Source organism: Microcoleus sp. AT8-B5 (assembly GCF_036705565.1).
GTDB lineage: Bacteria > Cyanobacteriota > Cyanobacteriia > Cyanobacteriales > Microcoleaceae > Microcoleus.
Map to the genome: position 1 here is coordinate 1 of NZ_JAUBUY010000020.1, position 57,671 is coordinate 57,671.

A 57,671-nucleotide genomic window follows, 5' to 3' on the forward strand; every position below is an offset into this window, starting at 1 on the left:
CTTCCCATCCATCTGCACCGCTGATGACAGCTAGAATCGCAATTGCTACAATATCTATTAATAAATGCTGCTTACTTCTTTCTATTCTTGGATCGGTCAAGGTTCCAAAATGGTTTAAAAAACAAGCGTTCAATAAGTGTGTCGGGTTCGATACACCTATTGTTTTTTGTTGGGCAGTTAAAGTCGAAGTAAACCCTTTCGCCATCGATCGCACCTAATTACGCACTTGATTTAGCCCAATACTTCATCTTATCATGTTTTAGGCTGAAATTAAGATGCGTTTACCCTGAGTTTCTGAACTGATTGCACGGGGATGGTTGAATGAGTCAGCGTAGAGTTCAGATTGTCATTCTCTGCGAGGATCTACAGCAGTTTGTTTTTGCGCGTTATTTCCTAAAAAAGCGAGGTTTTACAGGTATAATTCGGGCTAAAATATGTCCGCCCGGTAGCCAAGCTGGAGAACAGTATGTACGCACTCAGTATCTGGCGGAAGTGAAAGCTTATCGCCAGAATAGAAACCGGGTGGCGATTGGATTAGTTGTGTTAATTGATGCAGATACGGGTACGCTGGCAGCAAGACTTAATTGGTTAGCTAGTGTGCTTGATGAACATAAGCAGGAAAATAGGGAACCGAATGAGGCGATCGCGATTTTTGTTCCCAAGCGCAATATTGAGACTTGGATACACTATTTGCAGGGAGATTATTTGCAGGGAGAAACTGTGAATGAAGAGGATGCTTATGCAAAATTTGAGAAGAATGAGGCTATTTGCAAACGCCCTGTTGAGGATTTAGCCGATCGATGTTATTCTCAGAGCTTACCAGAAAATGCGCCGCTATCGCTTCAGGCAGCTTGTGGGGAATTACAGCGGTTGTTACCACTGTTGCAGCCATGAGTTATGAGAAAATCTGCAACCTGTCATTACTGTCAAGCAAACTGACCAAAAACTTAAGACGGATAAAAGTCTGAAATCGTTGTCAAAGCTGCAAAGCCATCGCAAACAGCGGCAAAAAACCCGCTTTTTTTGCGATCGCCCCAAGTAAAGCTGTATGTCACAAACTGCGAAGCCCCGGAGGGTGGGGTTGACAAAAGCAGTAGAATATGCAGTAAAAGTCAGGGTAAGCAAGTAAGACTGGCAGCAGAAAACAGGGGCGAAAAGGCACAAAACAGGTAAAACAAAAGTCGATCGGGCAAAGTAAGTTGGTCGAGGACTAAAAATATGGTGATGGGTGAGATACAATTGACCTGTTCTGAGCCAAGAATTGGTCAACATCACAAGTATCCTGTAGAAGTCTGAAGTTGAGAATCTCAGGGTTGTCGAGGAGCGGGAGCAAACAGAAAACTATGCCTCAAAAAGTAATCGCCGAACAGATGTCTTTGGAATCAGCGTCAGAGCCGATCGCCGTGAGGGCGACGGTGGAAACAGTGCCAGCCGAAGCAGTGGCAGTAGAGTCCTACGCCGATCGGTTGATGGACGAACTGTTTGAAGGAGTCGATCGAGCATTCGACGGCAGCGGCGGACTGCCATCGGAACCAGTGCAGCCAGAATTCGTGGCCCTCAAGTCGATCTCGGTACCTCAAATAGTTTTGTCGCAGTTGGCACCCCCCCAGTCGCAGCGGGGCGAAAAAGACGTAGAAGCGATCGCCCGCCAAGTCGCCCTAGAAACAACCAAAAAACAGCAGTCCAAACAATCATTCGACAGAATGCTGCTGGGAGCAGCATTTGGGTCGCTGCTGCTAGTCATGGGGTTATGGCTCGCGAGCAGGTCGGGACTCGTGCGCTTGCCCGCCGCCCCCGCACCAGAGACACCCGCAGCAAGTGGCAAAACAGCACCAGACACCCCGTTTGTGGAATACGTGCAGCGCTCCCTAGAAGCGATCGAACAAAAAAAAGCACCCCAGGCTAACCCCCAACTTGCAGGAGTTCCCGCAGCCCCCACCCCAGGGACGCTGCCGAGCATTCAAATTTCCGGCGCGCCGCCGGCAACCGCAGGTCTTTCGACAGCAGTCAACCGCATCGCTGATGCCCTAGAACAAGCCGGCGCACAGCCGGGAGCACCAGCACCCCAAATCGTAGTGATCCCTCCCCCCGCTCAGGTGACTGTGGCTCCGCCTGCTCAGGTGGCTGCGGCTCCGGCGGCTCCTGCTGCTCCTGCTGCTCCTCAAACCGCGGCAGTTTCCCCCTCACCGGCTGCTCCAGCCTCCGGTCGTGCGATCGCCGCTGCGGGAAATCGAGATCCCCTCGCCGCTTCCCCTTCCCCCTCGGAGTCTCCCCAGCCAAAGATTTTGGCTCGCGAAACCGAACCGGCACCAGCGCCCGCAGCAGCCCAGCAATCTGCGCCCGCGCCCGAGCAATCGGCACCGGCCGTTAGCAGCGCCTCCACTTCCGCCCACACGCTGGTAGGGATTTTGGAGTTGGGCGATCGATCGGCTGCTTTGTTTGAAGTAGACGGCGTAGCCCGCAGAATTTATGTCGGCGAAAGCATCGGCGCTAGCGGTTGGACGCTGGCAGAAATCAAAAATCAAGAAGCAGTGATTCGCAAGGGAGGAGATGTGCGATCGGTTTTTGTCGGCCAAAAGTTCTAATCAGTCATCAGTTATGAGTCATTAGTCATCAGTCATTAGTTATGAGTTAGGTAATGGTAATTGGTGATTGGCAATTACGAGGCTGTACCTCACCGTTGAAAACAGTTAGTTATAATAACCGACAACTAATGACCGATGATCGATCGCCAGTGACTAAGAACCAATGACTAATAACTAATGACCAATGACTAATGACCGAAAGCATCCAGGATACAACCCCCCGGATTCATGTGTGGAGAAATAAAAAACCTGTATCCGATAAACTTGCCCCCGAATTTATCTCGCGCAAGTCAATGCTAAAATCTAAAATCTAAAATCTAAAACCTAAAATCGATTGACTGAGGAATTATAAAAAATGGGCTTATTTGATGATTTCAGCCGCTTTTTAGAAACCAGATTAGAAGAATTTTTGCGTAGCAATCCCCATCTGGAATTGCAGGCAATAGAAGAACAACTGAAGGAACAAGAAGAAGACACTCTGCGACTGATTCTCGATATCCAAAAACAAGAGAAAAAACTGCAAGCCGAAATTCTCTCCGCCGCCCAAGAAATTCAGCGCTGGAACGATCGCATCAACAAAGCTAAAGCTGCTCAAAGGCTCGATTTAGCTCAAGCCGCCCAAGAGCGACAAGCCGCTTTGCTGCGTCAGGGAAATCAGCGCTGGGGTCAAATGCAAGGCTGCAAAGAACGGATTGAAAAAGCAAAAGAACTGTACCGCCAAATTCAAGTACGGCGAAAAGAAGTCCGAGCCAAAGCGGCAGAAGCCGCAACTCGCCCTACCACTAAAACAGAGCCAAATTGGGATACAAAGGGTTGGAATCAGAGTTCAAATTATAACAGTTTTAATGCGGCAGATCCTTTAGAAGAAAAGTTTCAACGCTGGGAAGCAGACGAAGAACTCGATCGAATGAAGCGCAATATAGGCAGATAGGGCGTTGCTGATTTACGGTATGAAAAGCTCAATATGCAAGTCATATAAACCAGTACCCACAAAGCTTCCCGATTTCCCACTGATTTTTTTCATACCCTGATTAAGCAACGCCGATTTTGAAATAATATTCGTGAAGATTAGAGTAAAAAAGACAAATTATGCATCAAAAAACAGTTTTTAAAGTTAAATCTCTGCGGTTATTCACAACGGTTGCTCTGCTTGAGAAGGTGGCTCTTCGGGCAGCGGAATAAACTCTGTCTCTTGAGGAACCTGAGCAAAGCGTCCCTCTCTCCAATCGAGTTTAGCTTGCTCAATGCGCGAGTGCCGACTCGAAACAAAATTCCACCACTTATGGCGCTCACCAACAGGTTCACCGCCAATCACAATACAACGAGCCTTGGCTGAAGCAGAAATGTTTACTTCAGTGCCTGAATTTAGAACCGCTAACCGATGTTGTTCCAGAGGCTCTCCATCGATCGCAAGCCCCTCTGTTACGCTGTAAACCGCCTGTTCGCTGTAATGGCCCGGTAAGGTAAATTCTCTTCCAGCAGTCAGTTGCACGTCCAGATAAATCATGGGTGAAAATATTTGAACTGGGGAAGTGCGATCGTATGCCTCACCCGCAATCAGGGTGAACGAAACTCCTGCGTCCTCCCAAACAGGCAGTTCAGTTGCCGGATGATGCCGAAACCAGGGGTCGGTTTCTTCGTATTCATGGGGAAGGGCTATCCAAGTTTGAATGCCATGCAGGATGGCTTCTTTGCTGCGATCGTCGTCAGGCGTGCGTTCGGAGTGGACAATGCCTCGCCCTGCCGTCATCCAGTTCACCGCACGCCTGACGGATTTCTTGAACGCTGCCCACACTATCACGATGCAGCAAAACACCTTCAAACAGGTAGGTGACGGTTGCTAAGTTGATGTGCGGATGCGGTCTGACATCCACGCCCCGGCCGGGTGGAAACACCGCAGGGCCGAGATGGTCAAAAAAGATGAACGGGCCTACCAGTGCTAAAACGTCTGAGGGAAGCAAGTGACGGGCTTGGAATCCACCCAAATCTTGAATGTGTGGCTCATTGACATACTCACTGACCTGAAGGTACGGTGATTCTTAAGCCTCGCGACTTAAGTTTCTGCTTCTTCGCAACTGCCTCCACCCTCAAAGAGTTTTGGTCTTATGTTCGCTCCACAGACTAACCCCGCAAGCCCTGCGGTTTTTACGTGTCGAATACCAAACGGAATTCTTCTCCTGTTTTGATTCTAGGGTTAGACTTCCATTGCCCTATCCTCTTTTCCCGGTCTACCGATTTTGCTTCGCCGCCAGCACCTCGGGCTGAACTTCGCTCGTATAGGCTGTTTGATCCATCGTCTCGGGTGGGTCGTTGACCAATTACATTCTAATATAAAGCCGTCCTAAAAGGACGGGGTTTCTACCCAAATTTGTGATGAGATGCTGGATGGTATCCGTCATAATGTTTATGAAGTTCCCAACGCTAATCGTCTATGTCAAAAGTGCATGATACAAAAAGCTATCCTTGTAAAGGACGATCGCAATATCAGTGACTGGTCTAAACTTTCCCAATCGAAAGCTCTTGTAGAGTGTCGAGTTCTCAACGAGCTTTCTGCTTACGAGACGATGGAGAGTTCATCACTGACTTGAATCCTACCTTTGACTAGGGAGCGAATCAGACGATCGAGTGAGCCACGTTCTTCTTCACTGATAGACTCATCGAGGATGGCGGCCATCATGCCGTAGCGGTCAGCCTTGGTAACGCGGTGAGTATCGGTGACAGTGGCAATTAATTCGTTGATAGCGCCGGGGAGAAGATTAACTGGATACATGGGATTGTTTTGAACTCGACACCTTAATCATCTCGTGGTTTCTCCTAAGAGCAAGTGATGGTGCTGGTTTTTTTCCGTGATAATACTGAAAATCTTCGGTGAACCAAGTCCGTGTTACCAGTGATCGAAGTCACAACATTGAAACTAATGCAGCGGTGGAACAATTAGAACCCACATCTTGCACCCTTCTCAAGAACAGGCTTTTCGGCCTGTTCCACAAAGAGTGAATTTTCTTGTGGAACAGGCCGAAAAGCCTGTTCCTAAAATGCTTATCGAGAATGGTGCAAGATGTCAGTTAGAACCAACCTTCGGCCCTTCAAGTGTCACAGTGATAATTTTCGTTTTTCACGAGTCTGAACCTCTTGCTGTGCAAATGTTTCAGACCTTCATAGGAAGAACTACCTCTTCTTCAATCACTTGTCAACAAGTAACGACTGTTGACTTTTTATCCAAAATCAAAATAAGTAGACAGACAAAAAAATTAGTCCGCCTACTTAATCGCTAACTAGAAATCACTCCCACTCGATCGTTCCCGGTGGCTTAGAAGTAATATCGTAAACCACTCGGTTCACCCCCTTAACCTCATTCACAATCCGATTCGAGATCAGTTCCAACAAATCGTAAGGAACCCGCGCCCAATCAGCCGTCATCCCGTCTTCACTCTTAATAAATCGCAAGACGATCGGGTAAGCATAAGTGCGCTGATCGCCCATCACGCCTACACTGCGAATCGGTAGCAAAACTGCAAAAGCTTGCCAAAGTTCACCGTACAATCCGTGCCGGTTAATTTCTTGGCGAACAATGAAGTCAGCATCCCGCAAAATATTTAGTCTCTCGGAGGTAACTTCTCCGATAATCCGAATCGCCAATCCCGGGCCGGGGAAAGGTTGTCGGTTCACTATTTCTTCGGGAAGCCCGATCGACCGGCCGACTTTTCGCACCTCATCCTTAAACAGTTTTCGCAGCGGTTCAATCAGCTTAAATCGCAAATTTTTCGGCAAACCGCCGACGTTGTGGTGGCTTTTAATTTTAACAGCAACTCGCTCGCCACTTTTGGGGTCTGCATTCGTGTCAGCCGACTCAATCACATCAGGATAAAGAGTACCTTGTGCGAGGTAGTCAAAGGGGCCCAGACGCTTCGATTCTTCTTCAAATACGTTGATAAATTCGTGACCGATCCGCTTGCGTTTTACTTCAGGATCGGTAATCCCTTCAAGTTGAGCTAAAAAGCGTTCGCGAGCATTAACATACTCAACGTCAATGTGGAATTGCTCTTTAAATAATTTTACCAACCGTTCTGGTTCATACTTCCGCATAAACCCTTGATCGATAAACATACAGGTAAGTTGGTCGCCGATCGCCTTATGCAGCAAGAAAGCCAAAGTAGAAGAATCTACACCGCCCGATAGAGCCAGCAAAACTCGTTTATCTCCCACTTGCGCGCGAATTTCGCGAATCGATTCCTCCACAAAAGTAGCAGTCGTCCAAGTCGGTTCGCACTCGCAAATGTGGTAAACAAAATTGCGAATTAAAGCTATTCCCCCGATCGAGTGAACTACTTCGGGGTGAAACTGAACCCCGTACAAATTTTTCTCGTGGTTAGCCACAGCAGCACACGGAGTATTGTCTGTGTGAGCGAGGATTTCAAAACCCGGTGGCAGTTGAGTACACGAGTCTCCGTGGCTCATCCACATCGTGCTGCCTTCTTCGACATTTGTCAGCAAATCTGTAGGATCGTCAATAAATAGCGATGCCTTGCCATATTCGGCTAACTTAGCCCGTTCAACCGTGCCTCCGAGCTGCTTTACCATCAACTGCATCCCGTAACACACTCCCAACACCGGTATTCCCAAATTCCAAATTTCTGGGTCGCAGTGGGGTGCTTTTTCATCGTATACAGAACTTGGGCCTCCTGAAAGAATAATTCCTTTAGGATTGATAGCTTTTAACTGTTCTGCCGTAGTGCGGTAAGAAATTACTTCTGAATATACTTGAGTTTCGCGAATTCGACGAGCAATCAGTTCGGAATATTGCGAACCGAAGTCGAGAATCACGATGATCTGGCGATCGATCTGCTGCATTAAAGAGTTTGTGAGAACGGACTCAGTTTCTATTTTAGTAGTCACGGTTATTGCGTAATTGCTAAGTGCTAATTGGGCAGAAAGTAGCGGACGTATCTGTCGCGCTCTCAGTACAATTCTAAGGAAGACTAGGAACCATTGGTCGCTAGGAATAAATCTTATTGATACTAGATTGCCGTCAGCGATGTTAGTCGATTAATCGGGTACAGGGCCATAGATTTACTTCGATCCTTACCCTAATTAATTGAATTCTTGCTTCAGAAATAGCTTCCCGAAGCAACCTAGTATAATTAAGGTTTAGGGACAGAGAATTATTACTTGTTAAATATTATCCCTGACCGATGTTTTAAACAGAATTCAGGGATATTCACACTACATTAACAAATTTGGGTCAAAAATGTATCTCCTATGTCACTTTTAACAATAATTTTGCGATCGCGCCCGAACATCACCGAGCCCACGGGGATGTGCAAGTTAGTGTGAGTAAAAATGCAATCCGATGACCGCAAGTCTATTTGTCGGGCGATGTCGCCGTAAATTAGATCGACCCAATTGCTCCCAAACTCGGCGTCTAAAGCCCGCAGTTGCCCGAGAGCCTCTTCGGCTGTCGCTGCGGCAAAAATTGCGGAACACGCATCAGCCGGCATTCCAGCCTTAGCACAGTAAGCTGTGAGAATTTCCCTGCGCCCGTCAGCGAGGTGGTGGTGAGTGTGAAAAATTCCCGCCGCCAATTTCATCAGTTTCCCGTGATAGCCAAACAGCAAAATTGACTGCACGCCCTGATATCCGGCTTCTACCAGCAGCGGGCCGAGCCAGTTAGCGGTTTTGACTAACCTCTCACGATTAATCCCCAGTTGTCGCGCCAAATCCAAGCCGTTTTCGCCGATGCAGAAAACCAAACAGTCAAACAGTTCGGCTTTTTGTTGCAGTTGTTCGCGGTAAACTTCCAACTGTCCAGGGGCGCTCAGCGGTTGAGAAATGCCCGTTGTACCCAGCAGCGAAAGTCCTTCTACCACGCCGAAAGCTTCGTTAGAAGTGCGGGTGGCTAGTTGCCGCCCAGACGGCAGAATCAGGGTGACAGTAATTTTTTCTCCCCCTGCGAGTTCTCGGCTCAGATTCGATCGCAACAGTCGCATTGCGTAATCATAGATCGCCGCCCCTCCACCGACTGTGTGACGCCCTATACCTTCACCGCCGAGAATCACAATCTGCTCTCCCTCTTCCCAATTCCCCAATTCCACCATTGCCCAAACGGGGGTATTTCGAGTCAGATCGAGATTGTCGCCCGGATCTGAGCGAGTCACTCCTAAAGCGGTATCAGTTTTGAGTACAGACGCCTGTTCGATCGGAATTTCTGCAGTTATTTGCGGTTCCAGTAAATTGACTGATACGCTATCTAGAGACTGAATACCTGCGCGTAAGCACCGCAAAGCTGCAAGTGCGGCCGCACAGGCAAATACTGGCAGTGTATACCCCGATAAAGGTTGAGTTTTTGTCACGTTGTAATTCAGAAATCCGTAAATTGGCTGGCGATCGACATCACGCCTTAGCACTGATACCCCTCAAACATTTAAGTGTAATTCTAGGGTTTGCTATTATCTGCAGTTAGCGTAATTTTTGTCAACTATAATTTTGTCCTACCAGTTGGCGAGCCTCTACGAGGAGCGCCCACAACCCACTCCGAAGGCTTACGGGCCGGTGCGGGCGATTTTCACAAAAAACCCGGAATCTCGATCGCCAGCGCTGGGACTGAACAAACGCATTCCAGGAATTAGGTACAAATAGTTAGCAGCGATACTCAGCAAGTCGATCGTCTTTCATTTTATAGATTTAGCTAGCCGTAAAGATTTGAGAACCGAGTGAGATCGCGCGAAATTTGCTTTTGCCTTTGGGGAACTTGTTTGAGGCGGAATTCGAGCAATTTTTGGTATGCAAAATGCTGCGCTCGCTTCCTGGTTAAGCCCTAAAACCTACTTTTTTACAATTAGCAGATTTATATCTCCCAAGCGGTTGATGTCCCAGCGATCGCAAGTCATTTATATTGATCTGAATTACCCGGACGTGCCAGTCCTACTTTCGAGTTAGCCTCTTGAAGGTGGGGCTGGTTTTATCTAACCCTGTTACTTCACTTCTCCAATCTACAATCTAAAACCTAAAATCTAAAATCGATTGACTATGGTTGAACCAGTTGCAGAGTTAAATGAACCTCTATCTCTTCAGACTGCAGAAATAGTAGAAATAGTAGACCCGAAAATATTTCAGCTCGTTCTCTCTCCAAAAATAGCTCTCAAATTTTCCAAAAAAGACGTTCGATCGACCCTGAAAGCCTCAACTCTAGACGGCGTTTTTGCCACTATCTTCGAGTCGGCGACCACCGGCGTGCTGCTGAGCAACTTCTTGCTGCAACTCGGCGCGAGTAGCGTGGAAATAGGTATATTCTTTGCTATTCCGATGGTGGTAAATCTCCTGCAACCATTAGGAGCCTACATCGCAGATCGGACAACCACCCGCCGCTCGTACAACCTATTTGTATTCAGCGTTTCGCGGCTGCTGTGGCTGGTGCTGGCGGTGGCAATTGTTTGGGGTTCCCAGCACCAAGATCCCCGCCAACTGCTGCAATGGACACTGGTAACAGTCGTAGCAGCTAGCGTGCTGGCAGCTTTTGCCAATTCTAGCTGGTTCAGTTGGATGGCTGCTGTGGTTCCTCAGCGCTTGCGGGGACGCTATTTTGGCTTTCGCAACAGTGCTGTCAGCCTCATCACTTTGCTGGGAGTGCCGTTGATGGGATTGGGAGTGTCAACTTGGGACGGCGGCCCAATTTTGGGCTACGGTATTGTTTTATTGGTGGGTGTTTTGGCGGGAATGATTAGTTTGGGGTGTCAATCCTTCATGGTTGATGTGAATCCCCAGGTATACAAAAAAAATGCACTGAACGATCGACTTACAAAGAAAAAAGAAAAGCAAATAACAGATTTTGTGCCTTCTGTGCTGAAAGATTCTAATTTTTTAATGTTTATTCTTTACTTCAGCCTATGGACATTTGCAGTTAATCTCAGCGCGCCTTTTTTTAATATCTACTTGCTGAAAGATTTAAGCTTGGATGTGAGTTTGGTAACGATTTACACCAGCTTAAGTTCCGGCGCAAATCTACTGCTGCTGATGTTTTGGGGTAAGTTGGCCGATCGCTGGGGGAATCGTCCGCTGCTAATTGCGGTTGGGCTGGTGGTGGCTGTAACCCCTTTGCTGTGGTTGGGTACGGGCAATTACCCGTTTGCCCTCTGGGTGTGGCTGCCGCTGCTGCACTTGTTGGGGGGAACGACTTTAGGGGCGATCGGGCTGTGTACTAACAATATTCAAATGGAGCTCGCGTCGATCGAGCAACCTTCGACTTATTTTGCGATCGGCGCTGCTGTTTCGGGATTAGCTGGGGCTTTGGGAACTACCGCCGGCGGCTTTCTTGCCCAACTTCCTGGTATGAGTTTGGGCTCACTGTTTGCCCTCTCGGCTGCTGTGAGGCTGGTAGGCTTGCTGCCTTTGATTTTGGTGCGAGAACCTCGTAGCCAGTCGCTGCGGTCGATCGTCCCCACTTTGGGACGTTTTAAATTTAATCGGGGCTAGGAAATTTTCGCACAAATTTACCGATCGAGAAACCAGAAAAACCCACAGATTGTTAAAAACTTCAAGCAGATCGCAGAAAACCTGAGAGTGACTGAGACAAAAATTAACCTAAAACATCGCCTAAATCTGATGTGCGGCAAATATCTCACTATTATCTTGCAGCCAACCGACAAATCGATAATATATAGCTGTTCTAAAAACTCACTGTGCAGACCGTAAATGTGTTTAAAGGTTCGTTAGCTAGGGCGTCGTATCACTACTTATGTTACGATAATCGAGCATTTTCCCTGAAGCAAACCTACGATTTCACGCTCTGAATTTTTTACGTTTTAGGATAATCGAGCATTTTCTCAGAACCAAACCTACGATCTCACGCTCAGCCCTTTTTGTATTAAGAAATATAAATATTATTCACATTTTAATACAATAAACTCAACTAGGTGGTGGTTTGAGACTACTATCCTGACAATCGAAATAACTAAAGATTGCCCACCCACATAACAATTTCGATCCAAAAACTAGCAGCGATCGCCTGACGCCATACAAAAAGGGGAATTGGCAATTCTCTTGTAACCGATGACCAATGACAGATCGCTCTCAAATTTCCGATTCAAAGAGAGACAAGTAAAAATGAAACGTCTAATCGTTTGCTGTGATGGCACTTGGCAACAACTCAATAGTAGTTACCCAAGTAATGTGATTAAACTTGCCCAGGCAGTGAAATCGACCGCCAGTGACGGGGTTCCGCAAATCGTGTTTTATGACGAAGGAGTTGGAGCGGATAGTAACAAGATTTTGGGCGGAGCCACTGGACTGGGAATCGATAAAAATATACAAGATGCCTATCGTTTTCTTTCTCTCAACTATGAGAAGGGTGACGAAATATATCTATTCGGGTTCAGTCGCGGTGCTTACACAGTCAGGAGTCTAACCGGGATGATTTATTGCTCCGGTCTCCTATCCCGCCCTCATATTACCAGGGCATCAGAAGCTTACGAGCTTTACCGTAAACGAGACATTAAACCAAAGGATCGGGTAGCAGCCAATTACCGCGAAGATTACGGCGATCGCGTCCCGATTACCTTGCTTGGTTGTTTCGACACCGTTGGAGCCCTTGGTATTCCTACTCTACCCGCCTTCAAGAAGTATGACGAACAGCTCAAGAAAAGGTACAGATTCCACGACACCACTTTAAATAAGTTAATTCAAAATGCGTTGCACGCCGTTGCGATCGACGAAGTTCGCGAAATCTTTGATGTTACGCCTATGAAAAAAAATCCTGATATTGAGAACCAGCGGGTTATTCAAGTTTGGTTTCCCGGCTCGCATATCTGCATCGGCGGTGGAACGAAAGAATACAGCGGTTTATCAGATGCCGCCTTACAATGGATGATCGATTCAACCCGTAACCTGGGATTGGGGCTTGAATTCGATCCAAGTGCCATTCCCACAGGTATCAATCCCAATTATGAGATTGATTTTAAAAACAATCCTGGGTTCTTCAAATTGGCAGGAATCAAGTTCCGCGAGGTGGGCGATGCTATTGAGGATCTTCACGAAAGCACGATCAATCGATTAAAAAAACGCCAAGACTATCGACCTAAGAATCTGCAAAAAATTCTCTCCAAAATAATTGATAATATAGAAAAATGATAAAAATTTATCAAGCTCTCAGAACGGAACCTAATAAGACTATCTCATCTACAACAAAGGAAAAGCAATCATGAAAAGAGATACATCTAGAGATGGATTTAGCAACAAAGCTTTAGCATATACGTTGACTCATTTCAAACCAATTTGGAACTTAGTTCAAAGTTACGAGCCTCTGAAACGTAAACTAAACAAATTTTTTCTCAATAGCATCATTTACAAACTTCCGACTCGCCCGCTTCCCTATAGCTTAATGGGCTTAGATCCCAAAATTCCAGGGACAGATATTCCAAAAAAAACTGATACCTACATCTCTTGGGATTCACTTACAGACAAGACTTATACTGGGCGACATTTACCTCCCGACCCCGAATTTAACAAAGAAGGGAATTTACCACCACTGGGTAAATTAAAGACCTTATTTCAAAAAAGAGATGGAAAAACCATTTATTCAGACAAATCGACTCTGCTCTTTCCCTATTGGGTGCAGTGGTTTACAGATAGTTTTCTGCGGATCGATCAGCAAAACCGCTTCAAAAATACCTCCAACCATCAGATTGATATGTGTAATGTTTACGGGTTGACCCGCAAACAAACAAATATGCTCAGAGCTTTCAAAGACGGTAAATTTAAAACCCAAAAACTCAAGCGCAAAGATGGCGTAGAAGAAGAATATCCACTCTTTTATTATGCCGATCCTGAGCAGGGTATTATCGATCCTCAATTTGAAGGTCTTCATGCACCCCTTAATGATGAGAAAAGACAATCCCCCGAAAAGAAAAGCAAGCTATTTGCAATGGGAGTTGAACGGGCAAACGTCCAAGTTGGCTATGTCATGCTCAACACTTTATGTATCAGGGAGCATAATCGAATTTGCGATGTTTTGTCAAAAAGCTATCCAGAATGGGACGACGAGAGGCTCTTCCAAACCGCGAGAAATATTCTCATGGTGATTGTTCTCAATATCATTATGGAAGAGTACATTTTCCACATTACGCCCTATAATTTTAGGTTCTTTGCCGATCCTGAAGCTTTTACCAAGGAAAGTTGGTATCGAGAAAATTGGATGGCGATTGAGTTTAGTTTTGTCTATCGCTGGCATAGTGCGGTTCCTGAAACCTTTACCTATGACGGGAAAGAAAAATCCATGTACGATTCCCTCTGGAATAATCAGATGTTAATCGATAAAGGGTTGGGTGCATTGATGGAAGAAACTTGTTCCCAACCAGGCACTAGAATTGGTTTGTTTAACACACCTGATTTTAAGATCGCAGGAACACCTTATACATTTATTGATGCTACCGAACTAGCATCTGTTAAACTCGGACGGCAGGCGCAGTTAGCCAGTTATAACGATTACCGCGAAATGTGTGGTTATCCCAGGGTGACTGATTTCAATCAAATTACGGGTGACGAATACGCTCAACAGAAATTAAAAGAGTTGTACGGTCATGTTGATAAGATTGAACTATTTGTCGGATTGTACGCTGAAGATGTGCGGGAAAATTCAGCAATTCCGCCTTTAGTAGCACGGATAATTGGCATTGATGCTTTCTCCCAAGCTTTAACTAATCCTTTGTTATCGCCTAAAGTCTTCAATAAGGAAACTTTTTCTGAGGTTGGTTGGGAAATTATCCAAAATACCAAAACAGTCTCTGATTTAGTGAATCGTAATGTTCCTCCAAGCGATCCCAAGTACAAAGTCTCCTTCGATCTTTAAGTTGTAGCTGACAACTAAGACTCAAATTAGTTGGGGGCGCAAAGACACCTGCGCCCTCAAAAATGAGGAAGAAAAAGGCGATATTTTCGCAAGCGATAAGCTACGGCAATTCGGAAGCAATTGCACCAGCATTTATACTGTTTCACAGATGCAACGGTTTGTGTAGAGCCTTTTTTAGCGATTAACCAAAGGTTATGTTATGAACAAGAAGTTATTTACCGAATATCCCGAACAAGACGAACGCAAATATTACGATCTTTTGGTTGAGCAGGCCAAGCTTCGGATGGATAATCTTTACGGCAATAAGGATCGGGCGCTGCGAGATACTCACGCCAAAACTCATGCTTGCGTTAAAGGAACTCTGGAAATTTTTGACTTTGATGAGGAAGCGATTAAACGGGAATTGGGCAAACGCGCTTCGTTAACTTCTTCGCAACTGAATGCGATTTCCCTTAAGCAAGGTTTGCTAGCAAAACCCCAACAATATCCTGTTTGGTTGCGCTTTGCTAACGGCGCTACCAAAGTATACCCTGATTACCAAAAAGATTCGCGTTCAATCTCACTGAAAGTGATGGGGGTGGAAGGGGAACGACTGGCGCAAAGCCACGAGTCAAAAACCCAGGACATCATTGTTCACAATTCAGAGCTATTTGTGAGCCAAACCATCAAAGACTACTACGGCTTTTTTTCTGCTTTGGTTGAATCACCAGAGACATTGAAGAAGTGGCTAATTCGACATCCCAGACACTTTTTAGCTGTGTCAACGCTTACGGGTAGCCGGACTCCGAAGAGTTTGCTAACAGCCAAATATTGGAGCGGTTCACCCTCTGCTTTGGGTCTCAATCCCGATTTCGATCCCTCGCAACCTGGTCTAGTTCCTGTCGAATATCCTGCTGTAATTAAGTATGGGTTCACTCCGGTTTCATGCAAACCACCGCACGAGATAATTCCCGAACAATCTCGACCGGGAATTCCTAAAATTCCTTTTGTCGATCGCGCTAAAGCCTTGGGTTTAGATCCCAATAAGCCAGACAATTATTACCGGGACGATCTCATTCAAGCCTTGGCGAAACCTGACGCTCAATACTGTTGGGATTTTGGCATTCAGTTCCAAACCAGCCTAAAAATGCCGATCGACGATGGCATCAATGTCTGGAAGGAAAAAGAATCACCCTTCTTGAGAGTAGGTCGTCTCACCGTCAAGCATCAGATTATTGATTATGAAAAACAATCTGATTTCAACGAAAACCTGAGATATTCTCCCTGGAACGGCTTAGCAGTTCATCGTCCAGTAGGCGCCATAAATCGGATACGCGGTGTTGTTTACCCGGTTGTAGCGAATTATCGCCTTCAAAAGCGAGGTCTTGTCCACCAAGAACCAACCGGAGAAGAAACATTTTAGTACAGTCTAGAAACCCGGTTTCGCAGAAGTTACCGGGTTTCTGTGTAGTAATATCATGTCCTTCTGTAAGAGTTTGGCTCGATTCTCATCGTGCGATCCCCAAACCCTTTAAATGTAGCCTGTTTCACGTTGTTTTCCTAAATTTATCTTTAATCATTTGCTATTTTATCCTCACCTTGATTTGTCACCTCTGAAGGAAACGATAACTTAATATTGATATCTATAGAAATTGTTGCATTATTATTGTCATTAAAAAAATTAATATCAGTTATATGTATCTTAGCGTCTTTTGGTAAAGACCTACCGACAGTAGAATCACCCGATAAATCTACTTTATAACCAGCTTTATCCAACCATTGATGAACATTGCGCCAATTACCAACATCATCACTAGGAGTTTCAGGAATACCCTTAAAATATTGATAGAGAGTTTTGCACATATAAACCTCAGCCCCCCTAGCACTTTTCGACAATTGACGCGCAATATCACTAGGGCTGAAATTGCACAAAAGACCACGCAAATATAATTTTTCTGTATCAGTGAGCCCTTGGCGGGCGTTGGGGAAAATGCGACGTTTAGCTTCGGTAAATAGTTCATAGATGCGATTCAAGTCCCAAGTTTGGGCTGCTTCGGCAAATAGATCCTTTCTAGTAGGTTTTCGTGTAACCATTTTTCGTCTTGGTGGAAATTGCTAACGTAATGGTAGCATAAATTGATAATGTTTAATAGTTGCGGATTATTTTTTTTTGTTTTAAGGTAGATATAACAGTGATATTACATACATTGGTCTTTTATAGAACGCTTGCGGTCATATTTTTTTGTGGCCGTTTCGAGTATTCTGGAAAAGGCTAATGTAATAATAGCGTAATTTGGTAGTCTTTGTTAGCTTTAAGTTCGTTATCAACAGAACAATCCTAGCTTATCCAACAGTTGAATCATAAAAAGTATGCGAATTATATTTTTAGGTCCGAATGGCGCAGGCAAAGGCACTCAAGCTGCGATCGTAGCCAAGGACTTCGGGATTCATCACATTTCAACCGGCGAACTACTGCGACATGAGCGAAAAAACGAAACTAAAATAGGTCAAAAAGCACAATCTTATATAGATAAAGGGGCATTAGTCCCTGATAGCATTGTGCTAGATATTGTAAAAGAACAATTGACAAAAAAAGAAGCAACACCAGGTTGGATATTAGACGGATTTCCTCGGAACGTCGCTCAAGTTGGAGCTTTAGACAAATTATTAAGGGATTTAGATCAGCCAAGTTGTGATTGTGTTATCAATTTTGATGTACCAGACTCAGTTTTAGTTCAGCGACTGAGAAAGAGAGCCATCAAGGAAAATCGTACAGATGATACTCCAGAAGTTATTCGGCGACGCATCCAAATTTTTCAAGAAGAAACGGCACCTTTAATCAACTTATATAGTGAGTGGTTATTGCTAGAAACCATCAACGGGTTTATGTCTAAAGAGGCAGTTAGCTCAGCAATTCAAGAAGTTTTGTCAGAAGTAAAAAAGTCCACTAAGTCTTAATTGATAAATCAAGGAGGAAACAAATTATGCCTTTTACTCAAGCCGATAGAAATATCATTCGCGGCGGCCCAGGAAGTAGCAGTGAGCTTAATTATGATATTTACGCAGAATTACTGTGTAATATGGCGATTGATGCCACACAACCACCTGACCGACAAAATCAAAATTCACATCATAAAGAAGGCGCTTTTACCATTGGTATTTTTGGTTCTTGGGGGAGCGGCAAAACTAGCCTCATGGCACAGATGAAACGGGATTTTGAACAATTAGCAACTCCTGCAAAAAGATATAAAACGGTTTGGTTTAATGCTTGGAAATATGACGATAAACTGGATATTAAGAATGCTCTTATCCAGACAATTCTTAGTCAAATATGTGCAGATGAAAGTATCTCTCCAAAAGAGCGTCAAACTATTACAAAAGCCGCTTTAACTTATTCAGTTTGCGCTTTTAAATTAGCTGGTGTTTTAGCGACAGGATATGTTAATGGTGCAACAGCAGGTTTTATTAATACCGAAGCCATAGCTAAACAACTTGCAATGTTAGTTAATCCTGGTGAAAACCCTCACCTCATTAATCCTTATCAATTTATCAATGAATTTGAAGATGTCTTTGGAAAAGCAGTAGAAAGTTATGTGGGTAACAATGGCCGATTGATGATATTTATTGATGATTTGGATCGTTGCTTACCAGAAAATGCTTTATCTGTCCTAGAATGCTTGAAATTGCATTTAGATAAGTCTAACTGTATTTTTGTCATTGGAATTGATAAAAGAATAATTGAGCAAGCGGTGGGACAAAGATACCCTAAAGAGCTTGGTATTACTGGTAGGGAATATATAGAAAAAATCATCAATCTTAACTTTTTTCTATCTGATAAAAATCGAGATGAAGTTAAAGATAGACTGCTTCAAGGTTCTTTAACTGCCCAGTATAGTAATGATGAAAAAATATGGGGGATGATTTCTAAAGCGACTAATTCAAATATCCGTAAAATGCAACAATTTATTACGGCTTTTTATATGATTCAAGAGATTGTCAAAAAACACAACTCTACCCTTGCTGATAAGCTCGCACAACTCCGATTAACCGACGATCGTCGAAGCATACTTGAAAAGAAAAAAATAGACTGGAATACTGATGACAAGTATAAATTTTGCAAAATAATTTTACTCCAGTTAAATTTTCCTGAGTTTTACGATCGTTTAGCTAACAATCATCAACTTATGGATCAAATATACACTGCTTGGCAAAATGAAGGTGGAACAGATGATAGCATAGATATTGGCATAGATAATTTAATCAAGTCTACGAACAAACATCCAATATTTGCACAATTCTTAGAAAATCGAAATTTAATAGACTTTATAGTTACCTACTATAATGATGGTAAAATCACAAATAGTGATGACTGGAAAGCGATTCAAAAATTATCTCAATCTGTAACTTATATGTAATCGTTGAAAAATCATGGAAAATAGCGATGGAAGTATAGAAGATACGAAGGTCATAACCAATGATTTTTGTATCTTAAAAGATACAGATACAGTAGCAGAAGCATTAGCTTTAATTACTGTGCAAAATGCGAGTGAAATTGTTATTGTAGATGAGGATAAAAAATTTGCGGGTATCCTAACTGACTTATCAATTTTACGATCGCTACCACCGCCAGCTTTAGATGTACCTGTTAAGTTTAGAATTAAAACCCATAAATTTCGCAAACAATTAAATGAGGAATTGGTTAATAGTTTAAAAAAGCCGATAATCGAGGTATTTAAACTAGAAAAAATCAAGCCTTATACTTCTAAAAATCAGAGGCTAATTTATGCGATCGATAAATTAGTGGAATCCTATAAATCAACTTCAGCAATCAGAGTTTTACCTATTATCAATGAGGAGGAAACAGTTTATGGCGTAGCTTCTCCCGAAAGCATCTTAAGTCACATTAAATCTAATCAAAAATTTTGTCAATTGAAAGCCGAACGCTTTTTAGCGTTACCGGAAGCGAGTGGTATGGAACAACCATATACTCTACTACCATCAGATACCCTAGCTCAATCTCGATTTGCGATGAAATATTTGCCGATAGAGCATATAACTATCTGCGATCGAGATGGCAATTTGCTAGGAATAGTTGATAAAAAGCAGGTGACAACACTGACTCATCCGATGTATTTTAGTTTAATGGGTATATCTTTATCGGAAATAATGAAACCTATAACTAAATTATGTTTGGTTGAGAAAAGTCAAACCTTGCAAGAGTGTATTAATGCTTACTTAAATTTGGGAGTTAAGGAAGTAGTTATTGTTGAACAATTGCTAGGCAAAAGTTACCCAAAAATGGTAGTAACGCCGATTGATATTTTACAATTCCGCGTACAAGTTTACCGTCAAAATTAAACAACAATGGAGGACTTTAATTATGCCTATTGATAATATGGAAGCACGTATCGATCAGGAGTTCCCTGCACTCCAACAGAATAGACCATTATGGTGGTTACAGCCAACTGACACAGTGGACTATTTAGATGCTATGATGGATGAATTTAAAATCAGGCACGTTCCCATTATTGAGCCTATTGATCCTAAAAGTGATGAACCAAGAGGGGAGTTAAAAACTGTCATTAGCAAGACAGACCTAGTGAAAATTTTAACTCCTCCCAACGAACTATATCCGCCAGAATTCCCTCTGACACCTCAACAAAAATTACAACTGCGAAAATTCAATCAAGAAATTAGTGCAAAATGTCTTAATGAAATTGAGGATTTTGCAAAACTTATGACGATACCTGTCAAGACTCTTTCTCTCAAAAATAGTAAAGTTAAAGATGTTTTTAAGGATTTAATGAATCCTGTAAAACCCGAAGGAGAAAATTTTACTCGACGATATCGGACTCTATGTGTATATGGAGATAATAAGCTTATCGTAGGAACAATATCCTACACCGATGTATTGCGTAAAATCAACGATCCAACAAGTCATACACAGTTCTTAAGGGAAACTATAGGTCAAAATAGCCTATTTAAGAAAAGAGAGGATCTTACTGTATTAACTGAGGATGACAATTTGTTGCGTGCCCGAAGAATTTTGAAGGAAAATTCCTTTACTCATATTCCTATCACAACAGCAGATGGTAGATTTGTGACAGGAATAGTTGATGATGTAATTGTTAATACTTTTTTACACGATATAACTTTGACTCAATACTCAAAATTGCCGTTAAAATATATTATGCTTCCGGTGAATGAGAGAAACAGCGTAAGTCCTGGAGATCGTACCTCTGAAGTGATTGAAACATTTGTTCCCGATAATTCTAAGGATAGACCTACTGCTCTTGTAGTTTGCACAAAAGACTCTGATAGTGGTAAATTTACCTTCGATGGAATAATCAGCTATACTGATATTTTTCGAGGCTTCCTAATGTTTATAAATCCAGGATCGCCAACTCCTGAAAATCCCAAATAAACTGCGAGATAATTGACGCAAACCAACTCCAAAAATGATTGTAGGTCGTCTCACCGTCAAGCATCAGATTATTGATTATGAAAAACAATCTGATTTCAACGAAAACCTGAGATATTCTCCCTGGAACGGCTTAGCAGTTCATCGTCCAGTAGGTGCGATCAATCGGATACGCGGTGTTGTTTACCCCGTTGTAGCGAATTATCGCCTTCAAAAGCGAGGTCTTGTCCACCAAGAACCCACAGGAGAAGAAACTTTTTAAGGGAGTAATTTGGGGCTGGGAAATCATTTAAGCCATCAGGCAGGTGTCGTCTGAGCAAATGGCAACTAATATCAAATCCGGTAGCATCGTCCTGTATTCATCTCTGTATTCTCTCCCTCTGCGTTCTCTGCGCCCTCTGCGGTTAAATCATTCCGATGCAACCGGAAACGATATAAAAGAAGTTAACAAGCGAAACCTTCAAAAAATCCCATCCCTTTTTAGGGGGTGGGAGTGTTAAAAATGATGAATTCTTAGTCCTCAGTCCTTAGTCCTCATTATTCAGTAGCAATTAATCAATAACTGGGTTCGTACCCAATTATTAATTATTCTGCTAGCAACCAACTGATGACTAATGACCAACGACTGATGACTAATAAATTAAGCTTGCCGTGAGTAGTATTCCACCACTAGCAGTTCGTTAATTTGTAGAGCAATCCACTCGCGTTCGATAACGCCATTAACTTTGCCAACCAGTTTTTGCTTATCAAATTCCAAGTGATTCGGCAAGTGAGCCAAGCCTGGGTCTTTGAGATTAGCTTCTACCATTGTGCGAGAGCGCTCTCTATTTTTCACAGCAACCACATCACCAGGCTTGCACTGATAGCTGGCGATATTGACTTCACGGTCATTGACAGTTATGTGACCGTGATTTACCAATTGTCTAGCGGACGGAATGGTTGGAGCCATTCCCATCCGAAACACAGTATTGTCCAAGCGCATTTCCAAAAATTGCAGTAACACTTGACCTGTGGAGCCCGTGACACGGCGGGCTTTGCGGACGTAACGGAGCAATTGGCGTTCCGTCACACCGTAATTGAAACGGAGTTTTTGCTTTTCTTGCAAGCGAACCGCATACTCAGAGAGCTTTTTGCGGTTTTGACCGTGCTGTCCAGGCGGATAATCTCGTCTGGGGGTTTTGCGGGTTAGACCGGGCAACTCTTTCAGGCGACGGACGATTCTCAATCGGGGGCCTCGATATCGAGACATTTATTTTCCTCTCTAATATCTGTATGCAATATTTATGCAGACTCTATATTATATGTTGGTAACGGTCAAAATTCAAATAAAGATCGATAAAAAAACGATCGACCGGAGGGCGATCCATAATGTGCGGTAAATTCTGAAGGAAAAGCCGATCGCTCGATCGCCCAAATCAGCCAAAAAAACTCACTACTCGATCTGCCATGCACAACCGCAATTTCTCCCGCACTTCTTCCCCAAAGCCAGCACCGACCGGCTCAAACCCTACCGGGCGCTGGATATTAGCTCTCGGCACGCAGCTAGCAGCACTTGGTTTGTTGGCAACAGCCCTGCCCATATCGCCAGCCTCAGCCATCACTATTAGAATTCCTCGCTCTAGGAATCCCTATCGCGTCTGCGCCTTGGAACTAATCGAAGCCGGAGTGGCAGCAGAGGCCGCCGCCGCCGCTTGTGCTGACGCCCTCCGCCCCCGCGACATATCTAAATGCGCCCTCCAAATCAACCGCAAAACCAAGATTTCTGGTGTCGAAGCGCTCTCTAGCTGTCGGCGGGTGAGGCGTCCCCAAGAATTGGCTACTTGCGTAGTGAATATTAACAGCAAAAGTCGAACTCAACCTGCCGATCCCCTGGTAGTGCTCGATGGATGCCGCCGCAGTTTATTGCCACAACAGTTTTCTGAATGCGTAGTCGGTTTGAGCGGCAGGCTCGAATTTCCCACTGACAGGTTAATCGCCACTTGTCTTGACCCCAGGGACAGCGTGAGCCAGTTGGACGGACGCCCTGCACCTACCCCTCCTGTGGAGCTAATTCCAACGCCTTCGCCCCTCAATTAATCACTGTTAACAGTTGACTGTTGACTGTTGACTGTTAACAATCTAAAATCTAAAATCTAAAATCTAAAATCGATTGACTGATGCCTACATTTTCCTAATCAAATGTCAGAAATTTTTGCTCAAATTACAGTCGAAGAATTAGCTCGCCAATTAGCAGAAACCAATGCTGAGAAATTGCAGCTTGTAGACGTGCGGGAACCTTACGAAATTGAACTCGCCGCGCTGCCGGGATTTGTAGCTTTTCCGCTGAGCGAGTTTGCCGAATGGTCTGGTGAAATTGACGCTAGACTCGATCGCGATACAGAAACCCTAGTTCTGTGCCATCACGGAGTGCGATCGGCTCAAATGTGCCAGTGGTTGACCGATCGAGGATTTACCAACGTTAAAAATATCGTTGGCGGTATCGATGCTTATTCAATGGTAGTCGATCGAACCGTCCCCCGCTATTAACATCAAATCCAGTTCTTAACTATCCTTTTCTTCAGAGTCCGCGCGGGCGGACTTTGTATGTGTAGAAACGAATAATATTTCCCCGGAATGAGCTAATTAACACCAGCAAATCGAAAATTGAAAAGCGTACTCATAGTGAGCCGATCGCGCCCCTGCCTTTTCGAGTCATAAAGAGCTTCATCAGCCGCCAGTAGCAGGGTTATCGCATCATTTTCCTCGCTGGGAACAACGCTGGCAATTCCCAAACTAATCGTTACCACAGAATTAGGTAGACCGTCAAGACTCTGCGGGTTAAAAAGAATATTCAAAGCTTTCACTTTTGCTCTAATTTGTTCGGCAACAACCAGAGCCGCCGACGCATCAGTTTCCGGTAAAATCACAGCAAATTCCTCGCCCCCGTAGCGAGCAGCTACATCAGCAGGACGCTGGAGCGATCGGCGAATTGTCTGAGCTACCAATCGCAAACAATCATCTCCTGCTTGATGTCCGTAGGTATCATTATATATTTTGAAATAATCGAGATCGCACAAAATTAAAGATATCGGAGACCCCTCGCGAGCCATGTGTTTCCATTCGGTTCGCAAGCAACTATCAAAATACCGTCTGTTGCCAATTTGAGTAAGTTCGTCCACATTCACCAAAGCTTGCAGCCTTAGATTTTCTTGCTGCAACTCCTCAAAACGAACCACCGATAACTTGTCCTCGCACAAATTTTGCCCTTGAAAATACAGGCGATATAATTCGCAAGACAAACTACAGTTATTTCCCTCTAATTTGACAAGTCCCATGCTGTCTAACTGATAAGCCATCAAAGGTTCGAGGTGAACGCTATTTTTAGCATCGACAACCTGTTGGAATGCGGAGGCGAGTTCGGGCTGCTGTTGAATGGCGATCGACTGATTTTGCAAGTAGTCGCTATAAATTCCGCTGTGAGTAGGAGCTGCTGTTAACAATTCTGCCAACTCGGCTAGCCCCAGTTCATTCCCTGGTTCATCCCGATCGACAAAGAGGCGATTTTGTTGCAAAATTGCCAGGTGATACAGCGCTAAATGCACTAAATAAGGATGCCCGCCTACCATGTTCATTAATTGCTCGATCGGAGCGCTATTGCTCCAGTTCAGTCCGTGTCTGCACGCCAAATCTTGAACTTGTTCAGCAGTAAATTCTGAGAGTTTAATCGGCATTCCTACATTAAATGGAGATTGATTAAGCCTCAAAGCAATATAAATCTCGGTCGAATGAATGACAACAATGCGGAGTTTTTGCCAAATTGTGCTAGCGCGAGCTTGTTCATACCAAAAACGGATGATCGAAAGAAAATCTTGAGCAATGTTAGTCCGTTCAAATATGCGATTTATTTCGTTAATCACCAAGACAATAGGACTGTCAATTAGTTCGAGCAAATAGTTTTCAAAGTAAATTGTGCAGCTGACCTTGCTGCCCATATCTTCATCCCAGAATTCATCAATATTTGGTTCGAGTTTGAGTTGCCGAGCGACATTGACACAAAGCCAGCGTAAAAATTTATCTAAACTAGCAAAAACCGCTGCGTCAGCTTGCTGAAAGTCTACAGTTACTGTGCGGTATCCACGATCGACTGTCGCGTGAACTATCCGCAGCATCAGCGAACTTTTGCCCATTTTTTTGGGAGCTTTAATGCGAACAAGGCCACCGGGTTTGCTAATTTCTGCACAGGCCAGGGCTTCGGCCCCTGAGCGATCGATATAAAATCGAGAGTCAAGCGGTATGGGGCCGCCGGGAAATTCTAGGTCTGCAACTGTTTGGATCAAGTTTGGTAATTTTTGGAGTCCTGCCATAGTCGTTCCGCAAGGCGATACCCTGACTGTATCTTACTGTGCATCAACCTTTGTCAGGTTAGGGGGGAGACGAGCGGTGTCCAAGATCGATCGACAATCCTAAAAAATCTAAGTTTTTAGGGACTTCCCGGAACTCACTTTGCTATAGTAGTGTCACTTTACCCAATCTCAAACCCTGCTTCAACACGGCTCTGCAGACCGACAAAAATTCGACGGTAGCCCAGACGCGATCTTTCTTGGCCTTTACCTGAAAAATAACTCGTTGGTCGTCGAGGTCGCGCAGGAAGAGCCCCTATCTAAGGAGAAATAATCATTGTCACGCCGCTACCTGTTTACCTCTGAATCGGTCACTGAAGGGCATCCCGATAAAATCTGCGATCAAATTTCCGATACGATTTTAGATGCCTTACTGACCGAAGACCCCAAAAGCCGCGTCGCAGCAGAAGTTGTCGTCAACACTGGCTTAATGCTGCTGACGGGCGAAATTACCACTAAAGCTCAGGTAAATTACATAGAATTAGCCCGGAAAAAAATAGCCGATATTGGCTACATCCACGCTGACAACGGGTTTTCTGCCAATAGTTGTTCAGTGTTGGTAGCTCTTGATTCTCAGTCTCCCGATATTGCTCAAGGGGTGAATACAGCCCACGAAAGCCGGGAACAATCGAGTGAAGAGGAATTAGACGCCATTGGAGCCGGCGACCAAGGCTTGATGTTCGGCTTTGCTTGCAACGAAACGCCGGAATTGATGCCTCTGCCGATTAGTTTAGCCCACCGGATTTGCCGTCAACTGGCAGCAGTCCGCAAAACCGGTCAGTTATCTTACCTGCGTCCCGACGGCAAAAGCCAAGTTACAGTAGTCTATGAGGACGGCAAACCCGTTGGCATAGATACGATTTTAATTTCTACCCAGCACACCGAAACGATCGGCGACATCACAGAAACGGCCGCAGTTCAAGCCAAGATCAAAGAAGACCTTTGGACTGCAGTCGTCCAACCTGTGTTTGCCGATATTAGCGTGCAGCCGGATGCAGAAACTCGCTTCCTTGTCAACCCCACCGGCAAATTTGTCGTCGGCGGGCCTCAAGGAGATTCGGGTTTGACGGGCCGCAAAATTATTGTGGATACCTACGGCGGCTATTCCCGCCACGGCGGCGGCGCTTTTTCTGGGAAAGACCCCACCAAGGTAGACCGCAGCGCGGCTTATGCTTGTCGCTACGTTGCTAAAAATATCGTAGCGGCTGGTTTGGCCCAAAAGTGCGAAGTGCAGTTGAGTTATGCGATCGGCGTTGCGCGGCCTGTTAGCATGATGATCGAAACTTTTGGCACTGGGAAAGTTGATGACGATCGCCTTTTAGAAGTTGTGAAGCAGCATTTTGAACTGCGTCCTGCGGGAATCATTCAGGCATTTAACTTGCAGAATTTGCCTGCTGAAAGAGGCGGCCGTTTCTATCAAGATGTGGCGGCTTACGGTCACTTCGGGCGCACTGACTTAGATTTGCCTTGGGAACAAACTGATAAGGCCGAACTTTTGAAAGAAGCTTTGAGCCAGCAGTTATCTGCTGTCGCTGGATAGTACAATGTTGGGGTGCGCGCAGCGCACCTTATCCATAAATAATATCGGGTGCTACCAATCAATATAGGGTGCGTACTCCGCACCTTATTCAAAAATAATATAGGCGGTGCTTCGGCGCATCTTATCCATAAATAATATCGGGTGCTACAAATTAATAACGTAGCGTGCGTACTCCGCACCTTACAAAAAAAAAAGAATAAATAAATGCGATTTTTCACACCTTTCCAATCTGCAATTCGCAGTTTGGTCTCTTCATTCCAACAGCGGTTGGCGACGACTGGATTTTCTGCACCAAATCCAGCAACGCTGCCAAGTTCATTTGCGACTAACAATCATGGTGGAATTCGCGGCGTTTGGATACCCACCACTGACTGCAAAGTTCTCACATCAAAAGAGCGAATTGCTGAGGCAATGGACTTTCTCGCCGATACGGGATTTAATACCGTTTTTCCTATAATTTGGAACCAGGGTTATACGGCTTATCCTTCTCAGATAATGCGAGAAAACTTTGGGGTGGAAATTGACTCGCGCTATCAAGGTCGCGACCCCTTAGCAGAAATATGTGTTGAGGCAAAGAGAGTTGGCTTAAAAGTAATTCCTTGTTTTGAATACGGATTTGTGAGTTCTTACAATCGCAATGGCGGTCATTTGCTGGCGAAAAAACCTGAGTGGATTGCCCGTGATGCCAGCGGCAATTTACTTAAAAAAAATAACTTTGACTGGATGAATTCTCTTGACGCGGAAGTGCAAGACTTTGTGCTGGGGTTGATGCTGGAAGTTGCTAAGAATTATCCGGTAAACGGCGTTCAAGGAGACGATCGCATTGCGTTTCCGGTAGAAGGTGGTTACGACGAAAAAACGGTTAAACGCTATCTAGAAGAGTGCGGTAAAGCAGCGCCGTCGGATTGTAAAGAGCAACATTGGCTGCAGTGGCGCGCTAATATTATTACTGAGTTTGTGGCTCGTTTACACCGAGAAGTGAAAGCGATTAATCCTGATTTGTTGCTATCGATGTCGCCGAGTCCTTATGATTGGGGACTGGTGGAATATTTGCAAGATTCTAAAGCTTGGGTTGACAAAAATTTGGTGGATCTGCTTCACCCGCAGTTTTATCGTCGCGATTTTAATGCTTACAAACAATTGGTCGATAAAATGATGTCGGGACAGCTTAGCGGGCAGCAAGTAAAGTGCGTGTCACCCGGTATTTTGTTGACGAATCGAGGCAGTAAATATAGCATAACTCCCGAGCTGTTGTTGCAAGTAATTGCTTACAACCGCTCTTGCGGGATTCAAGGAGAAGTGATGTTTTTTTACGAAGGTTTGCGAGATAACGATAACGCTTTGGCTAAGGTTTTGAAAAAAGGGCCCTATGCTCGTTGAGAGATTGTCCCGCAATCAAGCTGTTTCCGGTTGGCTGCAGTCAATCGATTTGAGATTTGAGATTTGAGATTTGAGATTTGAGAATTGAAGTATTGACCCCACGGATGAATCCGGGGGCTTGTATCCTGGATGCTTGATTGTCCACCGCGCCGATCGCTATTTCAAACCAACCTGCTATAAAATGATATAGCAGAGTTAGGCTATCTCAAAACCCAGCGATGCCAAGCAGCAAGCGCAACTCATTGTCAAGCCGATCGCCCAAACAAACCCGATAATTAATAATTGGGGAGTTGCAAAAATAGTGGAATAAGACATATTTTAGAAGTGGGTGCAAGCTTTTTTTTAGAAGTAGCGTTTTGTAGACGCCATATTTTTTAAAGACAGTTTAAAAGAGCAATCTCAACCGCTCGCCAAAATATTAGGATAAATCAGTGACCTCAGCAGCAAGCCTCATCCAACAGCTACCCGAGCTCAGCGATGCTCAATTCCATCAAAAATATTTGAAACAAAAACAAGGGATGCACACCTTGGCGACTATATTGCCGCAAGTAGAACAGCAAAGTCTGGCTTTGCGGGCAGTAAAATTAGCTCTAAAAGTAAATTTAAAACTCGGCTCAAAGCTAGCAGGAACGGTAAAGCCAGAATTTCAAATAGCCACCATAAAATTAATCGACAAAATCCCCACTTCGCCCCTACTCAAAATTCAACTGCTGGCCCTCACAAGTTCGGATATGGCAATCCCGATACTGGTGGCCGCATTGAACCACAAAGAAAGTGCAGTGCGCCTGGAGGGGATTCGGGCGATCGGGAAAATCGGCTCCGAAGCAGCAGTAATTGAATTAGCCCGATCGCTCGCATCCAAAGATTCCCAAATCCAAGCTTGGGCCGCTTGGGCTTTAGGAGAAATTGACTCGAAACCAGCCGCCGTAGCACTGCTCAAAGCCATCAAACACCCAGACTCCGGGGTGCGCGCCTGGGCTGTTTGGGCCTTGGGCAAAATTAACCCGAAAATAGCCGTCCCCGCGCTGCTGAAAGCCCTCAAACACCCAGACTCCGAAGTGCGCTGGCGGGCAGCAGTCAACTGCGGGAAAATCGGCGTCTCTGAGGTAGTTCCCGGCCTGCTGAATGCCCTCAGAGACGAAAATCACATCGTCCGCGCTAGGGCGGCGGCGGCTTTGGGGAAAATCGGCGATTCTGAAGCAGTACCCGGCTTAGTAGAATTGCTTCACGATGATCCCGACTCCTATGCAGTTTCTTTGAGGGCCGCCGAGGCCTTGGGACAAATCGGCACGGAAACGGCTGTGGCGGGACTGGTGCAAGCCCTCAACCATGAGGATTCAGACGTGCGCGGCAGTGCAGTTTCTGCCTTGGGGGAAATCAGCAGCGAGGTGGCTATGGTGGCCGTAATCGGGTCGCTCTGGGATCGAGATATTTTCGTGCGCGGCAGGGCGGCGGTTGCCCTTGGGAACATCAATACAGAGGGAGATGCGAAATTGCCAAAAATGGTGGTCGCGGGACTGGCGAGCGCAATTGGCGACAGCGAATCTTATGTGCGGTGGAGAGTTGCTGCTGCTTTGGGGGAAATTGGGACAGAGGAAGCTGTGGCAGGTTTGGTGCGGCTGCTGGGGGACGAAAATTCTGGAGTGCGCCAAAAGGCTGTTAAATCCCTCGGTCACATTGGCTCCACGGCTGCTATTGTTGCTCTGGAAACAGCTTTAAATCGCGAATTTGCTGACGTTCGTGCCCGGGCTGCCCAATACTTGGCGGATGTCAGCACTGAGGCAGAAACAGTTGATTTTGATCCCTCTGTTTCCCCGGATTTGTCGGGTGAAAAACTGCCAAAAATCCTGATTGCTTCGCAAGCAGAAGCCAGCGAATACATTGTTGAGCGCCAAGCGCGACGCGAGATTAAATACTTGATCTCGATCGGCAGTCCGGGTGTAGCCGAACCCAAAACTTTCGATCGAATCCCGAACCGAATGTGCCTGGAGTTTAACGACCTCGACACCCCCGTTGATGACCCCGATCAAATCTTGCCTAGCCTTAACGATGTACTGAAAATTATTGACTTCGCCCTCAAAATGTCGTCCCAGGGAGGCAGTTTGCTGATGTGCTGCCAAAGTGGGATCAGCCGTTCAACGGCCACAGCTTTGACTGTGTGTGCTGCGCTGTTGGGTCGTGGCAAAGAACGGGAAGCTTGGGCGTTGGTGCTCGCCGCCAGACCCCAAGCCAAGCCGAATCGCTGGATGGTACACTTGGCCGATGAAGCTTTGGGTAGAGACGGTAAGCTAGCACTGGCGATCGAATTGACTACCGCAACTGCAGAACTCGCAATGGCCAAAAATTGACAGAAACCATTCAGGATACAAACCCCGGATTCATCCATCCAGAAATAAAAAACCTGTATCCGATAAAACTTGCCGAACGTATTTATCCGTCGGGTCAATGCTTCAAATCTAAAATCTAAAATCTAAAATCTAAAATCGCGCCATCGATTGACTCGCAGAAACCGGGTTTCTTTTCGCGAGCCCTAAAGTTATACTCTACTAACGAGACTTCGCCTCAGACTTGTCTTTGCGGGGCAACGATGCCAAAAGTCGATCGCCAGGGTGCAAAAGTTCGATCGGCTGCCGCATTTGTGACATTCTGTGCTATGAAGTTGTCGGATGCTCAACAAAAACCGTCAAGCAATCGTCGCATTGCTGGCAGCCAAAGCCCAAAGCTAAGGAATCGGGTGCATTGTCAACAGACAATATCAGCTTTGGGCGAATCACAGGCAAAACAGGTCAGAGACAATTTTCTGCCTGTAACATTCCACGCAGGGATAATTCACTGCGGGGATAAGTTTTTATTTTTTTTGCCTGCTGCAGACTTTTACGAGTCGAAAAAGTAATTTGGCAACAGTCCTCAACAGCCTAATTATCTCTTAGACATCAACCGAATTTAAGTTTCTCCTCTGACTCGACCAGAGTTTCAGATGCTTTTTCGCAGATGTCTACGGTCAAATAGACAAGCTTTTCCGTTTGGAGAAATTAAGAGCGTGGTAGATTTTAACAGAAGACAGGGGTTGCATATGTCAAAAATTAACTTGCTAAAAAAAACAGGACATGAAGCAAGTTTATCGGTTGCAGTTTGTGAAAACCAGGGGGAATTGAATTCAGACTTAGAACCATTTAACCCGCCGAATAAAAACGTGAAAACGCGAAAAGTTAACCAAAATAATACCAATTTAGGTAAACAGATGCCAGTTTTTATTTCCGGAGAAGTGGCCTCTGTCGAAACAGTCAGCCCCAAAAAATCCAACCATGATTTTGTCGAAAAATTATCCTTAAAAGTCAGCCAAAGTTTGCCATCTAAAATTGGCAGTTTGCCTATCCATAAAAAAATTGGATACGGGTATTTGCTGGCAATAGGAATCGGATTTTTGGGTTCACTGAGCGGACTGGTGATTGCCGATTATTACCAAGGACAAGGATTAAAGCAATTCAATGATGCTCACCTACAAGCGCAATTGCTAGGCAATTTTAAAGATGCAGCGCTGGCGGCTCAATTGCAGGGTTCACAGCTAGATTCTTTTGTAGATAATTCGCTCAAGCTAAAACAGCAAGAAGAGCAGTTGGTTAAGAGTATTGTTAAGGCAAAAAATCTGCGGTTGCGTATAGAAAATTTTGCCGACAGCCAACCCGCTTGGCTGGCAGCAAAACCGGAAGTTCTCAAGCTTTTAGTGCAAGATTGCACTAAAAATTTAGAATCCTACGCCGATACTCTCAAGTCAACTTTGCAGGAAATCCAGCAATCGCAACTATCGCCTCGGGAGATAGAGTCGGCTAGAAAATTGCTCGCAATCGAAAGCGGAGAAGGTGTAAAACAGCTCAACAGCAGCCTTGAGGAATTGAGCAAAATCCTCGATATTGCCCAGCAGCAAGAGGGCCAAGGCGGTGAAGTGATGGAAGACGCCCAAGGCATGGAAAAAGCCATAATTATTTTTAGTATGCTGCTGTCGGTTGTGGTAGCTGGAATGGTGGCTTACCGGACGAGTCGGGCGATCGCTCAACCTATGATCAGCGTTACTCAGGTGGCCCAACAAGTAGCCGCTGAGTCAAATTTTGACTTGCGAGCACCCGTCACCGGACAAGGCGAAATCGGCTCTCTGGCGGCCTCTCTCAATCACCTAATCGAGCGGGTTTCGGGACATACAAAAGAATTAGAACAAGCTAAAGAAGTCGCCGTCGCAGCTAACACTGCTAAAAGCCAGTTTTTAGCAAATATGAGCCACGAATTGCGGACGCCTTTAAATGCGATTATTGGCTACAGTCAACTACTTTCAGAAGATGCCCAGGATGCGGGATTTGATGAGTTTGTACCCGACTTGCAGAAGATTGAAAAAGCAGGCGCGCATCTGCTATCTTTGATTAACGATATCCTTGATTTGTCAAAAATTGAAGCGGGGAGTATGAAACTCGAAATCCAGGAGTTTGACATCGAATCCCTGATTGACAATGTTGCGAGTGCCGCGAAACCGTTGGTAGAGAAAAATGGCAATGTTTTGGAGATTGAGTGCGATCGAACTGTGGGCATAATGCACGCAGATTTCAAAAAAGTGCGCCAGGTTTTGATACATCTGCTTAGTAATGCTGCGAAGTTCACCAAAAACGGTAGGGTGAAAGTGACTGTGAAGCGCATTGCAGGAAGTGGAAAATTGAATGCAGCAGGGCGTGAGGCGATTGACGATTCAATGGCTGCCGATGAAATTCCTTCTGGGGCGATCGCTTGTCCCCTGCCGAATGTTCAAGACTCGGATTGGATTTGTTTATCGGTTAAAGATACCGGAATTGGAATGTCGGAAGAACAACAGCACAAATTGTTTGAAGCTTTTGTGCAAGCTGACTCTTCAGCAGCGCGACCTTACGACGGCGCCGGATTGGGGCTGACACTTAGCCGCTACTACTGTCAGATGATGGGCGGGGAAATTTTGGTAGAAAGCGAAGAGGGAAAAGGGTCTATTTTCACTGTCCGCATACCGGCGGGAAACGGGTGATGTGATGTTTGGGCGAGAAATTTAGGAGATAAGCAGAGGGGCGAAAATTTATGTTTCAAACCTCTGGTTTTGTGTCGAAATGTTTTAGTCTTGTCAGTGGGGGCGATCGCACTCTATTAATTATAATTGGTTATTTTACCAATTCAAACAGCACAAACCGCTAGCTCCTGAACTCCAACCTAAATCAATTCTAATAAATTTCATTGAGTATTATTGAACCGCGAAGACGCGAAGGAAGAATCAGGAAGAATCAGGAAGAAGTAGATAATCTTTTACGGGGAAGGGAGTAAAAGATCGATCGCACAAACTACCCTCAACTTTTATCTTGTTTCTCATCGGATGGTGGGGACTGTTTTTGCATGTGTTTTTGGCGTTCTCTCACCGCTTGTTCCAAAATGAATGCTGACAAGCCACTGATTGAACGGCGTTCCTCATTTGCCCACTCTTGAAGTAGGTCATAGATTCCTTCTCCTATCGAGGTTGATATGCGTTTAGACATTAGAGGTTAATTGTTTCTTATGTAAACCGATCGCCATTGTCGAGTATTTTAGACAATTTTGTCGAATATGCAGCATAATGCTGCTTTTGCACAGCACTATGCTGCTATTGCACGCCCCAACTGCACTCAACTCTTCTCCTGCTTGTCATCCGATGGCTGGGGCTGTTGTTTCATTTCCTTTTGGCGTTCTCTGGCTGCTTGCTCCAAAATGAATGCTGACAAGCTGCTGACTGAACGGCGTTCTTGACTTGCCCACTCTTCAAGGATTTCATAGATTCCATCGGCTAAATAGGTCGCTAAGCGTTTGGTCATAAAGGATTCATTATTTTTTAGTTTAAGCCGATCGTCATTGTGCTTTATCTAGACCATCCTGTCGATAATGGCTCATTTAAAGCATATATGTATGCTATATCTGTGCTATAGTCAAAAAGTCAAAAGCCAGCGCCGAACTTTCCGAGGGCTCGCGCTGGCTTAGGGTTCCCCAAATACAAGGAGACAATCCACATAAAAGGAGACAATTACTATGGTAAAGCCTGTGAGCGACGGCAGCGAATATAACCGCGGCTATCAACAAGCTTTGAATGATTTTGGCATCACGCAACTGCTGTCGGGTATCCGCAGCTACTCTGATGAGGATTTTGAGGCCGATCGCGCGCGCATGACTGGGCCAGAGCTCGAAAGCTTTGCGGTGTTTCTGATTCTGCGCGTCGGGGCGAATCTCAAAGGTAGTACGATCGCCCGCTACCTCAACACTCTCAGAAAAGCAAATTCTCCGACGATCGCCGATCGCCCCGCGATCGAACTCAACTCTAATTCGCGAGGGAAAACACCTGAAAAGTCAAAGGGGGGCGATCGCAATTCTTGGGCGATCGTCCGCATTTTACCGAATGCTGAGCACTATACAATTGCGCGTTTTGTCAACCGCCAAGATGCGGACGATCGGCGGAGGGCTTTGTGTCGGTTTATTCCAGGGGGTGTGTTTGAAGTTGTTATGTGCGATCGCACCTAATCAATATACCTCTCCAATAATTATTGTGGAACAGGCCGGAAAGCCTGTTCAAGACTGGCTTTTCTGGAGAGCTCTAATCAACAAAAATGACGGTGACAATTGTAGCGACTCCGCATTAAGTCCGTCGGGGGTTAAAAACCCCCGCCTCATAGCGAAAGTCCTCGCTTCCGAGGACTGAAGAGGAGAGTTAAGATTTGTGCGCGGGGGGCTAGAAACCGGGTTTTTTACGACCATATTCGTTGCAGTCGGCAGATTCGATAAAAACCCGGTTTCTTTGGTGGGAGCGCGTAATTTCTGTCTGTTTCAATTCATACCTTGCATCATTCTCGATCGATCTTGCAGTCCTCGGAAGCGAGGAGTTTCGCTATGAGGCAGGGAATTAATTCCCTGCCAGACTGCGGGAGGAGCCAGACTTTTGCAAAAAGCCCGATCGCTCCTAGTTCGCTTCTACTACAATTAAAAAGCAAACTCTCTTTACTAAAACCGATGGAAACCATCAATCTTCAATAAGAAGTCCGCAACTTAATCGATCGACTGCCTGAAAATTTTACTTGGTCTGACCTAATATCGGCAATTTATCTCAGACAAAGAATGCAATCTAAACAAAGTAAAATCAAAGATATCAAACCAGGAATATAACAAAAAACTGTCTATAAAATTGAATAATACTCACCTAAATACAGCAGATTTGGCAGCGACAAAGGACTAATTACAATTTCTGATGATTTTGACGAACCGTTGGAATTCTTGCCATCACCGTTGGTCGAACGCTTGAAAAAGCTAAAGAATTGACTAAAGTCTTTGCTGAAATAGATGAAATTATTGCGAAAATTGAAAAATAACTTCAGACTGATGAACCTCATAGCTTTAAATCATGACTTTTATGAATACAGCTTCTGAATAATATGAATTGACATAACAGCGACTTAGTTATTTAATTATAATTATTTTGCTCGGATCGAAGCATTCAAAAACAGCAAGTAAAAGTATAATACGCCTAAGTCCAAATTCAGATGCGTATTCTATTAATCGTCAGTGGTGAATCATGAAAAGAATGAAACGAATTATTAGCAGTGTTTTGGTTTTGGGTGTGTGTATGACTCCTCTGACTCTGCCGGTGATGGTGCAACCGAGTTGGGCGCAAAGTCAAAATGCAGAGCTTGAAAAATTAAAGCAACTCATAGAGCAAGCAAGGCAACAGCAACCGCAACAAGCAATAGAAACATGGCAGCAGGTTTTAGCCACTGCACGACAATTTAAAGAGAGACAACATGAAGCTCTAGCACTCAATAATATTGGTGCAATGTACGCCGGTATAGGACAAGTGCAAGAAGCATTGAAATACTACAAACAAGCTTTATCAATTTGGTGGGAAGTGGGCGATCTCAACTCGGAAGCTATTACTTTGAATAATATTGGTGAACTTTACAAAAGCATTGGACAACTGCAAGAAGCATTGAAATACTTGAAGCAAGCTTTCGCAATTTTGTGGGCAGTAAACTATCGGGCGATTGAAGCTCGTACTTTGACTAATATTGGTACAGTGTACAAAACGATCTCGCAACCGCAATCAGCGTTGAAATATTTTAACCAAGCTTTACCAATCTGGCGGCAAGTGGGCGATCGCAACGGCGAAGCTGTTACTTTGAGTAATATTGGTGGAACCTACCACAGTATTGGACAACCGCAAGAAGCATTGAAATACTATAACCAAGCTTTACCAATCTGGCGGAAAATGGGCGATCGCGCGGGGGAAGCTACTACTTTGAATAATATGGGTTTAGTGTACCACAGTATTGGACAGCCGCAATCAGCATTAAAATACTATAACCAAATTTTACCAATTAGGCAGTCAGTGGGCGATCGCAAGGGGGAAGCTACTACTTTGACTAATATTGGTGGAGTATACAGCACCATTGGAGAACCGCAATCAGCATTAAAATACTATAACCGATCTTTACCTATTTGGCAGGAGGTGGGCGATCGCAATGGGGAAGCTCGTACTTTGAATAATATAGGTGGAGTGTACCTCAGCATTGGACAACCAGAAGAAGCATTAAAATACTATAACCAAGCTTTACCAATTTTGCAGGCTGTGGGCGATCGGATGATAGAAGCTCGTACTTTGAATAATATAGGTGGAGTGTACGCCAACATTGGACAACCGCAATCAGCATTGAAATACTATAACCAAGCTTTACCAATTCTGCAGGAAGTGGGCGATCGGATGATAGAAGCTACTACATTGAATAATATAGGTGGAGTGTACCTCAGCATTGGACAACCGCAATCAGCATTGAAATACTATAACCAAGCTTTACCAATTAAACGGGAAGTGAACGATCGTGCGGGGGAAGCTACTACATTGAATAATATTGGTGCAGTATACGCCAACATTGGACAACCACAGGAAGCGTTAAAATACTATAACCAAGCCGTACCAATTCTGCTGCAAGTTGGCGATCGCAATGGGGAATCTACTACATTGAATAATATAGGTAGAGTGTACCTCAGAATTGGACAACCGCAATCAGCATTGAAATACTATAACCAAGCTTTACCAATTAAACGGGAAGTGGACGATCGTGCGGGGGAAGCTACTACATTGAATAATATTGGTGGAGTGTACCACAGTATTGGACAACCAGAAGAAGCATTAAAATACTATAACCAAGCTTTACTAATTAAACGGGAAGTGGGCGATCGAATGATGGAAGCTACTATTTTGAGTAATATTGGTGCAGTTTATCAAGATACGATGCAACCAACTCAAGCGATCGAAAATTTTCAGCAATCTGTCCAAATTACCTTAAAAATACGAAAGGGTTTACAGCGAGAAAACCGCCAAAAGTTTTTAGAAGGTGAAAGAGGAAGCGCCGTTGCACTTGTTGACATCCTCATCGATCAAAACCAACCCGATCGCGCTTTTCAATGGATCAACATCGCCACCACAGCCGATCTCGCCGACTACACCCGCTTAATTGACGCCAAAGTTGCCAACCCCGAAGCACAAAAAGCCATTGACGAGTGGAATCAAAAAAATCAACAACTCCAAACGCTTCGCCGCCAACTCGAAGACAATTTCTCCGAAAATCTCTCCCGACAAATGCGAGAATTAGAAACAGAAGTCAACCGCCAAGCAGAACAAATTTCCCGCAGTTTCCCAGAAGTCGCCGAACTATTTGAAACCACACCCAAAGACATCGCCCAACTGAAAGCAAATATCGCGCCAGATACCGCTGTCATTCAACCCGTCTTGCTGACAAATATCTCAGGTGTCCCCAATACCGTCGCCCTATTTGTCTTGACAAAAGACAGTTTAAGTGTTAAAAAAGTTCCGATCGCTCCCGAAGAATTCGACAATCTCCTCACTCAATACCGCAAAGAAGTGCAAGATATTGGCGAAACAAACTTCACCGTAACAGGCAGCAAACTTTACGAAATCCTGATTCGTCCGATCGAAGACCAAATTAAAGCTATTTCCCCCAAACAATTGAGCATCATCGCCACGGAAAAACTACGCTACATCCCCTTTGAAACCCTGTATGACAAACAAACAAATGAATTCCTCATCCAGAAATATCCCGTCAACTATCTCACCCGCATTTCCACCAGAACAATTCCCGATTCAACTTCAAAAGGTGGAGTCTTAGCATTAGGAAATCCCGTCCCTCGTCCACCCCAAAATTTACCCGGTTCCGAAGCAGAAGTCAGAAATATCGCTCAATTATTGTCAGGAAGTTCAGCTTATATCGGCAATGACGCCACCCTCGATCGATTCAAAACTCAAGCGCCCCGCTTTCCCTTTTTACACCTCGCAACTCACGGCTGTTTCCAACCGGGAGGCTGTCAAAATTTGGGCATGGAGGAAAATACATTGCTGTTTGCTGACAGTCAATTCAATATTCGCGATGCCGCCTTATTAGGATTGCAAAACACCAGACTCATCACTTTAAGTGCTTGTGAAACTGCCATACAAGCGAATTCCAACGGTGAAGAAATATCGGGAATGGCCTATATATTTGAGCGTGCCGGCGCGCAAGCTGTGATGGCGAGTTTGTGGAGTGTTGATGATTCCGCTACTAAAGATTTGATGGTTGAATTTTATCAAAATATCAATAAAGGGATGAGTAAAAATGATGCTTTGCGGCAAGCTAAGTTGAGTCAAATTGAGCGGCATCCGTTTTATTGGTCGCCGTTTATTTTAATTGGGGATGCGCGGTAGTTATAGAAGCTGACAATTGATAGTTTACAGTAGCTTTAGGGTGTTTCGCTATTAAAAATCCCAAATGAGAAATGGACAATTTCATAGCGGCGCACCTGATAATATTCGTTGAATTGCACGCGATCGCATTCTGTCGTTGGGTGGGGCGGGTTTATGTAGATTGTTGGTTGGAATTATAAATTGTTGGTGAACCCGCCCCTACAAGCCCCCACAAAGCCAAGCCGCCGCCCCTTCCCCTAGCCGCAATTATCCCATCTTCTACCAGAAAATATGCAAAAAATGCCTGCTTCCCCACACTCAAACTAAAAAATTCCGCCTCCCGCGCTTCTCCACCGCGAATAAATCCTTGATACACAGTTTTACCCAACAATTTCACGGTAATTCTGGTAAAATCAAAAGCTAAAATATTTTTATTAACCAAAAACTTAGTCGGCCCGGAAAGAGTTAGTGCGATCGCCCCAACTTGCACCGAATTCTCCACCCTGCCGGTTTCGCTAGGCGCTTCCCCTTCAGCCACAGCTTGGGCCGAATAAGCAATTTGAATTTTCGCAATCCACTCAGGGATGTAACGTCCGGCACCCAACACAATCCCCGCTTTTTGTCGAGTCTTTTTCGTGCCGGTGATAAAGCAGAGTTGCCAGTTGCCGATTAATTGCTCGAAAGAATAGCGAATTTTATTTTTTTTCGCGTTTTTCTCAGCTTCTAGGAGGGCGGCGACTACGGCGTCGGGAGATGGTTTAGAATTAGATTTAGCGGCTTGTTCTAGAATTGATATGTTTTCCATTTAATATACAAACCAGTTTTATTGTTGGTAACAGAGATAATATTAGCTGAAGTAGCGGAGAAAAACATGGTTGCGATCGCCCCCACAGACACAGAAATCATCGTCATCGGCAGCGGAATCGGCGGCTTGACTTGCGCTGCAATGCTTGCCCGCTATGGCTTTGATGTTGTCGTTTGCGAAAGCCATTCGATCGCGGGCGGGGCCGCCCACGGTTTTGAACGCGACGGATTTCGCTTCGACTCCGGGCCCTCCCTGTACTCAGGATTATCCTACAGCCCGTCTGCCAATCCGCTGCGGCAAGTTTTGGATGCGATCGGCGAAAAACTCCCCTGCATCACCTACGATACCTGGGGTTGCTGTTTGCCAGAAGGCGATTTCGACACATCCGTAGGCGCGAGTCAATTTGGCGAAGTGCTCGCACAACTGCGCGGCGCCGAAGCAGTCGCCGAATGGCGGCAACTCCAGCGCATCATGGAACCCTACGCCAAAGCTGCCACAGCCTTGCCCTCCCTGGCTTTGCGCTTCGATTTAGGCGCTGTTTTTACCCTCGGCCAATTTGCGCCGGCTTTCCTGCAAAGTGCTGGCGACGCGATCGCACTTGCAGGCCCTTTCAGCAAAATTATGGACAAAAATGTCAAAGATCCCTTTGTCAGAAATTGGCTGAATTTGTTGTGTTTCCTGCTGTCTGGACTTCCCGCCGACGGAACGATCGCAGCCGAAGTCGCTTTCATGTTCGCCGACTGGTATCGCCCCAATGCAGTTTTGGACTATCCGATCGGCGGTAGTGCAGCTTTGGTAAATGCCCTGGTACGCGGTTTAGAGCGCCACGGAGGGCAGTTGCTGCTAAATTCCCACGTTGCAGAAGTTTTGGTGGAAAACAACCGGGCTGCGGGCGTGCGGCTGCGATCGGGCAAAATAATTCGATCGCACAAAGCCGTCGTCTCCAACGCTTCCGTTTGGGATACCCTGAAACTGTTGCCTGAAACCTCTGTCCCGCAAAGGTTTCGGCAACAGCGGCAGGCGACGCCAGAGTGCGACAGCTTCATGCACCTGCATCTGGGAATAGATGCTGCCGGAGTGCGATCGGACTTGGCTTGTCACTACATCTTCGTCAAAGACTGGGAAAAGGGCGTTTGGGCCCCTCAGAACGTCGTTCTCGTCTCGATTCCCTCCCTCCTCGACCCCCACCTCGCGCCTCCGGGAAAGCACGTCATTCACGCATATACCCCCGGAAACGAGCCTTACGATTTGTGGCAAAAGCTCGATCGCAGCAGCCAAGAATACAAACTGCAAAAACAAGCGCGCGCCGAGGTAATGTGGGAAGCCTTAGAAAGAATTGTGCCCGATATTCGATCGCGCTGCGAAGTCACCTTAGTTGGCACACCCCTAACCCACGAACGGTTTTTGCGCCGCCATCGCGGTTCCTACGGACCCGGAATTCGGGCGGGTAGTGGCTTGTTTCCCGGGCCGAGAACGCCTTTACCGGGGTTGTTTTGCTGCGGAGATTCGACGTTTCCGGGAATTGGTTTGCCGGCTGTTGCTGCTAGCGGTGCGATCGCCGCCAATACGATCGCACCTTTGGACAAACATTTAGAATTGATTCGGGAAGTTATTAATTAGTTGTTAAGCTGCTACGCATCTAAATTGAATACAGAGACGGGCAGGATGCCCGTCCCACAGGAATTGTAGAAAAATTTACTGTCAAATTAGATGCACAACAGTTTATTAAACATCTCCCATAATTATTGTGGAACAGGCACTGTGCCTGTTCAAAACCTGCTTTTTAGGAGATGTCTATTAGTTATTAGTTATATCGTTTCCGGTTGCATCGGAATGATTTAACCACAGAGGGCGCAGAGAACGCAGAGGGAGAGAATATAGAGATGAATACAGGACGATGCTACGGGATTTGATATTATTTGTTAACGTAATTATTGAAGGGCTTTCATAGCGAAGGATGCGAACCCAAGAGTAAACAATAATTTGATTTAGTTAGTAAAATGTGACCGATATCTGTCAGCATAGAAATAGATAGTTCGATCGCAAAGAGGCCACCGTGCAACCCGTAGACTTTACAACTTTAACCGCAGCTTGCAGCGAACTGCGAGCCCAATGGCTGCCAGCGCGCTTAGAACAAGTCTACCAGCGCGATCGATTTACCGTGTCCCTAGCCCTCCGCACCATGAAAGGGCGCGGCTGGATTGACCTTTCCTGGCATCCTGTGGCCGCCCGCATCTGCGTCGGCGACCCCCCGCCCCGCATTCCCGATACCTTCACCTTCAGCGAACAACTGCGGCACCAACTCAGCGGTTTAGCCTTAGTTTCCATCGCCCCTGTTTCCTCCTGGGAAAGAGTCATCGACTTGCAATTCGCCAAACGCCCCGGCGAACCAGCCCTCTGGCACCTGTACGCCGAAATCATGGGCAAATACAGCAACGTCATCCTCACCGCCCAAGATAACCTCGTTGTCACCTGCGCCCACCAAGTCAGCGCCAAACAGTCCACCGTCCGTCCCATCCAAACCGGGCAACCCTACGAAATGCCCCCGTCTTTGACCGATGCAGTGCCGAGTCTGAGCGAATCTCAAAACCGCTGGCAATCACGAATTAGCCTGGTTCCCGGACAATTAAAGGGCAATCTGTTGAAGAATTACCGAGGGATGAGTAAAGCCTTAGTTTTGTCAATGATTCGATCGGCTTCTTTAGACCCCGAACAATCCACCGACAGCCTCAATCCCGACGACTGGCAGCAACTATTCCAACGCTGGCTATACTGGCTGCAATGCCTAGAAAACTCCAAATTTCACCCAAGTTTTACCCCCGAAGGCTACACCGTCATCGATTGGCCGACACCAGAAAATCACAATGTAGGGGCGGTGCCCCCGTGCCCGCCCTCTGATTCTTCTTCGGTTCAAGAATTACTTAACAGCTACTACACAGGCGAAATCAATCAAGAAGTATTCGCGCAACTGCGGCATCAGCTTACCCAAAAACTCAACAACGTCCTAGCCAAACTGCGCCTAAAAGCCAACACATTTAAAGAACGTTTACAGCAATCAGCAGACGCCGACACCCACAAATCCCAAGCCGATTTGCTGATGGCCAATTTGCAGCATTGGGAACCGGGAATGAAATCGATTTCTCTCCCCGACTTTGAAACCGAGAAACCAGTGATCATTTCCTTAAACCCGGAAAAAAACGCCGTTCAAAACGCTCAAGCCCTCTACAAAAAACACCAAAAACTTAAAAGAGCTCGCATTGCAGTAGAACCTTTGTTAGCCGCCGTACAGGAAGAAATCGACTATTTAGAACAAGTTGAAGCCGCACTTTCGGTATTGGAAACCTACCGCAACACCCAAGATTTGCAAACCCTCGCCGAAATCCGCGAAGAACTGATCCAGCAAAAATATCTAGACGTACCAGATTACCGCAGTACCGACAAAAATGCTGCGATCGAATTTCACCGCTACCAAACCCCCAGCGGCTTTGAATTATTAATCGGGCGCAACAACCGCCAAAACGACCAACTCACTTTTCGCACCGCCAACGACTACGACTTATGGTTCCACACCCTAGAGATTCCCGGAAGCCACGCTTTGCTGCGTCTCAAACCCGGTACAGTTGCTGAAGAAACCGATTTGCAATTTGCCGCCGACATGACTGCTTACTACAGTCGCGCGCGCCACAGCGAACAAGTCCCCGTAGTTTATACAGAACCGAAATATGTATACAAGCCGAAAGGTGCTAAACCGGGTATGGTTGTATACAAGCAGGAGCGAATTGTCTGGGGTAGACCGCAGCAAGCCCCGGCTTGATTTATACAAAGTGTGTGAAGGGTCGATCGGCAATCGAAACCTCGTTTTTAGGCAAAATAAACGGTTTGGAACCGATAAACCTACGCAGGAACCGGGTTGTTGAACCTAGGCTTAATTATACAAAGTGACCCCAAGGGCGATCGTCCCCTAATATCAAATCCGGTAGCATCGGAATTATTCATCTCTGTATTCTCTCCCTCTGCGTTCTCTGCGCCCTCTGCGGTTAAATCATTCCGATGCAACCGGAAACGATATCAGAATTTATATTCGCCTGTAATGTAAAGTTTTATTACAGAAAATTAAATTTTGTTGTTATAATACCCCTTAAGAGAGATGATGTTTCTGTTAGAACCCTTTGCAAAGAAACGTGCAACTTGGGTTTCCTCACTGTGAGAACAACACTGTGGGAACACAACGGATTTAACTATTTGTGCAGACCAGCTTTTGCTAAAGCTGGTCGTTTCTGTTTAAACCCTAAACCCCAACTCAGACAATTTTAGATTTGCGATTTTAGATTTTAGATTAAAACCGCCAATCTAAAATCTAAAATCTAAAATCTAAAATCGATGTGGGCTGCTCCTAGAAAGTAAACGTCGTTCTGACAACCCCAATCACCAAATCAGAATTATTCTTATTGTGGTCAGGAGCAGTCAGCCAAATCAGACCAGGAGTGATAGAAATATTATCGCTCAACTTAAACTGATAGAAACCTTCAAGGTGCAGCGAAGTATCCTTATCTTCCGGCAAAGTCCGATTAGTAGAACTCGTCACCCGCGGCTCCATACCTACAACAATCCCCGCCACATTTCCTTCTTTCAACAAATCAGGAAAAGCCAAAGTAACTGCCCAGTTCCAAATTTTTTGATCGCCCCGCTGCACAGAACCCGTAGGAGTACCCAAGTTGGATAAAATGCGCTGATTAGTGTAACCAGCCCAACCGCCAATTGCAAATCTCCGGTTCAACTGCCACGAAGCTTGCGCGCCGTAGGAATTGCTAGAAACTGGCACATTGCTATCGCTGTCGAACCCGAAGGAACCGAGACGCTGCGGAAAATTAGAAGCATTGCTGCCGGTATTGGTAATTAAGTTGTAGGAATTAACGTAAGTTAAACCTAAAGCCATGCTGTCGCTCGGTTTGAAAGTCAACTGAGCCAAACCGCCGTAAGAACCGTTGAACAAACCGTTACCCCGCGTCGGGTTCGCGGGGTCGCCGGTCAAATACCCCAAACTAACCTCTAATTTTTCCCCAAACTGATGCCGCAGAGCGATGCCAGAACCACCAAGCAAATAGTAAATTGGGTTGCGAGTACCGAAGTTAGAAAGAGCGCCGTAGCTGCCGTCTCCGTCAAAGTAAGGGTTGACAGTGTTAACAAAATCATCAGCAGCGCCGGCATTAGCTTCGAGAATTACAGTCGTGCTTTTGCCTAGAGGGAATTGGTAAAGCAGCGCATCTAAAGCTACTATATTGTTAGCCTCGCCAAAAGGCCCGACATTAAACCGCAATTCCCCTTCAGCAGTTTTCGTATTTTCCGTAGAAAACGCACCCAAATTTAAAACTTGTAATCGAGTTCTCAGCAAATCTTCTCCTGAGAAACTCGTGTCGAAATTGATACGAACCCTGCTACCAAAAGCCGTGGTTCGATCGGCTTCGCGACCCTCGGCATCATCTCCCCTGGCGATACCGGCCAAACCAAATATCACTTCGCCGTTGAGTTTAGTCGTAGTTGAAAACTGATTTGCTTCTAATTCAGAGGCGCGCGCTTCCAAAGCATCGACGCGGCCGCGCAAAGTTGCCAATTCCGCCGCAAATTCTTCTTGCAACCTTTGCACAGAAGCCAAATCTTCTCGCGTCGCCAGACTTCTGGAACCGCCTTGAATCAGCTCGCTAACTTTATCCAAACACGCATTTAAACCTGCTGCAAACTCGTAGCGAGTCATCGCCCGGTTGCCGCGAAAAGTGCCGTCAGGATAGCCAGCTATACAGCCGTAGCGCTCTACTAGGGATTGCAAAGCTTGGAATGCCCAATCGGTTGGTCGAACGTCGGAAAGTTGCGAAACAGAGGTTACTTGGCCGGCCGCATCTTGGCTGCTACTGTCTTCGGCGCTGTATTGGTTGATTTGTTCTAAAACATTTGACTGTGCTTGAGGTTGGGCACTTGGCTCAGTCGATTGGGAAATCTGCTCTTGGGCGCTTAAATTAGCCGGTGTAGTGGCGGGTTGCGTTTCGCTTAAGTTTGCGGGCGCGACTGCGGGGATTTGCTCCGCGACTGGTTGTTCGGCACTTAAATTTGCGGGCGCGACTGCGGGTTTGGTTTCGCCTAAATCTGCTGCAACTGCGTTTTCGGGTGCTTTTGCTTGTTCGGCAACTGGGGCGATCAAATCGTTAGTGAAGCCCTCGTAGAGGTTCGCACTTTCTTTCTCAATAGTTTCAACAGTCGATTTGCTCGCTAGCGACGCTGGTTCGACTGTCTCAGGCTTTGCCGTCTCAGACTTTGCCGCCTCGGTTGCAGCACCAAATTGCAATTGATGAGCTTGATCTGTGGTGGCAATTTCTACAGGTTGCTCTGCTGCTAGCGCCGTCGAAGATACGACTAAACTTGCTGCCAATACAGCGGGACTAACTAAAAGTCCCTTCCACAAAAATTTGGACATTTTTTCCTTACACCACATTGAGCCGATCGCCCGTTCCGAAGATTTAGGCGCCAGCAAATCACCTTCAATATTCTGCCTAATAGTATTTCTTGTCAACAATCGGGGAAATCACTGCCGGAGAGTCCTGTTTTGCTGTGGCTGATTTCACAAAAACCCCGTTTATTCCCAAAATCCTTGGTTTGACTCACCGAAGAGCACCATTCTCAAGAACAGGCATCTTGCCTGTTCCACAAAGAGTGAATTTTCTTGTGGAACAGGCCGAAAAGCCTGTTCCTAAACAAGTAATTGAGAATGGTGCAACATCTCAGTTGGAAGATACGTACATAGAAACCTGGTTGATGGCGGGATATTGCGTAAGTGATCCCTCAGTAAGACTAATATTGACAGCACTGGCGCTAACAAATCATTTGATCGGCTACAAATACAAGTGAAACAACTCAAATACGCCCTAGTTCACGAATGGTTGACGCCCTTAGCTACTGGCGGTTCAGAACTCGTAGTACAGGAAATCCTCAAACACGTAGACGAGGCAGATATCTATGCCCTCATCGACTTTGAATCAGCCAATCCCGAAAGCTATCTTTTCGGGCGACAGATTGGCACAACTTTTTTGCAGCAGTTTCCCAATGCCCGCAGCGGCGTCCAAAAATATTTGCCGTTTCTGCCGATCGCGATCGAACAACTAGATCTGCGAGAATACGACATCATCCTCTCCTCATCCCATGCCGTCGCCAAAGGCATCCTCAGCAGTCCCCAGCAAATGCACGTCTGCTACTGCCACACGCCCATGCGCTACGCTTGGGACTTAACTTTTGACTATTTGCGTAGCAGCAAAGCCGGACGGGGTATCCAGGGGCTGCTGACGCGATATTTGTTGCATCGACTGCGGCAGTGGGACGTAATTTCCGCCAATCGCGTTGATTATTTCATCGCTAACTCTCAACACACTGCGCGCCGAATTTGGCGATGCTATCGGCGGCGGGCCCAGGTGATTTATCCCCCGGTAAATATCGAGCGATTTTCCTTGATGCGGCAAAAACAAGACTTTTACGTCACCGTTTGTCGGTTGGTAAGTTACAAAAACGTAAGTGCGATCGTCCAAGCATTCAATCAACTCGGGCATACTCTCATTGTCATCGGCACCGGGCCAGAATTAGAAATGATTCGGCAAATCGCCAAACCCAACGTGCAAGTGCTCGGCTGGCAGCCCGCCTCCATCGTTGAAAAGTACATGGCAGAGGCGAAAGCCTTTGTCTATGCAGCTTGCGAAGATTTTGGCATAGCTTTGGTAGAGGCTCAAGCTTGCGGAACACCGGTAATTTCCTATGCTGCAGGGGGCGCTTTGGAGACAGTGCTCGACATTCGCCAACACCCAGAGACAGGGACTGGTTTATTTTTTTCCTCCCAAACCGCAGCATCATTAGTCGAAGCTGTCGAGGAATTTGAGCAGTTGCAAGGCAAATTTGAGCCAGAAATCAGCAGGTTGCGCGCTGAACATTTTGCCCCCGATGTCTTTGGGCAGCGCTATCTAGCTTTTGTGGAAGGCTGCTATCAGGAATTTCAATCCCGTGATTTTACCGAGTCTGGGGCTTGAGAGTGCCAGAACCCCATAGCGGGACAATCTTCCTTCTGCCTTTGTATAAGTGCCTTCAGAAGACCTCTGCATCAGTGCCTTGTGCCTTCTTCCTTCTGCCTTTTGAAGCCATCTTCCTTCTTCCTTCTGCCTTTTGAAGCCTTCTGAAGGCAGAAAATTGAGTATTGGCAACATAATTGAGAGAACAAAGCGTCTTGAGGCTTTATGATCAGGACTGTGTGTGGTGTGAAGTGAAGGAGTAAGATGACTGCCGACAGCCAACTAATCTCCGGCAAGGTAATTCGAGCGATCGCAAGACGCGGTTTTGGGTCTGTCCTGCAAGGAGATAGACGCATAAGTCGTTCTCTACAGAGCCTCGACGGAGAACTTTTCAAGCGGTTATTTGACATCCTGTTTTCCTTATCGGTTCTGATCCTGTTTGCTCCGGTTTACCTGCTTTTGGCTTTCTTAATCGCCTTAAGCTCGCCCGGTCCTATTTTTTACGTACAGGAACGAGTAGGCAAAAACCGTAAAAGGTTTTATTGCCTTAAATTCAGAACGATGGTGGAAAATGCGGACGATATATTGCTGGAAATCATGGAAAATTCTCCGCATTTGCGTCAAGAGTTTGAGGACAATTTCAAGCTGAAACAAGACCCTCGAATTACCTGGATTGGAAGATTTTTACGAATGACCAGTTTAGACGAGTTTCCCCAGTTTTGGAATGTTTTAAAAGGAGATATGAGCGTCGTCGGGCCCAGACCTTTAGTTGAAGAAGAACTGCCGAGATACGGCAATCACATCAACAAAATTCTCACCATAAGACCTGGAATTACAGGCTTGTGGCAAGTGTCCGGTCGCAACGACATTCCCTATCCCCGCCGAGTCCAAATCGACCTCTATTACGCAAATGACAAAAACCTTTGGATGGATATGTGGATTGTTTTCAAAACAATTGGAGTTGTGATTTTTCCCAAAAATAACGGCGCATATTAATTTTTGTCCGCAGTCAGCAATCGGTAGTTAGTTTTATTTGTTACTGACCACTGATGCTGACTACTGACAATCAGCGACAAACTCTTTGTCAAAACTAAACAGTTCCTAGATGCCGATCGCAGAATTGTGAGCTTAACTAAAGGGGCAAATACTTAAATAAACCTACCTCTTATTCATCTAGAAATATCAGTTATTCTAGATAGACTACTTTAGGTTTAGGTGTTAAACTTAACTCTATAACCTTTGGCTTAAGGGGGATAGCCTACTTATCTTGGGATAGCCGACTACCCAACAGCGTAGGAAGTAAACTTCAACTGGCTTTAGGTAACTAAAGTTAAGTTTGAGTAAGTTTTATAAAGCAGTTTGACAATACGGTCGGCAGGGAGCAACAGCCTCTGCCAAAAAATTTATTGTAAATTAACACAGCCTGTCAAAGGAAAATCAGATGACGCAACGTAAGCGAGCGCTAATAACAGGTATTACAGGTCAAGACGGCTCCTACTTGAGCGAATTACTGTTAGAGAAAGGATATGAAGTTCACGGCATTATCCGGCGCAGTTCTAGTTTCAATACCGATCGAATTGACCACATCTATGTCGATCCCCACAGCGAGGGTGCGCGCCTGTTTCTACACTACGGCGACTTGACGGACGGCACCACTCTCCGCCGGATATTGGAAGAAGTTCAGCCGGTAGAAATTTATAACTTAGGCGCTCAATCTCACGTTCGAGTCAGTTTTGACTCGCCGGAATATACGGTTGACACAGTAGGGATGGGAGTATTGCGGCTGCTAGAAGCAATTCGGGACTATCAGCACCGCACCGGCATAGAAGTGCGGTTCTATCAAGCAGGTTCTTCGGAAATGTTTGGTTTGGTGCAGGAAGTTCCGCAAAAAGAAACAACTCCTTTTTATCCCAGAAGTCCTTACGCCTGCGCCAAAGTTTACGGTCACTGGCAAACAATAAATTATCGCGAATCTTACGGACTTTTTGCCTGCAACGGCATTTTGTTCAATCACGAATCTCCCCGCCGTGGCGAAACTTTTGTAACTCGCAAAATTACTCGCGCCGTGGCCAGAATAGTCGCCGGCAAGCAGAAAAAGATTTACTTGGGCAATCTCGATTCTAAGCGAGATTGGGGCTATGCTAAAGACTACGTGCGGGCGATGTGGCTGATGCTACAACAAGACAAGCCTGACGATTATGTCATTGCTACCAACGAGACCCATTCCATTAAAGAATTTCTCGATTTGGCTTTTACTTACGTCAATTTAGATTGGCAAAAATATGTGGAGTTTGACGAACGCTACTTGCGGCCGGCAGAAGTCGAACTGTTGATTGGCGATTCGACTAAGGCGCGCCAGCAATTAAATTGGGAACCTTCTGTAACTTTTCAGGAGTTAGTGCATTTAATGGTAGATGCTGACATGAAAGCTTTAGAGGAGCAAGGTCGAGGTTCGGGCAACGGATTTGATTAAGCTGCTACATCAAGCCTTCAGTGCGAACAATTTGTCGGGGTAGAACCCCCGTGTCTACCCCTTTGGCTAAAGGCGCGCACCGGAGGATTGCCCCTGCACAAAGTTCACAACTGATGAGAAGATTGTTAAAGCTATTAGCCCGCGATCGGCATTCAAAGAACCAGCTTAATTGCTCGCCAAATTTTAGGCTGTGCGGGCTAAAAAAAACATTAAAATGATAGTTGAGGAGTCGCGACCCGTATATCTAACTTTCGGGTGTGCACGGCGCAAATTGTCCCTATCGGGTGCAGCTAAAATAAATTTGTGGGCAACCTCATCCTGTAGCTGAAAGCTTTTTTTGCTAAAGCAACAATTTTAGAATTGAAATTGTCGATCGACCTTTATTCAAAATCCCGAGGCTAAAATTATGACAAGCTTGGATTTAAGCAGCAAACGCATTCTAGTCACGGGCGGCGCCGGTTTCTTGGGCCGTCAGGTAATCGACCAGCTAGTAAAAGCAGGGGCCGATGCTGATAAAATTTCTGTAACTCGATCGCGCGACTGCGACCTCCGCGTCATGGAAAACTGCAAGCGCGCCGCCGACCAACAAGATATCATCATTCACCTCGCCGCCCACGTCGGCGGCATCGGCTTAAACCTAGTCAAACCCGCTGAATTATTTTACGACAATTTGATGATGGGCGCGCAACTAATCCACGCCGCCTACGAAGCCGGAGTCGAAAAATTTGTCTGCGTCGGCACGATTTGCGCTTATCCCAACTTGACCCCAGTTCCTTTCAAAGAAGACGACCTCTGGAACGGCTATCCAGAGGTAACTAACGCACCTTACGGAATTGCCAAAAAAGCCTTATTAGTGCAACTGCAATCCTACCGCCAGCAGTACGGATTCAACGGTATCTACTTGCTACCAGTAAATCTGTACGGCCCGGAAGATAACTTTGACCCGAAAAGTTCCCACGTCATCCCCGCATTAATTCGCAAAGTCTACGAAGCGCAAGAAAGGGGAGACAAAACACTGCCAGTTTGGGGCGATGGCAGCCCCAGCCGCGAGTTTTTGTATTCCACAGATGCCGCGCGGGGAATTGTGATGGCAACGCAATCTTACAGCGAATCTGACCCGGTTAATTTGGGAACGAATAGCGAAGTTAAAATTCGCGATTTAGTGGAAACGATTTGCGAATTGATGGGATTTGAGGGAGAAATTGTTTGGGAAACAGACAAACCGAACGGTCAGCCGCGCCGCTGTTTGGATACCCAAAGGGCTAAGGAAAAGTTTGGTTTTGTGGCGGAAGTGAAGTTTAAGGAAGGGTTGAAAAGTACGATTGAGTGGTATCGACAACACGCCGCGTAAGTGTGAAAAGCCCGGTTTCTTGAAGAAACCGGGCTTTTTTTAAGAATAATACTAAATGCGAGTTAGAAACCTCATTTATAAGAGTCGGAGGTTGCCACCTATCCTACAGGAACCCGTCCCCCTTCTGGCCCTAAGAAATTATACAAATTCCGATGAAAATTCACTGACAATAGTCGGCAGCAGTGCCGTGTCCCTAATGCTGTGTCCTGTATTTCATCCGAGTGAAAACTGCTATAATACAAATACCTCGACTGAAATCATCGACAACTGAATTTTGGGAAAGCCAATGATTGCCGATCGCACGCACAATTATATCTCACCGGAAGAGTATCTGAAGTTAGAAGAACTCAGTCCGCTCAAACACGAGTATATTCAGGGCGAAATCTATGCAAGGGCTGATGCAAATGATGCTCATGTGACGGTGGCGGGCAACTTATGTACACTTTTGAGAAATCATGTTCGGGGTAGTGGCTGTCGCGTTTATATGTCCGACATGAAAGCTAGGATTGAATCTAAGAATATTTACTACTATCCTGACGTGATGGTAACGTGCGATGAACGGGACAAATCATCTCAATCTTTTAAAAGATATCCTTGTTTAATTGTCGAGGTGTTGTCTAATGGTACGGAAGGATTCGATCGGGGCGATAAGTTTGCTGACTATCAAGAATTAGAAACGCTGCAAGAGTATGTGTTAATTAGCCAAAAACGTGAGCGGGTAGAGTGTTTTCGCCGTAATGCTGAAGGGTTGTGGGTTTTGTATTCCTATACTCAAGGCAGCGAAATTCACTTGGCTAGCGTAGATTTTCGCACAGGTATTGATGCTATCTATGAGGATGTAATTTTTACTAAGGAAGATTCAGGAACAGATGTTGATGAAGTGCGATCTAGGGGATAAATAATTAAAATCATCAAAGGAACTAATAATTACAATGTTATCCCCCGCACAAAACCTCGTCGAACAAATCAATGATTGGGAATTTATCGAGTTGTGGGTAGATCCGATTGTTTTCCCGCCTCGGATTCTGATGTTAGTGGGTGGCAAAAATGGTAAGTGTTGTATTTACGAGCCATCGGCGAATTATAAACCGCTGTTTTTAAGTTCAAGTTACGATGAGGCTCACTCGTGGCTAGTGGAAGATGAATATGAGCGAGTTGATGGTAGGCTTTTATCCTCGGAAATAGTTTGAGACTGTGATATTATGAGGGCGATCGCGCCTCGGTTCAGGAAGGGCGATCGCTTTTTAACTAAGGCTAGGGTAAACTCAATCGCCAGTTTCTGGTTTAATGACTGAATGAGTACCATTAACCGCGAAAAGAAGCAATAATAATCATATTATTGACCACACAAAATCTCACAACACAAATCATGGTTGATTCCCTGAAAAGCTGGGGAAATCAAGTTAAAATGCCACAATCAAACCGCCGATAATTTGTAATATCTGGATGAGAGCCTCAATAGACAATCCCAGTGAACCCGCCAACGACCCCATCGCCGTCGCTATTTGAGTAACACCGGCGCCTGAACTGATTAAAGCTATCAACTGGCTAATAATTTGAATAACAGCGGCTACGTCAGCAGCAAAGCCAAACAGAGCCGCAACAGAAACTGCTCCAAATTTGAGAGCTTCGAGTAGTCCCGTTAGCTGCGCGATCGCGTCTGGGCCTTGGGTGTGAATGTAATCTAAGATTTGTGCAATTGCTGCTACGAGTGCATCCATACTTCTTGCCTTTTAGGGTAAAATGTTTGCGATAAATCAATACTCTTAGTCAACTAACTGAAAAAGCCGTTCAAAAAATAGTCGGGTTACTTCAAACCAACTCAAATCATTTCTCATATCGATACGATGCAAAAAAACGGCTATTTATTAGCTTTAACCAGTGATTTTTCTGACAATTCTTCTATGCTTATCAATGACATTAGCAACCTCTTTGACTGTCTCCTTTTGTTCTTGCGACAGCGGACATTTTAGCTTAGGTTCTCTTTTGGGTTGGTCAGCCATGAGCTTAAGACTCCAATGTTTTGCTATAGTTTATTAGCGGAAAATTATCGCTTATATTTGGATAATATCATTATATTCACAGTGATGTCCAGTCAGAAAACGTCAGAAAATGTAAGTGGTTGTACCTGACGCTAACTGTTAAAAAAAATCAAATGTTGCCATCCATGTCATAAAATGTCATAAAATAGCAGGTATAATAAGCAAAACCCCTAAACTTAAGTCACCGATGGACGTTAAAGAAGTCTTGAGATTTGCCGATGACCTGGTTTTCGCTAAGACGGGAGAACATTTGGAGGATTTGCAAGAAGCTATCCTGGGGGGTGTATGGGAAGGTCAAAAATACTCTCAAATCGCAGAAGCATCGCATTGTAGCGAAGGTCACGTCAGGAATGTAGCTTCAAAATTATGGAAGCGTTTATCAAATGTATTGGGTGAAGAAATTACTCCATCGAATTTACGCTCGACACTTGAGAGACGACAATTATTCATCATTTCATCAAATTCGGGAAACGATTTTTTTATTGGTAATGTCAATGTCTGTAAGGATAGTCAATCTTCAGAAGTTCCAAAAACCCGATCGCCCTCAACCCCCACCTCAGACACCTCCCAACCTCAAACCCGACTAGACTTAGCAGACGCACCTCATATTTCATTATTGTCCGATTCGCCTGATGGCGATAGCTTCGCTTCACGCACATCCGAACTCGCCACCCTGGAAAAATGGATCGTCCAACAAAAGTGCACCCTCGCAACAATATCAGGACTCAGCGGCATCGGCAAAACCGCACTTTCCCTCCACCTCATCCCAAAAATTCAGCATAACTTTGAATACGTCATCTGGCGAAGTCTCCGCCACTCCCCACCTTTAGAAACTACCCTAAAAAATCTCCTAGAATTTCTCTTAAATAAACCCGAAATCGAACTCCCTACCAGCATTCCCGATCGACTTTACCTGTTAATGGAATATCTGCGAAAAAACCGCTGCCTCATTATCCTCGACGACGTGCAAGCCATTTTGGGTAGCGGACAATTAGCAGGAAATTACCGCCGAGAATGCGAAAATTACAGCATCCTATTCAGACAAATCGGAGAAACAACCCACAACAGTTGTTTAATCCTCAACAGTTGGGAACCACCCAGAGAAATTACCGCGTTAAAAGGAGAAAAATCACCAGTTCGCAGCTTACAAGTCAAAGGCATAGGTGCAGCAGCAGCAGCCGAAATTTTCCAGCAAAAAAGTTTACTCAATCCCGAAACATGGGAAAACCTAATTAACACCTACCGAGGCAATCCATTGTGGTTAAAAATAGTCGCCACCACCATTCAAGAAATATTCCGAGGTAGGGTTGCAGAATTTTTGAAATATGATATGCTATTCTTAGGGGAAGAATTGGCAGCAACATTGCACCCACAGATAAATCGTTTGTCAGAATTAGAAAAAAAACTAATCTGCCGCCTCAGCCGCGAAGCAAATTCAGTTTCAATAGAGCAATTGCTACAAGATGCCAATTTACCGCCCTCCGACTTATTTGACGGGCTGCAATCTTTGGGGAGGCGATCGCTCGTTGAAATAGAAGAACAGGAGAATGAAACGCTATTCAGCGTTTGTCCTGTGGTGAGACAATATGTGCTCTCAAATCCAGTTGGTTGATACTTTCCGACAGTCCGACAGTCCGGCAGTCCGGGAGTCCGACAGCCCGACAGTCCGACAGCCCGACAGTCCGGCAGGGGTTGAAACCCCTGCCTCAAAGCTAAAGTCGGTTAAAACCGACTACAGAGTGTAATGAAAACGCAATTAATTGTAGTCCTCTTTTAGAGGACTTTCGCTATGAGACAGGGGTTTTCAACCCCTGTCGGACTCGAAGTCAAACGAGAGATTCGATCGCAAATATGAATACTGCTGAACCTTCATTAACTAAAACCGAATGTTGATACTTTTTGACAGTCCGGCAGTCCGGCAGGGGTTGAGACCCCTGCCTCAAAGCTAAAGTCGGTTAAAACCGACTACAGAGTGTAATGAAAACGCAATTAATTGTAGTCCTCTTTTAGAGGACTTTCGCTATGAGACAGGGGTTTTCAACCCCTGTCGGACTCGAAGTCAAACGAGAGATTCGATCGCAAATATGAATACTGCTGAACCTTCATTAACTAAAACCGAATGTTGATACTTTTCGACAGTCCGACAGTCCGGCAGGGGTTTAAACCCCTGCCTCAAAGCTAAAGTCGGTTAAAACCGACTGCAGAGTGTGATGGAAACGCAATTAATTGTAGTCCTCTTTGAGAGGACTTTCGCTATGAGACAGGGGTTTTCAACCCCTGTCGGACTGGAAGTCAAACGAGAAATTCGATCGCAAATATGAACACTGCTGAACCTGCATTAACTAAAACTGAATTAAGAAAATCGCTCCTCCACACCCGCAAATCCCTATCAGGACAAGAATGGACACAAAAGAGCACGAGCCTCTGCAATCATCTGCAAAACTCGCCCCTATTCACCCAAGCAAAAACAATCCTCGCCTACTTCAGTTGTCGCCAAGAACCAGATTTAAGTCCCCTATTTGTAACTCCCCGCAAATGGGGATTTCCCCGCTGTGTCGGCAAAGAGCTATCCTGGCACATCTGGCAGCCCGGAGATGCTTTACATACTGGAGCTTATGGCATACTCGAACCCCTGCCGGATGCTCCTAAAATAGACCATTCAGAAGTAGATTTAATGCTCGTACCCGCAGTAGGCTGCGATGTTCGCGGCTATCGCTTGGGCTACGGCGGCGGCTATTACGATCGAATGCTCAGTTTAGCTGAGTGGGAATCAAAAGTTACGATCGGCATTATCTTTGAATTTGCCTCGATCCCCCAGCTACCAGTTGACTCCTGGGACAAACCGCTGTACGGAATTTGCACGGAAAGCGATTTGACAATCGTAGACCAAAAATCTTAAACGGGCCTAAACAAATTAATTTTCCGCAATTATGCCTATATCCTCTTAATCTAGAATCTAGAATCTAAAATCTAAAATCTAAAATCTAAAATAGTATGGCCCAGCGCTACGTTCGAGTTAAAACAACACAAGGACACATCCATTACGGTTTACTGCAACTCAGTCACAGCGTTCAAGTATTTGATGCACCGCCCTGGTTAAAAGGACAACCAACCGATTTGGAACTTTCACCCGATACTTACCAAATTCTCGCCCCGTGCTCTCCCTCAAAAATTGTAGCCGTCGGCAAAAATTATGTCGATCACGCCGCCGAGATGGGAACCCCTGTACCGGAAGAACCCCTGCTGTTTTTCAAGCCTCCAAGTGCTGTCATCCATGCTGGTGGAGCGATTCGTTATCCGCAGCAGTCGGAAAGGGTAGACTACGAGGGAGAATTGGCCCTGGTAATTGGCGAACATTGTACCAACTGCACTCCCGAACAAGCACACAGCAAAATTTGGGGCTATACCATCGCCAATGACGTAACAGCCAGAGATTTGCAAAAGCGGGACAACCAGTGGGCGAGGGCCAAAGGGTTCGATACATTTTGTCCCTTGGGGCCTTGGATTGTCCGCGAACTGAGTCCTGCTGCACAATTGCAGACTTTTGTCAATGACAGCGAGCGACCGGTACAGTCATCCCAGATCGATCGCATGGTATTTTCCCCAGACTTTCTCGTCTCCTACATCAGTCAAATAATGACCCTAATTCCCGGCGATGTCATACTGACTGGAACGCCGCAAGGGGTAGGGCCGCTACAAATAGGCGATCGAGTCCGCATCGAAATTGAAGGCATCGGCAGTCTTGAAAATACAGTAGTTGTTAGTCATTAGTCATCAGTCATCAGTCATATCATGTCCGGTCGCTTCCCTCCGCTTCGCTTCGCCCCAAATCAGGTAGGGGCGGGTTCACCCACAATATCTGCCAATAATTGACAATCTCAAAAACCCGCCCGGCCGGGATATTATCGTCAATCGATCGGACATGATATCATTAGTTATTAATTAGGTAAGTGCAAAAACAACAATGTCTTTTAGGAGCTTCTAGGGCCGTGTTTAGCGATGATTTGCGCCCTGGAAAGAGTTAACCATTTCACGCACGCGCCCTCTCCCTACTAATGACCAATGACCAATGACCAATGACTGATTTA

Annotated in this window: 50 protein-coding genes (1 of these 50 running past the window's edge); 34 read left to right on the forward strand and 16 right to left on the reverse strand. The window is 45.4% G+C overall.

What is annotated here, in order from left to right:
- Window positions 1–205: transposase family protein (locus QUB39_RS15295; protein WP_333240803.1), on the reverse strand; the 205-nt coding region annotated here is incomplete at its 3' end.
- 116 nt (window positions 206–321) lie between these two features.
- On the opposite strand from QUB39_RS15295, the gene QUB39_RS15300 reads away from it, so the two are divergent.
- From QUB39_RS15300 to QUB39_RS15310, 3 genes are all read left to right on the forward strand, one after another.
- On the forward strand, window positions 322–894 hold the full coding sequence (locus QUB39_RS15300; protein WP_333211743.1) for a hypothetical protein: 573 nt from the start codon (window positions 322–324) through the stop codon (window positions 892–894).
- A gap of 449 nt (window positions 895–1,343) precedes the next feature.
- A complete protein-coding gene (locus tag QUB39_RS15305; RefSeq protein WP_333054632.1) occupies window positions 1,344–2,585 on the forward strand; it encodes a hypothetical protein in 1,242 nt (413 codons plus the stop codon).
- A gap of 355 nt (window positions 2,586–2,940) precedes the next feature.
- The gene (locus tag QUB39_RS15310; RefSeq protein WP_333054634.1) at window positions 2,941–3,516 is read left to right on the forward strand and encodes a TIGR04376 family protein; all 576 of its coding nucleotides are present in this window, start codon (window positions 2,941–2,943) and stop codon (window positions 3,514–3,516) included.
- A gap of 201 nt (window positions 3,517–3,717) precedes the next feature.
- Here QUB39_RS15310 and QUB39_RS15315 read toward each other — a convergent pair whose 3' ends face one another.
- The 5 genes from QUB39_RS15315 to cbiD all read right to left on the reverse strand — a co-directional run bounded on the left by QUB39_RS15315 (window position 3,718) and on the right by cbiD (window position 8,935).
- Window positions 3,718–4,335, reverse strand: coding sequence for a pirin-like C-terminal cupin domain-containing protein (locus QUB39_RS15315; RefSeq protein ID WP_333054635.1), 618 nt, complete (start codon window positions 4,333–4,335; stop codon window positions 3,718–3,720).
- Window positions 4,292–4,570, reverse strand: a complete 279-nt coding sequence (locus QUB39_RS15320; protein WP_333054637.1) for a pirin family protein — start codon at window positions 4,568–4,570, stop codon at window positions 4,292–4,294. The genes QUB39_RS15315 and QUB39_RS15320 overlap by 44 nt, the downstream gene beginning before the upstream one ends.
- Before the next feature lie 569 nt (window positions 4,571–5,139).
- A complete protein-coding gene (locus QUB39_RS15325; RefSeq protein ID WP_333054638.1) occupies window positions 5,140–5,355 on the reverse strand; it encodes a hypothetical protein in 216 nt (71 codons plus the stop codon).
- Between the two features lie 512 nt (window positions 5,356–5,867).
- A complete protein-coding gene (guaA, locus tag QUB39_RS15330; protein ID WP_445242999.1) occupies window positions 5,868–7,481 on the reverse strand; it encodes a glutamine-hydrolyzing GMP synthase in 1,614 nt (537 codons plus the stop codon).
- Between the two features lie 332 nt (window positions 7,482–7,813).
- On the reverse strand, window positions 7,814–8,935 hold the full coding sequence (gene cbiD, locus QUB39_RS15335) for a cobalt-precorrin-5B (C(1))-methyltransferase CbiD (RefSeq protein ID WP_333211776.1): 1,122 nt from the start codon (window positions 8,933–8,935) through the stop codon (window positions 7,814–7,816).
- Window positions 8,936–9,053: 118 nt separating this feature from the next.
- On the opposite strand from cbiD, the gene QUB39_RS15340 reads away from it, so the two are divergent.
- The 5 genes from QUB39_RS15340 to QUB39_RS15360 all read left to right on the forward strand — a co-directional run bounded on the left by QUB39_RS15340 (window position 9,054) and on the right by QUB39_RS15360 (window position 15,826).
- Window positions 9,054–9,221, forward strand: a complete 168-nt coding sequence (locus QUB39_RS15340) for a hypothetical protein (RefSeq protein WP_333211747.1) — start codon at window positions 9,054–9,056, stop codon at window positions 9,219–9,221.
- A 390-nt stretch (window positions 9,222–9,611) separates the two neighbouring features.
- Complete coding sequence (locus tag QUB39_RS15345) at window positions 9,612–11,054, forward strand: MFS transporter (RefSeq protein WP_333054642.1); 1,443 nt, start codon at window positions 9,612–9,614, stop codon at window positions 11,052–11,054.
- Between the two features lie 630 nt (window positions 11,055–11,684).
- Window positions 11,685–12,707 carry a DUF2235 domain-containing protein gene (locus QUB39_RS15350; protein WP_333211749.1) on the forward strand — a complete coding sequence of 341 codons (1,023 nt, stop codon included), beginning with the start codon at window positions 11,685–11,687 and terminating at the stop codon, window positions 12,705–12,707.
- A 70-nt stretch (window positions 12,708–12,777) separates the two neighbouring features.
- Window positions 12,778–14,424, forward strand: coding sequence for a peroxidase family protein (locus QUB39_RS15355; protein ID WP_333054644.1), 1,647 nt, complete (start codon window positions 12,778–12,780; stop codon window positions 14,422–14,424).
- Between the two features lie 199 nt (window positions 14,425–14,623).
- A complete protein-coding gene (locus QUB39_RS15360) occupies window positions 14,624–15,826 on the forward strand; it encodes a catalase (RefSeq protein WP_333262217.1) in 1,203 nt (400 codons plus the stop codon).
- Window positions 15,827–15,975: 149 nt separating this feature from the next.
- Here QUB39_RS15360 and QUB39_RS15365 read toward each other — a convergent pair whose 3' ends face one another.
- A complete protein-coding gene (locus QUB39_RS15365; RefSeq protein WP_333211753.1) occupies window positions 15,976–16,497 on the reverse strand; it encodes a DNA-binding response regulator in 522 nt (173 codons plus the stop codon).
- A gap of 276 nt (window positions 16,498–16,773) precedes the next feature.
- Between QUB39_RS15365 and QUB39_RS15370 the strand changes: the two genes are divergently transcribed.
- Genes QUB39_RS15370 through QUB39_RS15390 form a run of 5 tightly spaced genes read left to right on the forward strand, consistent with a single transcriptional unit; the run spans window position 16,774 to window position 21,086 of the window.
- The gene (locus QUB39_RS15370; RefSeq protein ID WP_333211755.1) at window positions 16,774–17,361 is read left to right on the forward strand and encodes an adenylate kinase; all 588 of its coding nucleotides are present in this window, start codon (window positions 16,774–16,776) and stop codon (window positions 17,359–17,361) included.
- 26 nt (window positions 17,362–17,387) lie between these two features.
- A complete protein-coding gene (locus QUB39_RS15375) occupies window positions 17,388–18,818 on the forward strand; it encodes a P-loop NTPase fold protein (RefSeq protein WP_333211757.1) in 1,431 nt (476 codons plus the stop codon).
- A 13-nt stretch (window positions 18,819–18,831) separates the two neighbouring features.
- Window positions 18,832–19,761, forward strand: coding sequence for a CBS domain-containing protein (locus QUB39_RS15380; protein ID WP_333211759.1), 930 nt, complete (start codon window positions 18,832–18,834; stop codon window positions 19,759–19,761).
- Window positions 19,762–19,783: 22 nt separating this feature from the next.
- On the forward strand, window positions 19,784–20,827 hold the full coding sequence (locus QUB39_RS15385; RefSeq protein WP_333211761.1) for a CBS domain-containing protein: 1,044 nt from the start codon (window positions 19,784–19,786) through the stop codon (window positions 20,825–20,827).
- Between the two features lie 34 nt (window positions 20,828–20,861).
- Window positions 20,862–21,086, forward strand: a complete 225-nt coding sequence (locus QUB39_RS15390; protein ID WP_333145388.1) for a hypothetical protein — start codon at window positions 20,862–20,864, stop codon at window positions 21,084–21,086.
- Window positions 21,087–21,464: 378 nt separating this feature from the next.
- Here QUB39_RS15390 and rpsD read toward each other — a convergent pair whose 3' ends face one another.
- Complete coding sequence (rpsD, locus tag QUB39_RS15395; RefSeq protein WP_172190738.1) at window positions 21,465–22,073, reverse strand: 30S ribosomal protein S4; 609 nt, start codon at window positions 22,071–22,073, stop codon at window positions 21,465–21,467.
- A gap of 197 nt (window positions 22,074–22,270) precedes the next feature.
- On the opposite strand from rpsD, the gene QUB39_RS15400 reads away from it, so the two are divergent.
- Both QUB39_RS15400 and QUB39_RS15405 read left to right on the forward strand, forming a co-directional pair.
- Window positions 22,271–22,900, forward strand: coding sequence for a hypothetical protein (locus QUB39_RS15400; protein WP_333054647.1), 630 nt, complete (start codon window positions 22,271–22,273; stop codon window positions 22,898–22,900).
- 102 nt (window positions 22,901–23,002) lie between these two features.
- On the forward strand, window positions 23,003–23,350 hold the full coding sequence (locus QUB39_RS15405) for a rhodanese-like domain-containing protein (RefSeq protein ID WP_333054648.1): 348 nt from the start codon (window positions 23,003–23,005) through the stop codon (window positions 23,348–23,350).
- Between the two features lie 92 nt (window positions 23,351–23,442).
- Here QUB39_RS15405 and QUB39_RS15410 read toward each other — a convergent pair whose 3' ends face one another.
- Window positions 23,443–25,167, reverse strand: coding sequence for an AAA-like domain-containing protein (locus QUB39_RS15410; RefSeq protein WP_333054651.1), 1,725 nt, complete (start codon window positions 25,165–25,167; stop codon window positions 23,443–23,445).
- A 313-nt stretch (window positions 25,168–25,480) separates the two neighbouring features.
- Here QUB39_RS15410 and metK point away from each other — a divergent pair, with 313 nt between their 5' ends.
- The 5 genes from metK (at window position 25,481) to QUB39_RS15435 (ending at window position 33,161) form a co-directional block, all read left to right on the forward strand.
- A complete protein-coding gene (gene metK / locus QUB39_RS15415; protein WP_333054652.1) occupies window positions 25,481–26,743 on the forward strand; it encodes a methionine adenosyltransferase in 1,263 nt (420 codons plus the stop codon).
- A gap of 204 nt (window positions 26,744–26,947) precedes the next feature.
- Window positions 26,948–28,123, forward strand: coding sequence for a family 10 glycosylhydrolase (locus QUB39_RS15420; RefSeq protein WP_333054653.1), 1,176 nt, complete (start codon window positions 26,948–26,950; stop codon window positions 28,121–28,123).
- A 431-nt stretch (window positions 28,124–28,554) separates the two neighbouring features.
- Window positions 28,555–30,471, forward strand: a complete 1,917-nt coding sequence (locus tag QUB39_RS15425; protein ID WP_333211764.1) for a HEAT repeat domain-containing protein — start codon at window positions 28,555–28,557, stop codon at window positions 30,469–30,471.
- 239 nt (window positions 30,472–30,710) lie between these two features.
- Window positions 30,711–31,016 (forward strand): hypothetical protein, encoded by a 306-nt coding sequence (locus QUB39_RS15430; RefSeq protein ID WP_333054655.1) that lies wholly within the window; start codon window positions 30,711–30,713, stop codon window positions 31,014–31,016.
- Window positions 31,017–31,196: 180 nt separating this feature from the next.
- Window positions 31,197–33,161 (forward strand): HAMP domain-containing sensor histidine kinase, encoded by a 1,965-nt coding sequence (locus QUB39_RS15435; protein WP_333211767.1) that lies wholly within the window; start codon window positions 31,197–31,199, stop codon window positions 33,159–33,161.
- Window positions 33,162–33,474: 313 nt separating this feature from the next.
- Here QUB39_RS15435 and QUB39_RS30630 read toward each other — a convergent pair whose 3' ends face one another.
- Entirely contained in the window at window positions 33,475–33,660 is a 186-nt protein-coding gene (locus QUB39_RS30630) for a ribbon-helix-helix domain-containing protein (RefSeq protein ID WP_333054657.1), read from the reverse strand.
- Window positions 33,661–33,786: 126 nt separating this feature from the next.
- Entirely contained in the window at window positions 33,787–33,972 is a 186-nt protein-coding gene (locus QUB39_RS15440; RefSeq protein ID WP_333054658.1) for a ribbon-helix-helix domain-containing protein, read from the reverse strand.
- 211 nt (window positions 33,973–34,183) lie between these two features.
- Here QUB39_RS15440 and QUB39_RS15445 point away from each other — a divergent pair, with 211 nt between their 5' ends.
- Window positions 34,184–34,669 carry a hypothetical protein gene (locus tag QUB39_RS15445; protein WP_333211769.1) on the forward strand — a complete coding sequence of 162 codons (486 nt, stop codon included), beginning with the start codon at window positions 34,184–34,186 and terminating at the stop codon, window positions 34,667–34,669.
- 650 nt (window positions 34,670–35,319) lie between these two features.
- Here QUB39_RS15445 and QUB39_RS15450 read toward each other — a convergent pair.
- Window positions 35,320–35,532 (reverse strand): hypothetical protein, encoded by a 213-nt coding sequence (locus QUB39_RS15450; RefSeq protein ID WP_333211771.1) that lies wholly within the window; start codon window positions 35,530–35,532, stop codon window positions 35,320–35,322.
- A gap of 182 nt (window positions 35,533–35,714) precedes the next feature.
- Here QUB39_RS15450 and QUB39_RS15455 point away from each other — a divergent pair, with 182 nt between their 5' ends.
- Window positions 35,715–38,894: a tetratricopeptide repeat protein gene (locus QUB39_RS15455; protein WP_333211773.1), complete on the forward strand. Its 3,180-nt coding sequence runs from the start codon at window positions 35,715–35,717 to the stop codon at window positions 38,892–38,894.
- 151 nt (window positions 38,895–39,045) lie between these two features.
- On the opposite strand, the gene QUB39_RS15460 is transcribed toward QUB39_RS15455, so the two are convergent.
- Complete coding sequence (locus tag QUB39_RS15460; protein WP_333054661.1) at window positions 39,046–39,678, reverse strand: hypothetical protein; 633 nt, start codon at window positions 39,676–39,678, stop codon at window positions 39,046–39,048.
- Between the two features lie 66 nt (window positions 39,679–39,744).
- Here QUB39_RS15460 and QUB39_RS15465 point away from each other — a divergent pair, with 66 nt between their 5' ends.
- Window positions 39,745–41,298, forward strand: a complete 1,554-nt coding sequence (locus tag QUB39_RS15465) for an NAD(P)/FAD-dependent oxidoreductase (RefSeq protein ID WP_333485086.1) — start codon at window positions 39,745–39,747, stop codon at window positions 41,296–41,298.
- Between the two features lie 436 nt (window positions 41,299–41,734).
- Window positions 41,735–43,492, forward strand: a complete 1,758-nt coding sequence (locus QUB39_RS15470; RefSeq protein WP_333054662.1) for an NFACT RNA binding domain-containing protein — start codon at window positions 41,735–41,737, stop codon at window positions 43,490–43,492.
- Between the two features lie 579 nt (window positions 43,493–44,071).
- On the opposite strand, the gene QUB39_RS15475 is transcribed toward QUB39_RS15470, so the two are convergent.
- Window positions 44,072–46,144 carry an iron uptake porin gene (locus tag QUB39_RS15475; protein ID WP_445299486.1) on the reverse strand — a complete coding sequence of 691 codons (2,073 nt, stop codon included), beginning with the start codon at window positions 46,142–46,144 and terminating at the stop codon, window positions 44,072–44,074.
- A 134-nt stretch (window positions 46,145–46,278) separates the two neighbouring features.
- Here QUB39_RS15475 and QUB39_RS15480 point away from each other — a divergent pair, with 134 nt between their 5' ends.
- The 7 genes from QUB39_RS15480 (at window position 46,279) to QUB39_RS15510 (ending at window position 52,731) form a co-directional block, all read left to right on the forward strand.
- Window positions 46,279–46,575 carry a hypothetical protein gene (locus tag QUB39_RS15480; protein ID WP_333262198.1) on the forward strand — a complete coding sequence of 99 codons (297 nt, stop codon included), beginning with the start codon at window positions 46,279–46,281 and terminating at the stop codon, window positions 46,573–46,575.
- Window positions 46,572–47,738 (forward strand): glycosyltransferase, encoded by a 1,167-nt coding sequence (locus QUB39_RS15485; protein WP_333054665.1) that lies wholly within the window; start codon window positions 46,572–46,574, stop codon window positions 47,736–47,738. Before QUB39_RS15480 ends, QUB39_RS15485 begins: the two co-directional genes overlap by 4 nt.
- Before the next feature lie 243 nt (window positions 47,739–47,981).
- Window positions 47,982–48,713, forward strand: coding sequence for a sugar transferase (locus tag QUB39_RS15490; protein WP_333054666.1), 732 nt, complete (start codon window positions 47,982–47,984; stop codon window positions 48,711–48,713).
- 445 nt (window positions 48,714–49,158) lie between these two features.
- Window positions 49,159–50,190, forward strand: a complete 1,032-nt coding sequence (gene gmd / locus QUB39_RS15495) for a GDP-mannose 4,6-dehydratase (protein ID WP_333054667.1) — start codon at window positions 49,159–49,161, stop codon at window positions 50,188–50,190.
- A gap of 406 nt (window positions 50,191–50,596) precedes the next feature.
- Complete coding sequence (locus QUB39_RS15500; protein WP_333208374.1) at window positions 50,597–51,541, forward strand: GDP-L-fucose synthase; 945 nt, start codon at window positions 50,597–50,599, stop codon at window positions 51,539–51,541.
- Window positions 51,542–51,827: 286 nt separating this feature from the next.
- Entirely contained in the window at window positions 51,828–52,439 is a 612-nt protein-coding gene (locus QUB39_RS15505) for a Uma2 family endonuclease (protein WP_333208373.1), read from the forward strand.
- Window positions 52,440–52,473: 34 nt separating this feature from the next.
- Window positions 52,474–52,731, forward strand: a complete 258-nt coding sequence (locus QUB39_RS15510) for a hypothetical protein (protein ID WP_333208372.1) — start codon at window positions 52,474–52,476, stop codon at window positions 52,729–52,731.
- 213 nt (window positions 52,732–52,944) lie between these two features.
- On the opposite strand, the gene QUB39_RS15515 is transcribed toward QUB39_RS15510, so the two are convergent.
- Complete coding sequence (locus tag QUB39_RS15515) at window positions 52,945–53,262, reverse strand: hypothetical protein (protein ID WP_333208371.1); 318 nt, start codon at window positions 53,260–53,262, stop codon at window positions 52,945–52,947.
- Window positions 53,263–53,770: 508 nt separating this feature from the next.
- Here QUB39_RS15515 and QUB39_RS15520 point away from each other — a divergent pair.
- From QUB39_RS15520 to QUB39_RS15530, 3 genes are all read left to right on the forward strand, one after another.
- Complete coding sequence (locus QUB39_RS15520) at window positions 53,771–55,195, forward strand: NB-ARC domain-containing protein (RefSeq protein WP_333208370.1); 1,425 nt, start codon at window positions 53,771–53,773, stop codon at window positions 55,193–55,195.
- Window positions 55,196–55,900: 705 nt separating this feature from the next.
- Entirely contained in the window at window positions 55,901–56,482 is a 582-nt protein-coding gene (locus QUB39_RS15525; protein ID WP_333208369.1) for a 5-formyltetrahydrofolate cyclo-ligase, read from the forward strand.
- A gap of 95 nt (window positions 56,483–56,577) precedes the next feature.
- Entirely contained in the window at window positions 56,578–57,354 is a 777-nt protein-coding gene (locus tag QUB39_RS15530; RefSeq protein ID WP_333054674.1) for a fumarylacetoacetate hydrolase family protein, read from the forward strand.
- A gap of 314 nt (window positions 57,355–57,668) precedes the next feature.
- Here the strand turns inward: QUB39_RS15530 and QUB39_RS15535 are convergent, their stop codons facing one another.
- Window positions 57,669–57,671 carry the 3' portion of a Tic20 family protein gene (locus QUB39_RS15535; RefSeq protein ID WP_333054676.1) on the reverse strand. It continues 471 nt past the right edge of the window, so only the last 3 of its 474 coding nucleotides appear in the window; its start codon lies off the right edge, out of view; its stop codon occupies window positions 57,669–57,671.

Excerpts from the sequence above, each read along its gene's own strand:
- QUB39_RS15420 (WP_333054653.1), top strand. The coding sequence starts at position 26,948 with ATGCGATTTTTCACACCTTTCCAATCTGCAATTCGCAGTTTGGTCTCT.
- rpsD (WP_172190738.1), bottom strand. The coding sequence starts at position 22,073 with ATGTCTCGATATCGAGGCCCCCGATTGAGAATCGTCCGTCGCCTGAAA.
- QUB39_RS15380 (WP_333211759.1), top strand. The coding sequence starts at position 18,832 with ATGGAAAATAGCGATGGAAGTATAGAAGATACGAAGGTCATAACCAAT.
- QUB39_RS30630 (WP_333054657.1), bottom strand. The coding sequence starts at position 33,660 with ATGTCTAAACGCATATCAACCTCGATAGGAGAAGGAATCTATGACCTA.
- QUB39_RS15310 (WP_333054634.1), top strand. The coding sequence starts at position 2,941 with ATGGGCTTATTTGATGATTTCAGCCGCTTTTTAGAAACCAGATTAGAA.
- gmd (WP_333054667.1), top strand. The coding sequence starts at position 49,159 with ATGACGCAACGTAAGCGAGCGCTAATAACAGGTATTACAGGTCAAGAC.
- QUB39_RS15455 (WP_333211773.1), top strand. The coding sequence starts at position 35,715 with ATGAAAAGAATGAAACGAATTATTAGCAGTGTTTTGGTTTTGGGTGTG.
- QUB39_RS15325 (WP_333054638.1), bottom strand. The coding sequence starts at position 5,355 with ATGTATCCAGTTAATCTTCTCCCCGGCGCTATCAACGAATTAATTGCC.
- QUB39_RS15530 (WP_333054674.1), top strand. The coding sequence starts at position 56,578 with ATGGCCCAGCGCTACGTTCGAGTTAAAACAACACAAGGACACATCCAT.
- QUB39_RS15465 (WP_333485086.1), top strand. The coding sequence starts at position 39,745 with ATGGTTGCGATCGCCCCCACAGACACAGAAATCATCGTCATCGGCAGC.
- QUB39_RS15510 (WP_333208372.1), top strand. The coding sequence starts at position 52,474 with ATGTTATCCCCCGCACAAAACCTCGTCGAACAAATCAATGATTGGGAA.
- QUB39_RS15505 (WP_333208373.1), top strand. The coding sequence starts at position 51,828 with ATGATTGCCGATCGCACGCACAATTATATCTCACCGGAAGAGTATCTG.
- QUB39_RS15300 (WP_333211743.1), top strand. The coding sequence starts at position 322 with ATGAGTCAGCGTAGAGTTCAGATTGTCATTCTCTGCGAGGATCTACAG.
- QUB39_RS15400 (WP_333054647.1), top strand. The coding sequence starts at position 22,271 with ATGCACAACCGCAATTTCTCCCGCACTTCTTCCCCAAAGCCAGCACCG.
- QUB39_RS15515 (WP_333208371.1), bottom strand. The coding sequence starts at position 53,262 with ATGGATGCACTCGTAGCAGCAATTGCACAAATCTTAGATTACATTCAC.
- QUB39_RS15445 (WP_333211769.1), top strand. The coding sequence starts at position 34,184 with ATGGTAAAGCCTGTGAGCGACGGCAGCGAATATAACCGCGGCTATCAA.
- QUB39_RS15350 (WP_333211749.1), top strand. The coding sequence starts at position 11,685 with ATGAAACGTCTAATCGTTTGCTGTGATGGCACTTGGCAACAACTCAAT.
- QUB39_RS15375 (WP_333211757.1), top strand. The coding sequence starts at position 17,388 with ATGCCTTTTACTCAAGCCGATAGAAATATCATTCGCGGCGGCCCAGGA.
- QUB39_RS15345 (WP_333054642.1), top strand. The coding sequence starts at position 9,612 with ATGGTTGAACCAGTTGCAGAGTTAAATGAACCTCTATCTCTTCAGACT.
- QUB39_RS15355 (WP_333054644.1), top strand. The coding sequence starts at position 12,778 with ATGAAAAGAGATACATCTAGAGATGGATTTAGCAACAAAGCTTTAGCA.
- QUB39_RS15440 (WP_333054658.1), bottom strand. The coding sequence starts at position 33,972 with ATGACCAAACGCTTAGCGACCTATTTAGCCGATGGAATCTATGAAATC.
- QUB39_RS15360 (WP_333262217.1), top strand. The coding sequence starts at position 14,624 with ATGAACAAGAAGTTATTTACCGAATATCCCGAACAAGACGAACGCAAA.
- QUB39_RS15450 (WP_333211771.1), bottom strand. The coding sequence starts at position 35,532 with ATGAGGTTCATCAGTCTGAAGTTATTTTTCAATTTTCGCAATAATTTC.
- QUB39_RS15430 (WP_333054655.1), top strand. The coding sequence starts at position 30,711 with ATGCCAAAAGTCGATCGCCAGGGTGCAAAAGTTCGATCGGCTGCCGCA.
- QUB39_RS15305 (WP_333054632.1), top strand. The coding sequence starts at position 1,344 with ATGCCTCAAAAAGTAATCGCCGAACAGATGTCTTTGGAATCAGCGTCA.
- QUB39_RS15370 (WP_333211755.1), top strand. The coding sequence starts at position 16,774 with ATGCGAATTATATTTTTAGGTCCGAATGGCGCAGGCAAAGGCACTCAA.
- QUB39_RS15460 (WP_333054661.1), bottom strand. The coding sequence starts at position 39,678 with ATGGAAAACATATCAATTCTAGAACAAGCCGCTAAATCTAATTCTAAA.
- QUB39_RS15385 (WP_333211761.1), top strand. The coding sequence starts at position 19,784 with ATGCCTATTGATAATATGGAAGCACGTATCGATCAGGAGTTCCCTGCA.
- QUB39_RS15365 (WP_333211753.1), bottom strand. The coding sequence starts at position 16,497 with ATGGTTACACGAAAACCTACTAGAAAGGATCTATTTGCCGAAGCAGCC.
- QUB39_RS15475 (WP_445299486.1), bottom strand. The coding sequence starts at position 46,144 with ATGTCCAAATTTTTGTGGAAGGGACTTTTAGTTAGTCCCGCTGTATTG.
- QUB39_RS15315 (WP_333054635.1), bottom strand. The coding sequence starts at position 4,335 with ATGACGGCAGGGCGAGGCATTGTCCACTCCGAACGCACGCCTGACGAC.
- QUB39_RS15500 (WP_333208374.1), top strand. The coding sequence starts at position 50,597 with ATGACAAGCTTGGATTTAAGCAGCAAACGCATTCTAGTCACGGGCGGC.
- QUB39_RS15390 (WP_333145388.1), top strand. The coding sequence starts at position 20,862 with ATGATTGTAGGTCGTCTCACCGTCAAGCATCAGATTATTGATTATGAA.
- QUB39_RS15405 (WP_333054648.1), top strand. The coding sequence starts at position 23,003 with ATGTCAGAAATTTTTGCTCAAATTACAGTCGAAGAATTAGCTCGCCAA.
- QUB39_RS15525 (WP_333208369.1), top strand. The coding sequence starts at position 55,901 with ATGAACACTGCTGAACCTGCATTAACTAAAACTGAATTAAGAAAATCG.
- QUB39_RS15435 (WP_333211767.1), top strand. The coding sequence starts at position 31,197 with ATGTCAAAAATTAACTTGCTAAAAAAAACAGGACATGAAGCAAGTTTA.
- QUB39_RS15520 (WP_333208370.1), top strand. The coding sequence starts at position 53,771 with ATGGACGTTAAAGAAGTCTTGAGATTTGCCGATGACCTGGTTTTCGCT.
- QUB39_RS15410 (WP_333054651.1), bottom strand. The coding sequence starts at position 25,167 with ATGGCAGGACTCCAAAAATTACCAAACTTGATCCAAACAGTTGCAGAC.
- QUB39_RS15490 (WP_333054666.1), top strand. The coding sequence starts at position 47,982 with ATGACTGCCGACAGCCAACTAATCTCCGGCAAGGTAATTCGAGCGATC.